Raw genomic sequence first — 57,671 nt, forward strand, 5'->3', positions numbered from 1 at the left:
GAACCGTCCCGTCCGAAGGGCCGCCATCACCGACCCGAGCTTCCGGCTCCACCTGCTGGGCGAGGCCATCTGCCGCCTGTCACGCAGGTTGTCATATCGCAATGGGTCTGGCCACCGCCCTACGTTCCGGCTCCCAATCGCCATGACGACCCTGATCAGGAGGCGACCGTGGTGCTCAGCGCTATCCGACCCCAGGCCCCAGCCCCAGCCCCGCCGCTGGCAGCAGCAGCACCAGCGTCGGTGCCAGTGCGGCACCTGGCCCTGGTCCAAGCGGCCATCGCGCGTATCGACGAGCTGCTGGCCCGATCGGCTTGAGAAGCTTGCCGCGGTTTCGCAAATCTTTTACACAGACGACAGGAACGCCTGGTTGATCCTGGCCTCCGCGTGCAGGCGCTCAGGGCCCTGCAGCCGCCCGGGGACCTGCTCATCCTCATCATCGCGCTTATCCATCCCCCGCAGCAGGCAGCAGATCAACTGATGCAACTCCGCGCTGATCTTGCGCCGCAGCAGGATGGGAGTGGCCACGTAGCGGCGGTAGGTCACCGCGATCAGGTAGGGGCGGCCGAGCAGATCATCGAGGCTGCTCGGCTTTCCCTGGATCAGGAAATCCGTGGAGTAGTAAACCTGAGTGAATTTCAGCAGCTCGTCGCTGAGCGCTCCGTCGACCTCGCCGATCCATGCGTGGCGCCCCTCGTGCTCGCATACCGGGATGTCCGGCCTGCGGCAGGTCGGCTTTGATGCCGCCACTGGACTTTCCGCATGCCGTGGTGTGGGTACGGGGATGAGCGCCACCGCATCCCACGCCTGCATGAGGGTCATGGCCACCGGATGGCCGAGCGTCAAGCCCTGGATGGGCAGCGGAGCGTGCTCCAGCAGGAGATCGGCCGAGGCGTAGGTTCCCACCCGGATATCGCGGTGCTCCTGCAGGGCGGCGATGTGCAGCTGGGCGATGTCATCGGGCAGGGCCTCGGCGTAGGCCGAGCTGATCGCGTCCAGGTCGAACAGCTGCCCGTAGGTCTCTGCCCGGCCGGCGATAATCCGCTCATACCCCAGGCGCTGAGGGTCCGGTTCACGGTCATAGACTGAGGTTTCCCCCGAGGTGAGGACACCCCTGACAATGGATCTTGTTCCATAGAGGGGAGCCTTCGGGTGGCACGACCGTCGAAGTTTGGCGATGAGTTCAAGCAAGACGCGGTGAGGCTGGTCCGCACGACGGGCCGTTCCTGCGCCGACGTGGCGCGGGAACTCGGGATGAACCGCGAAACCTTGCGCACCTAGGTGCGCGAGGCCGAAACCACCGACAGCGAGTCGGGTGTGGGCCTGGTCAAAACCGAGCGCGATGAACTCGCCCGGCTGCGCAAGCGGGTCGCCGAGCTGGAGACCAAGAAAGAGATCCTCCGCAAGGCAGCCGCCTATTTTGCGAAGGAGATGGATCGTTGACCAGCCGCTTCAGGTTCATCTCTGCCCACGCCGGCTACGGCATCGCGCGGCTGTGCAGGGTGTTGAACGTCCGGCGCAGCGCCTTCTACGCCTGGCTCAAGCGGGAACCCGCCCGCCAGGCCAGAGCGGCCGAGGACGAGCGGATCGTGGAGAAGATCCGGGCCTTTCACACCGACTCGGATGGGACCCACGGCTCACCTCGGATCACCGCCGACCTGCGCGACGACGGAGAGATTGTCAACGCCAAGCGGGTCGCCCGCCTGATGCGCCAGGCGAGCATCGTCGGCCTGCACCTGCGCAAGGGCAGGCCGACCACCATCCCCGACCCGGCGGCTGCCGCCGTGTCCGACCTGCTCCAGCGCGACTTCAGCCCGGGCGCGGTCGACGAGCGGTGGTGCGGCGATATCACCTACCTGCCGGTCGGCGACTCCTGGCTATACCTGGCCACCGTCATCGACATTGGATCACGCCGGCTGATCGGCTGGTCGATCGCCGGCCACCTGCGTACCGAGCTGATCAGCGACGCGCTGACAGCGGCGGTGCGGGCCCGCGGCGGCCACGCCACCGGCGTGATCTTCCATGCCGACCGCGGCTGTCAATACACCTCGGCCGACTTCGCCGCGCTCTGCGCCGCCAACGGCATCCGCCGATCGAGCGGAAGGACAGGCACATGCCTGGACAACGCGCTCGCCGAGGCGTTCAACGCCACCCTCAAGCGCGAACTGCTGCACGGCAAGGGCAAACGCCGCTGGAACGACGAGGCCGACGCCCGCACGGAGATCTTCCGATGGATCGCTCGCTACAACCACCGTCGACGGCACTCGGCGATCGGGAACCTACCTCCAGCCGTGTATGAAGATCGGCTTGCTAAGATGACGGCGCTGGCTGTATGAAACCGGGTGCCCACACCTCGGGGGGAACGCCACTATTGACTGGAACGTCAACGTCGGATGGGTCCTCGCGGCCAATCTTGCCGCCGACGTCGATGCCTGGGCCCGGCTGCTCGGTCTGTACGACGCTGCTGAGCTGGCCCGCGCTGAGCCCCCAACTCTCCGCTACCGCCTGTGGCACCTGCCCGCCCGGTTGGTCACGCATGCCCGCCAGCGGACCCTGAAGATCAGCGCCACCTCGCCGTGGAAGAACGTCTTTAGTCTGCTGGCAGCGCCTATGCGCCCTGCCAACAGCCACCTGACCAGCACGAATGTGTCCCACCGAGAACAGGAAGGAGCGACCGGCAGCCGCGCGGCCCTGTGGAAACCGCCGCCCACCGAGCGCCTCGGTCGGCCACCCGCACCCCGGCACACGAGAGAAAAACGATCAGGCGGAAACCTTCGCCGCGCCACACAACTCAATCGAGACGACTGTCCCCTGAGTCATCGAGGCTGAGTCATCGAGGTTAACCTCGCTATCGCCGCGTCAGGCCGTGGCTACCTTGCTTACGGTCCGGCGTGCGCGTCAGGCTGTCGCGGTTGCGCCAGGCGATGTGGTGGCGGATCAGGCCCAATAGAGTGGTGGGGCGCAATGGAACGAATGTATGGTGGGCGCCTGATCGGATTGATCATCCGCTTTCGGTTGGGACTCATCCCAACGTCGTGTCCGGGCTGGAGTTTGCTGGGTGGCTCATCCGGTCACCGAGACGGTCCGGGCCCCTGACGGATGCTCCACCGCGAAGTACTCGACTGTGGTGTGAGTGAGGATTGATACCAGATGTCGTCCAGTGCGGCTCCAGCCGCTCGAGGCGGAAAGGCGTGCCAGTGAGTCTTGAGACTAGAGTGTCCGGCTGGTGAGAAGATTGGGATGCTTCGAAATAGCAAACGCAATACTCGCAAGATTGCCGGGACCGCTGCACGCCTTGGTGCTGAAGCACCGTGAGCTGCTTAAGTTCACGATGGTAGGTGGAACAGCGTTCCTGGTGGACAACACGGTGTTCTATGGGCTGAAGCTGACCATTCTGGAACCGAAGCCGGTGACCGCGAAGGTCATCGCGGTGCTCGTGGCGACAATCGTGTCCTACGTGCTGAACCGTGAATGGTCGTTCCGGACTAGGGGTGGTCGCGAGCGCCATCACGAGGCGGTGCTGTTCTTCCTGGTCAGTGGTGTCGGTCTGGTGCTCAGCTCCGTGCCGCTATGGATCTCCCGGTACGTGTTCCTACTGGAGACCCCGGACGTGAGCCTGGTCACCCAGGAGATTGCCGACTTCATGAGCGCGCAGGTCATTGGCACGCTGATCGCCATGGTCTTCCGCTTCTGGGCGTTCCGGAAGTGGGTCTTCCCCGACGAGGAGGCTCACCCCGGCCGCGTGCGGCTGGCTCCAGCTCCCAAGCCCAAGGACGAGGCGGCCTGATCCGACTCTCCACTCGCCGGGTAGCCGCGGGATCATGCTGTGATCTGCGGAACTCCGTCCAGAGGATGAAAGGTTCGATGCGGGGTATTCAAGGTGATGAACTCTCTGCGTCAGGCAGCCCGGAATATTCCGAAGATGTCGCGCATTTCGTCATCGTTGAACGATGTTCGGAGCTCTGCTTGCGTGGTTTCCATCCGACGTTTCGTGGCCTCCGATCGAGGTTCTGCAAACGCGGTGGGGTTACCAAGAACGGCCCTTGCTCGTTTAAGTGCCATCGTTTGCTGTGGAGACAACTCGCCCGCCCGTCCCTCCGCGTAGGCGTCCAGGTGGTCTCGGCAGAAAGCCCCCTTGGCGATGGGCGACAGTTCGGCAAAGAGTAGCCGTCGATAGACAGCAGAGAATGCGATGATGTCGGCGTACGTCTGTGGCAGATGTCCCCTGTTCGCCGCTATCCATGCCCGAGCTTGCGCGGTGGCTGAGTCGTCTCCTGGCACGGCCGGCGCCCTGGCCAACCGGAATGCTTCACGCAGGCCGACCATGAGCCGGCTCCCGCCGGGCGTGCCGCTCTCCTGAGCCTCGCTTAGCGCGTTGAGCAGTCGTACCACGCGTCGGGGGCCGAGTCGTACAGCCAGGGCTATCGCCAGCGAAGATCTGGTCCACGCGCGCACTCGCGTCTCGGAGACGGTGAACAGAGTCGGCACCCACTCGGTCTTTGAAAGGCGTGACCGTTGACGCCATGACGCGACCTCGGGGTCGGACACCCGAGTTTCGCAGTTGGTGGGCAGACGAGAGCTCTGGATTGCGTACTTAACCTGGGGAAACGGGTGCAATCGGCCTCGGAGGCGTGTGTCCACACCTTCGAGAAGCTTTATCCCTGCTCAGGGCCTATTCGGCGGGTTGCAGACCGCTCATCTTTGGCGGCATTGCGACGTCGCAGTCTTTGTAGAGCTGGGCTTGGGCGGGGTGAGGCGGGTGGTCTGCTGGAGCCGTCCGGCGGGCCGGATAGGGTGACCTGATGCACGCGCCTCAGCTCGCGGTTGATGGTGCGCCAGGTTTGCCCGGTGCGGCGTTCGGCGACGCGGATGAGCAGCAGCGCCAGCCAGCACAACAGCACGTGAGCGATGATGCGTTGCTCCAGCCGGTGGTAGACGGGTCGTAGGTCCAAGGTCGTCTTCATGGTGCGGAAGGCCGCTCCGGCCTGGAGCAGGTTCTTGTGCCCGGGGCGATGTCCTCGGGGCTCAGCTCGGGGTCGGAGGTGGCGATCAGGTACTTGCCGTCGTAGTTGGCCTTGACCTTCGCCGCATCGATGGACAGGCGCCCGGCCGTCGGGTGCTGCTTGAGCCACCGGCCCAGGGACGGGTGATCGCGCAACGCGCATTCGGCCTTGCGGTGCGGCCCATCCGATGGCCGGGGAGCCTTCTTCTTGCCCTGCTGAGCGGCCTTGGCCTTCGCCTTGGCGGCATCAGCAGCGCGAGTGGTGGCGGATCCAGTCCAGTTCCGCGGTGATCGCCTCCAGTTGTTCCTGGAGGCGGGCCTGGTCGCACTCGGCTTCGATGGGGTTGTGGCAGATGATCCACCGGCGGCCGAGGTCAGCGGCAAGTTTGACCTCTTTGACCCGCAAGTTGTCACGGACGTGCAGGGCCCGAGCGTGTACCCGCCGAACTCGGCGAACGCTTTCTGGCGTCGCCTCCCCTGGTCATGGAGTTTATCCGGTCGGAGAGGTCACGAAAGCGCCCATGATAGCGGCGTCGGGGAGCTTGGCTGCCTCCTCCGGCGCCGGGCTGGAACGGCCCCGTCGGCGCGTGTCGCTGAACAGGCCCGGGCCTCTTCGTACCCGGTCACCAGCCGCGCCAGGTCACCGGCGGATGTACGGACCCAGTTGACCGGGCCAAGGCCGCGGAGCTCGTCATAGATGGGAGAGAGGCTCGATGCACCCGGACGCGGGAACGGCAGCTGTGGAAACTCGGTGCCGAGCGTATTGAGTGCGTCCATCACAGCATAGGGATTCTCCCGTTTCCCCGTTTCCCCGTTTCCCCGGTTCCCCGGTTCACTTCGGTCACCAGGTGACGGGAACTCCGGTCACCCCGAAGGCATCCGTCCGGGGCTTGATCTCGTCGAGTCCCACGGCCAGGCGGATGCCGGGGAACCGGGCGAGCAGGCCGGTGAATGCCGCGCGGAGTTCGATGCGGGCCAGGCTCGCGCCGATGCAAAAATGGGCGCCGTGTGCGAACGTGAGATGGGGGTTGGGGCTGCGGCTGGGGTCGAACCGGTCCGGATCAGGGAAGACATTGGGATCGCGGTTGGCGGCCGCACTGGAGATCATCACGGCGTCGCCGCGGGCGATGGTGACCCCGCCGATCTCAACATCCTCGTGCGCGTAGCGGCGCAGGCCGAAGTTGCTGGGCGCGGAGAGCCGGAGGATCTCCTCCACCGTTCCCTCCACCCGCCCGGGGTCCGCGACCACCGCGTCCAGCCGTCGCGGGTCGGATAGGAGCCAGAGGGCGCCGAAGTCGATAAAGCCGGCCGTGCTCTCGCGGCCGGCGAAGAGGATGCCGACCGCGATGATGATCAGCTCTTCCTCGGTGAAATCGGACTCGGCGGCCTTGGCCCTGGCCAGGTCGGACAGGATGTCCTCGGCGGGATCATCCTGCTTGGCCGCGACCTGCCGGAGCATGTACGCGGCGAACTCGGCCCAGGTCTGCTGTGCGTCGCCACCGGTGGCCGAGGCACCCATCCGGGCCGACAGGCCGCGGAAGTACTCCTCCTCCGACACTCCGAACAGCTCACAGATCACCGCGATGGGCAGCGGTGCCGCCAGATGGCGGTGGAGGTCCACGACCCCGTCGGGAGATTGGTCGTACGCCTCCGCCATGGCGTCCAGCCGCTCGACCACCAATTCTTCGATGCGCTCGCTTAGTGCCAGCATGCGCTTGGCGGCGAACGCCGGGACCAGCAGCCGACGCATGCGGGCGTGGAACGCCTCCTCCGTCTTGTGATCGCCGACATGACTGCCGTTCAGGGCTGTGCCGGAGATGCGCGCGGCCTTCTCCGACTCAGGGCGCGAGCGCCTCAGCCGTGGGTCGCCGGAGAGGGACCGCGCCTCCGCGTGCGCCGTCACCAGCCAGGCCGGGGCACCCGCTGGTGTACTGACCCGGCTGATCGGCCCCGCACGCCGGAGCTCCGCGTAGATAGGCGACACGGTCAACACGTCCGGGCACGGAAAGGGCAACTGGGGCAGATCGTTCGTCGTCACAGAACTCCGTCCAGAGGATGAAAGGTTCGATGCGGGGTATTCAAGGTGATGAACTCTCTGCGTCAGGCAGCCCGGAATATTCCGAAGATGTCGCGCATTTCGTCATCGTTGAACGATGTTCGGAGCTCTGCTTGCGTGGTTTCCATCCGACGTTTCGTGGCCTCCGATCGAGGTTCTGCAAACGCGGTGGGGTTACCAAGAACGGCCCTTGCTCGTTTAAGTGCCATCGTTTGCTGTGGAGACAACTCGCCCGCCCGTCCCTCCGCGTAGGCGTCCAGGTGGTCTCGGCAGAAAGCCCCCTTGGCGATGGGCGACAGTTCGGCAAAGAGTAGCCGTCGATAGACAGCAGAGAATGCGATGATGTCGGCGTACGTCTGTGGCAGATGTCCCCTGTTCGCCGCTATCCATGCCCGAGCTTGCGCGGTGGCTGAGTCGTCTCCTGGCACGGCCGGCGCCCTGGCCAACCGGAATGCTTCACGCAGGCCGACCATGAGCCGGCTCCCGCCGGGCGTGCCGCTCTCCTGAGCCTCGCTTAGCGCGTTGAGCAGTCGTACCACGCGTCGGGGGCCGAGTCGTACAGCCAGGGCTATCGCCAGCGAAGATCTGGTCCACGCGCGCACTCGCGTCTCGGAGACGGTGAACAGAGTCGGCACCCACTCGGTCTTTGAAAGGCGTGACCGTTGACGCCATGACGCGACCTCGGGGTCGGACAGTGGCAGGAGCTGTACGACTTCCTCACACGTATCCGTGACCATCGAGGCAATTGTCCGGCATCGGCGGCAATCGGCGTTATAGGCAAGCACCCAGCGCCGGCGCGTCATGAAAGCACCTCCGAATCGTGTATGACAAGGCTCCGCACCCCGATAAGTAACGAGGGCTCCCACCATCGAGCCGCAGTGACGTCAGTGGCGCCTATGCGGATGGTTGCCGCCTCTTCTCGCGTCGAGAAGTCACGCTGGATCCGGACTCACGCCGGGCCATGCGACGCAGTATGGCGGGGGCGACCACGAATCCGAAGATCGCCCATGCTCTGAGCACTCCGGACGTCTCCAGGAACCGCCAGGAAGCGCCGATCTCGGTGGCGACAGGCGCGTCGGGCAGCATTGCTGAGCGCATCCCGAGGCTGATCCAGTAGAGTGGGAATATCTGCCCAATCCACTGTATCCATTGAGGTAGGGCGCCCAAAGGGTAGAAGACGCCGGAGATCGCCACTAGTCCCATGGTCAGCAACGAGATATACCTGAGGTTCAGGGGGTTCTTGAAGAGGGAGCCGACGGTCGCCCCGAACGGTAGCGTCGCGACCATGCCGAGTGTCATTACCCAGACCAGCGTCAGCCAGGCCGCAATGCTATTCAGCCGCAGTCCCTCGAACAGGAATCCCGCTGAAATCATCACGATGAGCGATGTGGCGATAATCATTGCGGCTTGGCTGACCACCTTGCCGGTGAGGTAGCCGAGAACGCCGTTCGGCGTGGCTTTCGCCCGTAGCAACGTACCATCCTCGCGTTCCATCATCAGCGCCGAAGCCAGCCGCGTTAGTCCGGTAAAGACGACGTTCATCGCAATGATTCCTGGAATCGCGCGTGTACCGAGAGAGACACCCGTCCCTGCAACCGTGTTGCCGCGCATGACACACATCACGGTCAGCGCGAGGGCGGGGAAGAACGCATAGCCGAAGGCTTGCGCGCGATTGTGCCGGAACTCGATCCAGCCGCGGGCCAGCCCCGTACGAAAGGCGATCACGCGGGGGTTCACGGTCCCACCTCCATCCTCGCGCTCTGTGATGCGACATGCCGACCGGACTCGAACTCGCGGACCACGGTCAGATAGATATCCTCCAAGCGAGGTCTGTGTACCTCCAAGTCCTTGACTTCCCTGCCATAGCGAGCGAACAGTTCTCTCACGTATTCGGTGGCATCCTCGACCGAATGCACATGCGACCTACCGCTATGCGTGAACCGGACCTCCGTCTTACCAGAAACCTGTCTGCCCAATTGTGCAGCTGTTCCAGCGGCCACGATCTTCCCACCCACCAGAATGAGGATCCGGTTGGCAAGCTTCTCCGCCTCATCCAAGTCGTGGGTGGTGAGTATGATCGAGGTGTCTTCCTGGCTGGACAGCCTATGCACTAGATCGTGGAATTCCTGCCGGGCATGAGGGTCGAAGCCGACGGTAGGTTCGTCTAGGAATAGCAGCTCTGGCTTGCCGACGAGGCCGATGGCAACGTCCAATCGCCGACGTTGTCCGCCAGAGAGCTTCCCGATCCTCGTGTTCGCTTGCTCGGTCAATCCGAGACGAGCGATCAGCTTGTCCGTGTCGTAGGGTCTTGACCGCCCCGCCGTCCCATAGGGGGCGTAGTAGCGGCCAAGGTGACCGAGCAGTTCACGAACCCGCCACCGCTGATGATCACGTCAGGACTGCAGAACGATGCCCAGGCGTGCGCGCCATGCTTCGTCTCCTTCCTCCGGGTCAGTCCCCAGGACGCGTGCATGACCAGCGGAGCGCTTCCGAAGCCCTTCCAAGATCTCGATAGTGGTCGTCTTGCCCGCCCCATTCGGTCCGAGGAGGGCCACCACCTCACCCTGGTATACCTGCAGATCCACTCCGTGGAGCACATCGGTGATGCCGTAACGCATCCGCAGCCCACGAGTTTCGACGACCAGATCTGACCTGCTCTTTTCCGCGTAGTGAGAGTCTTTTCCTGCCACAGCAGTGGCTACAGTCCTCTCGCATGCCGCCGTATGGCCGTCCCTTACCTGTGGCATCTCATCTCCGATGTCCTCACCTGTATTGTCGGCCGACTCTGTTGTACCCACGCACAGGGGGGAGCTCGTTGTGGGACGGTCGAGTCCGCCCCACAACGAGCTCGTTCGAGAGAATCCGATCCAACTAACCAGAATTCTTTGTAGACTGGTTGCTTTAGGAGGCCTCCAGCATTCTAACGGCTGAGACTCTTAACAGGTTTCTCTGTCAGAGAAGGGCACCCAGCACTCGTCCTGAAAACCCCAGCCAGCGCCAGTCTCCAGGGAGAACTCGCCCAGCTCCGTAACCGCAGGGGCTTCATACTCCGTGGTGTTCATTTTTCACCTCCTTTTCGTAACTCCTTGATTGCTCAAGACTCGGGACACCCATTGCGGTCGCCCGAGCTGTGATTCACCGAGCTCTATAGGCGCGGTGAAGAATCGGAAGCTTCGGCTTAGCTTTGGCGAGAAAGGAGTTCACCACGCGAAAAGATCACCTTGTCATCGGGCAACCGATCCCGCCGGTTCTCGCCTTAGAGGTCCCCAGTTCCACAACGGCGGGGGCTTCATACTCCGCGGTGCTCATTTTGTCGCCGCCTTTCGACAATCCTCTCTTGCTACTGGCTCTGGACCCTTGGCGCGGCCGTATGACACCTCTGTCTACGCGTCTGCAGGCACGGTGAAGAATGTGCGGAAGTACTCGCGGGCCACGGGTTCGCCGACGATCTGGTCGTCGGCTTCGATCCAGGCGTGTGCGGCGAAGGGGGGAGTGGCGACCACCCCGACGCACCAGGTCGGCCAGATCCCCCGGGAGCGGCACAGCAGCAGCGCCGAGATCGAGCGGACCAGACACGAGGAGCCCCCTCGACACTGTGGGCTTGTCGTGAGAAGCTGATCTATCACCAGCTGGGCTTCCGCGTAGCTTGCCGGGCGAGCGCCCGCGGCCAGCCGACCGAACAATCGGCGCAGCCGACGCGGCGGCCTGCGGCTGAGAACCCTGGCGGTGGGCACGATCAGGCTGATGAGAAGCCTGTTGGGCAGCGCCACCTGGGCAGGGACTTCCGGAAGGAGCTCGCTCATCGCAGCACTCCCAGCTTCCGCAAGCGGCTGAGCAGTTCGTCGACGTCCGCACGTGCCACGCTCGAGTCGACACCGAACTCGGCGACAAGCCGGCCTGCTGCATCCGCTGCGTCACCGCCGTGTTCGATGGTCTCCAAGACGAGTGCGGCAGTGGGGTTCGCGTGCCAGTAGTGCCCGCTGATCTCATCGAGGATCACATCGCCGTAATCCGTGTGCGCTCGCGAGATCCCGTCTCTGAACGAGGGAGGGGTTGTCATCATCGTTTCCCGCTCATGTCGTTTCAACCTCGCCGTTCTCCTAGGCGGGTCTGGTTACACAGGAACATCGCCATATTGAAGGCCTTGTTGATCTCGTGCGGCGGCCTGGTCTTCGGGTCGGGTCGGGCTTGTTCGGCCAGCTTGGTCATGTCGATCAGGCCCGAGCTTGCCAGCCCCGAACTGTCGCACAATGCACGAAGATCCTCGTGATGAGCGGCGAAGCCACGCACGGCCTGCGCCGATCCGCCTGTCTTCGTCGTGCGACGCAGGTACTCGTCAGGCAGCAGGCCACGCATGGCGGCCTTCATCAACGGCTTCCACTCCACGGGGGTATCGCGCTCCTCGCGCCGCACGGCCAGGACCGTCTCGGCGACGTGATCGTCGAGCAGTGGGGCGTCGTATACGACGCCGCAGCGGGGGCCAAGCTGGCTGGTACCGCGGACAAGGCGCGCAGCGACTCGCAGTGTGAACAGCTCCCAGTGCGCCGCACGATCGGGCCCGAGCGGCTCGGCCACGCGAGTGACGTCGCGGAGCTTCGCGGCTACCACATCGCGGGCGTCGGCCGACAGCCACGGCGGCAGCCCTAGCGGCATGGACCAGTCGCTGATCCGTGGAAGCTCGGGCGTCGCGCTGCCGCCGAGCGCATTCGTGACGGCTTTTCGTAGCCATTCGCGGTACGAGTCGCGGGCCAGCAGCTCGCGCACTGTGGTGCCGATGCCGTGACCGTGGGCCACATGCATCGCACGGGCCCTGCGCCAGGCCAACAGCGGCCGACTGCGAAACAGAGTGTGCTCCCAGCAGCCCATTCCCCGCAGCAAGTGGTCCCCACCGAGACCGTTGAGACGGATGGCAATCCCCCGGGCCGCGTCGTCCCGGAGGCCGTATGAGATCCGCGGCCCCGCCATCGCGGCTTGAGTCGGCTCGTCAAGCCGATCGCGCACATCCAGTAACCCGCCAAAGAAGTGCGGCATATCATCCGTCGACTCAACGACGTGTTCTCGCACTCCCGGCATGGAGGGGAGAGCCCGGTGGGCCCATTTGAGGTCTTCTAGTCCGCCGGGGTCGTCGTTGTACAAGGTCCTGGCGAGCACACCCGCCGGCCCTTGCGCGGCGAAGTAACACACCGGGGTGGAATCCAGGCCGCCCGAGAGGTCGCAGGAGATCAGGGCACCGGGCGCCGTGCGGGCCTCAACGGCCGCCTCCACTGCGGCGCGCAGCTTCCGCGCCCCCTCGGCACGGGACAGCCGTGGCTCGGGTCGTTGCCACCAGGTGCCGGTGTTCCAGCCGCGGCCATCACGGTCCACGGTGACGTAGTCCTCCGGGGCGACGTGATGCAGCCCGTGCCACAGTGGAATCTCCTCGAGTGGGTGGGGCAGCGAGGGCAGTAGCCGCAGGGCAAGCGCGGTGTCGTCCATAGACAGCCCCCCGAGCTCGGCCAGTACATCCGCCCTGTCCGCGATCACCCGCATACCATCGATCAGCGCATGGAAGACCCTGCGCACGCCCAAAGCCGAACCTTGGGCGTAAATCTGTCCCCCGAGTGTCGCGATAACGCAGTAGTTTCCAGCGAACTGTGCCGATAACTCCGTCAAGTCGCCCACGGATCTGGCGTTGTTGCTCAATTTGCCAAGCTGCTCTGGAGTGACCGCAGTCGAACCGACAAGCGCCAACCGATTGGGGCCATCGCCGTGCACCACCACCTGGTTCGATGGCAGACACCCGAGCAGCCACGGACGGCCAGAGGGATGGTCGACAGCCACTGTGGAGCGGGGTAAGACCCGATCCGCTATGGATGCGGCCGCATCGTGGTCAGGCAGCGCCAGAAAAAACCACGCATCTGTCTCAGTCTCAGCCGGTGCGTCCATATAGAGATTCCTACCCATGACTCGCTACGCATACAAACTAAACAGGATCGTCAATAAGAGTATTAGAGTGACTGCGTAAGGCTGCTGCCCCCTACGATCGGAGAGCCGCCTTCGAAGAGCGGTTGTATGCCGTGCGAATGCTGGAGCGGGGAGAGTCCGCCGACGACCTTGCGTGAATCCTCAACGTATCCAGGGCGTCACTGGTAAGGAAGACGCCTCATATGTAAAGGCATCTCTATTCATGACGTTCCCTCTCTCTGCTTGTATATTGAATTCCCTGCGATGATCACCTCGACTAGGTTAAGCATTCCCTGTCAAATCGGTCAAGTGGAATCGCAGGCTTCGTTGGATGCTATTCCGCACATGTATCGCGAGTTGTCAAGAGGGTGGCAAGACAGCTTTGTGTTGCGATCACTACGCGTGTATCGAGACTTACCATCCGCGAATCGGTGGCTCCCATGGCTGCATCCCGATATCGGGAACGCCGCAGTGTTGCACGGGCCAAGTCCGACCACGCCGACGCACTCGTCCTGGCCAACATCTTGCGCACCGACCGCCAGGCACATCGGCCTCTGAGGTTTCCCCTTCGGTGTGGACACCCCTGACAATGGATCTTGTTCCATGAAGGGGAGTGTTCGAGGTGGCATGTCCGTCGAAGTACGGCGAGGAGTTCAAGAAGGACGCGGTACGCCTGGTCCGTGAATCACGCCGGACCTGCGCCGACGTCGCACGGGAACTCGGGATGAACCGCGAGACGCTGCGTGTGTGGGTGCGCGAGGCCGAAAACACCGAGGCCGAGGCCGGGACCGGCCTGGCCCGCAGCGAACGCGAAGAGCTGACGCGGCTGCGCAAGCGGGTGGCCGAGCTGGAGACCGAGAAGGAGATCCTCCGCAAGGCGGCCGCCTATTTTGCCAAGGAGATGGATCGTTGAGTGGCCGCTTCGGGTTCATCTCCGCCCACCGCCTCGTCTACGGGGTCAAGCGGTTGTGCCGGGTCCTGAACGTGCGCCGCAGCGCCTTCTACGCCTGGCTGGCCCGCGAGCCGGCCCGTCAGGTGAGGGCCGCCGAGGATGAGCGGATCGTCACCGAGATCCGGCGCTTGCACGCCGCATCCGGCGGCATGAACGGTTCCCCGCGGATCACTGCTGAACTGCGCGAGGCCGGTGAGCGCATCAACAAGAAGCGGATCGCCCGGCTGATGCGCGTTCACAACATCGTCGGACTGCACCTGCGCAGAGGCAGGCGGACCACGATTCCCGACGAGGGCGCCCCGCCGATTGCGGACCTGCTGGAACGCGACTTCACGCCCGGTGATGCCGACCGACGGTGGTGTGGGGACATTACCTATCTACCGGTCGGTGACTCGTGGCTCTATCTCGCCACGGTGATCGATATCGGCTCACGACGCCTGATCGGCTGGTCGATCGCCGACCACCTGCGCACCGGGTTGGTCAGCGACGCGCTGGAGGCGGCGGTGCGTGCTCGCGGTGGTGGCCGCGCAGACGGGATGATCTTTCACACGGACCGCGGATGTCAGTACATGTCGGCCGAGTTCGCCAGGCTCTGCGACACGAACGGGATCCGCCGATCGAGCGGCAGGACCGGGACGTGTCTGGACAACGCCCTGGCCGAGGCGTTCAACGCCACCCTCAAGCGTGAACCGCTACATGGCAGGAAGAAGCGCCGCTGGAGTAACGAGGCCGAGGCCCGGACCGAGATCTTCCGCTGGATCGCCTGGTACAACCACCGGCGCAGGCACTCGGCGATCGGGAACCTCCCTCCGGCCGTCGGCCGTCTACGAAGATCGGCTCGCTAGGATGGCCGTACTGGCTGCATGAAACCGGGTGTCCACGCCCCGGGGGGAACGCCACACCCGGCCTCTGATCCTGCCCGACGAAGGGATCGGGTACGAGGCCGGGACGGTAGGCATCGCCATCGACCAGCGGCTACGGCTGGCTTTCACCTGCGCCCCACCCATCAACGCCACCACCACGGCCGGCATCAGCGCGTGCCGGCAGACGCCTGACGGCTGGCAGATCCAGCGGGAGACGCTCAGCCCGACCTGCATCGCCGCCGGTGGGCTCTCGCACGGCACCGCGATGAGGGTGGCCGTCGGCCAGAGCCAGACCACCCACCACGCTTGGATCTACGGCATGACCCTGGATGCGCACACGTTGTATTCGGCGCTGACCCGCGATCAGATCAGCGCGCACCTGTATCTGCCTCGCACCGTGCTGGAGTCCGAGGCTGACCAGCTCCGCTACGGCGAGCCCCGCAGCCGGGCCGAAGAGATCGAGCGGGCCGATTCCTTCCTGACGCCCGAGCCCGAACCGATCGCCGCCCCCGCTCCCATCGTGTCGGGGCAGGCCCGCATCGATGCGGAGAGGACCGAGCGCGAGAACGCGGCCGTCGTGCAGCGGGAGGCCGCGCTGCTGGAGCTGGCACGCACCCCGTATGGGCTGGGCCTGCTCGGCGAGGCCGCGCTGACCCAGCGCGTGAACGACCTCGCGGCTAAGGCCACCACGGCGTCCGTTGCCCTGACCACGGCGAACGCACACCTGCGCCAGGTGCGCGAGCATGGCGGCGGATCCGCGGAGACCCAGATCGGCCAGCGCCGCGCCGAGCTCGCCGAGCAGGTCGGCCGGATCACCCACGCCCGCCAGACCGAGGATCGCCTGCAGCGGGCCCGCGCCATCGCCACCGACGGCAGGCACCGTATCGACAGGCTCCGCGGGCAGATCCGCCTGGCTGAGACCGAGTTGGCCGGGCTGAGCCGGTGGCGGCCTTCCATCGGGCCCGGCGCCCCGTCTCCCCTCATCCCGGAGCGCCCCCGTCGGAGGCAAGAGCTTCAGCCTCTTGCCAGTGAAGTGAAGACATAAAAGAACCCGCCGATCCGGAGGGATTAGCGGGTCTTTGAAGTTGCTGCTAGGTCAGCTCGCGGGTATTTCAAATTCTCCTAGACGGACGCCTCCAGCAAAGGCTTTCCATTCACCAGGAGTAAAAACCAACACCGGACCCTCTGCGTCCTTGCTGTCGCGCACAGCGACATGCTCGCCAAGGAAAGCCACCTGTACGCATTGCCCGTTCGAGCCGCTAAAACTACTGGTCCGCCACTCAGCACGGGACAGATCAAGGTCTTCACGCATCGCCCGCACCTCCTCTCACCCTTACATCTACGAGCACAGAAGCTATGAGGTCACGAGTCTTTTCCGGACTGAGTGCGACGCTTCGGAGGTGCTCAAACATCAGGTTATATCGTCTCACGTCGTTCTCGCTGTTCAAAAACAGGTCCGTTGTGCTCGCCTCGATGTAGACCACATCACGAACATCGTCGGCGAACTGAAGGATGACAAACGATCCATGCATTCCTGGATGCGCGCCAGCCTCGAACGGAATCACCTGCAACGTCACGTGAGCCTGTTCGCTTTCGTCAAGCAACCGCTGTAGCTGCTCACGCATGATCACAAGGCTACCAACGTGACGACGCAACGCCGCTTCGTCGATGATCGCCTCAATCGCCGGTGACGGGTCACGCTTCGCCTGACGAGCCATCCGGACTGTTACCCGACTCTCGACCTCCGTTGCTGGCAACTCTGGAGCGCCACCGGGGATCGCTGCGCGTGCGTACGCCTCGGTTTGGAGCAGACCAGGGACGAACGACGATTCGTAGTTACGAATTCCTTTCGCCTCCTGCTCAAACCCTATGTAAGTGGCGTACTGATCAGGCAAGTCTTCCGACGCGACCTGCAACCAACTCTCTTCCTGCGCCGATCTGAGAATTGCGATCAGGTCGTTTCGGTGCTTCTCCGGCACGCCATACGTTTCGAGCAGCGCTCGCAGCGTTCTAATCTGCGGTTTCGCCTGCGCCGTCTCGATTCGATACAAGGTGGCACGGTTGATCTCGGTAGCGTCCGCGACCTGCTCGCGGGACAAGCCTGAACGCTCCCTGAGCTGTTGCAACTCCATCGCAAGCCGCCGTAGACGAGCGGTTGGGGCTTGTCGCCGTTGAGTCATGCGGCAAAGAGTATCGGAATCATCACCACTGATGCACACGCAACATGTTGCATACACGCAAGTTCGTATGCATCATGTTGTGTGTACAGCCTGCCGCATCTTCTCAGGGCAGGCGACCGATTCGGCGGAGATGGCCAAGGGGTTTGGCTTTTGCCGTTTGAGCTCTGAGCAAGGCAGTTGCGGCGACGGAAGATCGATGCCCCGCCGTCTTCCCGCTCGGGCTCACTGAGCTGATGAAGGGCAGGCTTATGACGGTGTCCTCTGCGCAAGAGCAGTTCATCCACCTGATACGGCTGGGCTGGGACCTGCGTGTCCTGGGCGTATCCAACTCGCTGGTCATCCCCGCTTCCGGTCCGCCGGTGCTGGAGATCATGTCCACCGGCGGGGTAGAGATCCGCGTCCGGGTCATCCGCCGCGCGTGGGGCTGGGTCTTCACCTGGCGGCCGTGGTGGTCGGTGCTATGGCGGCGGAGCGAATGGGTCTGGGCCAACGATGACCTCGCGGCCAACATGATCATGGCGGCGGTGACCGCATGAGGGGCGAGCAGGAGCCGCACGGGGATGCCGCGTTATGTCTCATCGGTCAGCGGGACTTCCCCGATGTCGCGCAGTCGGGGCTGTTTCAACCTACGGCCGCCCTTTCCGCGCGGCACGCTCCAAACACTTTCCCCCCAAACAAGCGGACCCGCCCGGCGCTTGCGACGACCGGACGGGGCCTTGGTCGGATGGAGGTCCGATCCATGGAGGATGTTAAATCCCCAATGCCCGACCCCGCGATCCCCGGCTGGCGGGTGATTCGCAGCGATGCCGGTCGCTACTGGGCCAGCCGCGAAAAACCCTTCCCTGACAGCTCGGTAAGAGGCACAGGCCTGAACCAACCCCCCTTCCGCACGGTGGACGCCGACACCATCGAGGAGCTTCGCGCCGAGGTCGAGCAGCAGGAAAACGCCGCCCGGGAGGCAGCCAAACGGGTGGCATCGTGATCAGGCGACGTTCTGGCCGCGCTTCCGGACGGCACCGCGACGGCCTAGTCCCCACCACCGTCACCCCTCGCCTGTGGGACGGCCCGGCCCGCGCCGAAGCCGAGCGCCTGAGCCAGGCATGGCCGAACTGGACCATCCTGTACGGCACGGGCAGCCGCCGCTTCTACGCCATCGCGGCCTGGCCAGTACCCGAACCGGTGATCGTCCAGGCAGCTACTTCCGAGGACCTCGAAGCCCAGATGCACGAGACGGTTATGACCTTGGCCATCCCCCACCAGGCGTCCGCCCCCGGCGTGAGCGCCCTGGTCACCCCCAAGCAGGCGCGGCGGCCCCGCTTCCCAGGCGCACGCCGCCGCGCCGTAGGCCCCGCACAAAACCCGCGTCATCCTTACCAGAGCATGCCGTGAGTCCCGACGAGTCCGTCTTGGACCCGACACGCGTGATACCGCGCGAGGAGCGCCAGCTCGCCGTCCTCGCGCAGACCTACCCCGGCTGGCACATCGACCAGGACACCCCTGGTGAGTGGAGAGCCGTCCGACGCGCCCCTGTCAGCCGTGAAGAGGCGGACGCCGGGGTCGAGCGGGTCAGCATTCCCACCTCACCTGAGGCGCTCGGCTCGGCGCTGGCCGTCCAGGCCGAGCGGACGCACAGCTCGCGAGCCCGGCGGACCTTCGCCCCATGAGCTGGCGCGGCGGCACGGTGGCCCCCGTCCCGCGCTGCCGCGCCCTCCCATCCCGCGAGCGGTGGTGCAAGCCTTCCGGGGCCGCTCGCGGGACCGGACGCGACCGCACGACCCCCTGAACTGAGGGGGCTCCGCCCGTTGGTTGCGACCGGCGGTGCCCCGCCTGACGCCTTCCATCCTCGGGCGGGGCACCTCAGCCGCAGGACGGGTAACCACGGGCTGGTCGCGCCCACCGAACTTCCGGCAAACGACCCTGAAGCAGCCGGGTCAGGTCACTCATACAGCTCATGCGACAGAGCGATTCCTCATGTTCTGCCGTGACACATCTTCAACCGAGCTACGAACGTGTTAGGGGGAGGTCGTCATAGAGAAGTTCGATTCGGTGGGGGTCAATGATCATTCGCAGGTACTCCAGAGGGCGCCGCGATTCGTCCCGGGTGACCCTGTCCACCGTCAGGACGGGCGTTCCCTGACGGAGCCCGAGCTGAGCCGCCTCGTCATGGTCGGCGGGGCGGGTGCTCACCTTCTCGTCCGCAGCGGCGGGAAGGAAGCCCGCAGCGCGCATCGCCGCGTAGACGCCTCCGACCACCTTCGCCGTCCCGGCAAGGGGTGTGCCCTCGACCAGATCAGCCGGATAGAAGGCCGTGTGCAGTTGGACGGGCATGCGATCGATCATCGCGTGACGACTGCGCCGGATCACCTGTGCGCCTTCGCCCAGACCCAGCGCGGCAGCAACCTCGACGGAGGCAAGTACACAATCGACTCCGATTGTGACCATCGCACCATTGACTCCGGCCTGCTGGCAGGCGGTCTCCCATGGGCCGAGTTGCCCGCCGGGCTCCAGCACGGCCGCATACCGGCTTACCGCGACGCGGACCGGCCGCCACTCAAGGACGAACACGCCTTGACCAGGCACGCCACGGGTGAGTCGTTCCGCCTCCAAGAACCCGAGAGCGGTGTTCACCGTCGAGCGGGAGACCCCGTAGCGTTCCACCAACTCCAGGTGACTCGGCAGCGGCGACCCAGGAGGGTATTCACCGGACCTGATAGCGGCCCGCAGGTCTTCTGCGATCTGTCTGTGCTTAGCGACCATCCCCGGCGGCACCTTCTTCCCGCAACTCGCGCCGTGTGAACCGACCTTTCCTTCCAGTAATACCGATGTTGTGATCCATTGACAACAGCCCATCGGCGTCACACGATCAAAATAGATCACAATCCCGGTATTGAGCAGGGCAGTGATCAGCCAATGGCCGGATCTTCCAAACGGAGTCGGCTGCCCGGCCAGAGCAACCTTCGCTCAGCTCCGCCACTCACGTCGCGAAAGGCATAACGGTGATCAACCATCGAATCGAAACGCCTGCGTCTTCGCAGGAAGGCCCCGGACCTACACCGGAACAAGCTTCGGATTTGACGCTGGAGGCTTGGCGACTTCGCGTATGTGGCGAGGCGGACCATGTCCATGAGGTCATGGCGGGGCTGAGCCCGCCTTGCCAGCCACGCGCACCCGGCGAGAAACCCGACTGGACGCTGCAAATAGAGCGGGACCGCGACGGCGCATTGCCGGGCAGGGAGGCCGCCGAGGCACTGTTCGCCGATCGGCCGACCCTGACCTATCCGGCACCCGGCCGCCAGATGGCCGTTATGGAGGAGTCCGGGGAAGGGCTGCGAATTCTGGGCCGCTATCGGCCCTCCGAGGCGGCGGCGTTCCTGGAGGTTGATCGGGCTCACCGTTCGACCCGGCTCCTCATGAGCGCGAATGAGCCGGTCGGACGCTGGCCGGTCTGGCTGGCACTGCTGTTCTTCTCCAGCCGGATGCTTACCCGCGGGTGGCGGTTGTTGCATGCCTCCGCTGTCATGATCGGCGAGTCGGTGGTGCTGTTCACCGCGCCGTCAGGCGGCGGGAAGTCCACGTTGGCTCACCGGGCTCACGCTGAACTCGACGCGCGCTTCATGGCCGACGACCTGGTGCTGGTCGGCCCCGATGGTGTGGTGGCCGGTTGGCCCACCCGCGTGGCCCCGCCCATGGGGCTAGCCCGCCCGGAAGACGCCAGGCAAAACCGCCCCATGCTGGTGCACGGGACCCGACGGCGGAGGTTATTCACCGCTGCCGAACATCGCGCCGCCGTCGCCTACGCCCCTCCCGCGCCGCTGAGCGCGATCGTCCAGGTGAGCGCTGGAGGACTCCCACCGGGCAGAAGCGCGGGCGTACCGACTGCCATCCTGCTGACCGCAGCCGAACTGACAGCAGTGATCGCCGAAGCGGCGCACGTGCCCGGACAGCGGTTGCACTCCGCCGACCTCCTATCGATCACCGGTCCCGGACCGGTCCCGGCCGGTACCGAGGAAGCGGGCTTCGACCTCGTAGAAGCCGGGATCCGCGGGGTGCGACTGATGGTGGATGATTTGCGGGCGCTCGCGCACTTGCCGGTGTGGGACGCGCTGTCGGCTGTGTTGCCGGAGGTGAGCGCCCGATGACGACGCTCATGAACCCGGGATGCGTCGTACAGGTGCGCAGCGCCGGTCGTGTCTTGGCGGTCCGCGCCGACAAGCGGTTGATCGAGACCTGGCCCCGGCATGCGCCGCATATTCCCGGCGCGTCCTCGCGTCCTTTGTGTGGCTGTCCCGACGGTGCGCGGGCGGGTGTGGTACTGCCCGGGGACCCGGGCGACGCCCGCCGCTTAATCAACGCTCACCTGCACGTGCTGCATCTTGGGTCCGGCACCGTGTGCGTGCACGCCGTCGCGATGCACCGGCCCGAAGTGGGTGCAGCGCTGCTGCTCGGCGGCCACGGGGCGGGCAAAACCCTCGTCGGGGTCGCGCTCGCCCTGCGCGGCTGGCATTGGCTGGCCGGCGATGTGACGCTGCTCGACGTGGCCGCCGAAGGCGGGGCCGCCGTACGCGGTGGCACTACCGCCATCCTGGGACGGCGGAGCGCGATACGCCGCTGGTTCCCCGAGCTCACCCTGCCCGAAGGCCCGGACACCGTTGACCTACACGGGCAGGGCGGGCTGCCCTCCAGCCTGGCGACCATCACACCGGTCAGGGTGCCCGTGGCGGCGGCGGTGCTGGTCGACGTCGATGGCGACCCGCTCGCCACTGGCCGGACGCTGCAGCCGGTGGACCGGCACACTGCGGCGACGGTGTGGCTGCGCGCCAGTGGGCACCTGCTGGACCGCATCCTGGATGACGGCGAGCAGCCGCTGCGCCTGCTGGAGGACGGGCCTGCTCAACGGCAGAGACTCCATTACGTTCACGCCCTGGCCAGATCGGTCGGCATGCACGCTGCGCGGGGGACACCTCAGGGGATCGCCGCCCGCATCGAGCAGCTGATCACCGATCGCAGGCAGGGGGACAGGCATGACCAAGCAGACGAAAGTAATGGCGCTGGCGCTGGATTTCGGCGGCACCCTGGCTCGGCCGGGCCCCAACCCGGACGCCGCCACGGTGACCGAGGTGCTGCGCGGCCTGCCAGGCGCGAGCATCCCTGACGGGTTCGCCGCCGTGTTCGACCAGGTGGCGCGCCGGGTTCGCGCCGCTGACCGGCAGCGGGGAGAGCAGACGGCGTTTGCTGAGCAGGTACGCCTGGCCGCCCTTGAGAGCGGGGCGGTGCTGGACGACCCGGCGGCTGCCACCCGGGCGGTGTTCACCGCTGTCCCAGACGCGGAGATCGACGCGCGTGCCGCTCGTGCGCTGCGGGAGCTGCACGACAGCGGGCTGATATGCGTGCTGGCGTGCGACACACAACGCCCGGAGAGCGTGCGCCGCCGCACACTGCGGGACGCCGGCATCAGCGACTGTTTCGACGCGTTGGTGCTGTCCAGCACGCTTGGTGTCCGTAAACCGCACCCGCGATTTTACGCCGCCGTGGTCGAAGCTACCGGATGCCCCGCGGCGGAGATCCTGTTCGTCGGGGACACCCCGGCGAAAGACGTCATCGGCCCGCGCACCCATGGCATGCGTGCTGTCCTGATCAGCGCCGAAGGCCGTCCGGCGGAGCTGGACCCGGCTATCGGTGTGATCGCTCACCTGGCTGAACTGCCTGCCTACCTGGAGAGCCTCCATGAGCGTTGACACTGCTCGCCCACTGGCGTGCCGGTATGCGGGCCCGCGTATCCGCCTGGTTGGTGGGCGAGCCCATATGCTGCCCGCCGTACCGGTCCCGGATGGGATGGTGCGGGCGCGGTTCAGCGTGCTCAGCCCCGGCACCGAGCGTCGCCACCTGGCCGCCACCGAAGGCCCCGACGGCACCCGGGATGCCGGATACATGACGCTCGGCGGTGACCATTCCACAGGGTGGATACTGGCGGCGGTGCCGCACGGCGCCTCCTTCGCCCCGTCCAGCGGCGGCACGGTCACCGCTCCACCCGGCACCCGCGTTCAGGCGGCGGCGGTGGCGCGCTTTCAGCAGATGGCGGTGCTCGGCCTGGCCCAGCTTCCCGCCCATGTCGATCTGGGCGACGCCGTGGTGGTCGGCTCCGGGCCCGTCGCGCTGGGCTGCGCGCTGGAGCTGCGCCGCAGAGGCGCGATGCAGGTTCGGGTGGTGACGTCCCGGCCGCATGCGCTGATCAGCCGTGTACCCGGCACGCAGTGCGTCACCGCCGTGGAGCAGGGCAGCGCCAGGCTGGTCATCGATGCGGCCGGAGCCCCGCGGCGAGCCGCGCGGCTGCTCGCCCCGGGCGGCACGCTCGGCTTGCTCGGCACACCAGATCCCGGATCGGTTCTGTCGTCGCTGTCGCTGCACCGGGCCGGGCGGACGGTCATCGGCATGCATGAGCTCACTGCGGTGGCGACCAGCCGCTACCGGGACGCCTACACCACGGCGGCGACCTGGCTGAACGGTCTACCACCGGACCTGGTCGACGCCTGGTGCCAGATCATGCCCGGCGAGCTCGCAGCGGGCCTGTACGCGGACCTGGATGGGCCTCGCCCCGCCGAACCCATCGTGATCTTCTCGTGGGAGTCGTCATGATCACCCCGATCGGGTTGTACAGCATCTCAGTGCGGGGCCTGGAGGTGCCCGGCCTGCTGGGTTGGGCCGCGTCGCATGGGGTGCCGTTCATTCATCTGCGTGGCGGTCCTCGCGGCGTCGACCTGGCCGCCCAGTCCACCGCAACGGTGTGGCAATGGCGCAAAGCGGCCAACGGCACGGGGGTACCGATCACCGGGGTCACCGCGGACGTGGACCTGACGGACCTGCTGACCGGCAGCGCCTGGGCCCGCGCCCAGGCAGCCCAGCAGGTGGCTCGTCTCGCTGAGTCGGCGGCTCTTCTCGGCGCCGAATGGGTGCGGCTGCTGGCCCGAACCCCGCTGACCGGGCGGCAACTGGCCTTCGCGGCGCAGCTGCCCGTGCTGGCCAGCAGCGCGGTGCCGCTGCTGGTGGAGCTGCACGACTCGGGGTGGATGGAGCCGGACACATTCGTGGGACTGGTCGAAATGGTCGACGCGTGCCCGGCGGTGTGGCTGCTGGCCGACACCGCGCAGCTCGCCGCTGCCATGCCCGTCGGCGCCGGAGCGCCCGCCTGGGTGGGCCTGGTCCTCGACCAGGCGAAAGTCGTGCACCTGTCCGATGCGGGCGCCGACCTGAACACGCCCGGGCATGCCCTGCTCGGCGCGCTGGTCGCCACCCGCATCGACGCCGGGCAGCGCCTGGAGGTTGCCCTGGAATGGACCGGGGCCGACCGCAGCCCATCCGCGTGCCTGGCCCGCTACTGGGCGGCCACCGCGTGGTGGGCGGAACTCGCCGTCGCGTTGGAGCCGCAATGAGCAGCCTTACACCGTCCGGCGGGTGGGTGGTGATCAGCGACTACCCACGATGGCCAAGCCCGTACTTCGCTGAGCTGGAACGCCACACCCCGGCCGGGTTCCCGCTGGCATTCGCCTCCACCCTGGACGCTCTCCCAACCCACCCCACCCAGCCCGGAGTGATCAACGTTCATCGGCTGAAGCGCCTGTACCGGGGTGTAGACGGTGAACGGACGCTCGCCGCCGCGAAAACCATGGTGGAGCGGCTGTCGGCGCTGCGTGACGGCGGGTGGCGGATCGTGTGGACGGTACACAACCTGCTGCCCATCGACGGCGGGCCGCCCAGCGACGCCGACTGGCATGCCGCGCTCGGCGTGCTCGGCGTGGCCGACACAGTCCTCACCCACACCTGCTCCGACGCCGCATACCTGGCCAGGCTGACGAAGGCGCCGGTTGTGGTGGCCGGCTGGGCGGGGCTGAGCGCCCCCGCCACTGCGGGCCCTGCGCCGGAGCCGGTGCGCGCCCTGGTCGACCGGCTCCGCGCCGCCCCGTACGCGGTGCTGATCGTGGGTAACCTCACCGCATACAAAGACCTGCCGAACGTGGCGGGCGCGTTCGCCGCCCACACCCGGCGGGCGCGGCTGCTCATCGCCGGCCCGTGCCGCGACATGGCACTGGTCGCCGATATCGAAGCCGCGGCGCGGGGAAGTGGCGGCCGGGTTCATGTGCACCCGCACCGCATCCCGCCCGAGCATGTGCACCGGCTGTACCGGGCGGCTGACGTCGCGCTGTGCCCATACCGGATCGACGGGCCGTGGCGGTTTTTCGCTCAGGTCCTGTTCCCCGGCTCGGTCAGCACCGCGCTGGCGTTCGGCTGCCCGGTCATCGCCCCGGACCTGCCCGCCATCGGGGAGATGACCGCCGGGTATCCGGCGCGGCTGTACCCCGCCGACGGCCCCGGCCAGGTGCTGGCCGACGCGGAAGTGCTGCCCCATTCCCGCGACCGCCGCCCCATGCTCGACGGCAACGCCCGATGGCGGGCCATCGCCGACACCTACCAGCGAATATTCACCCAGCTCACCATCACAAGGGGATCAACGTGTCCGACGCCATGACCAGTTCCGCGGGTTCCGAATGGGGCGCCCGGGTCGCCGCCGTCCTGGCCGCTTCCTACGGGTTGGAGGTGGCCACCATCACACAGCTGCCCATCGGGCAGGGCACCACCAACTTCCGCGTCGTCTGCGATGACGGACTGGAGGCGTTCGTCAAGCACTATCCGGCTGGCACCGACCTGGGCGCCGAACGGGAAGCGATCGCCCTGTCCGCCCTGGCGGTGGATTCGGGCATCCCCGGCGCGCAGGTCCTGCCCAACGAAAAGGGAGAGGTGATCGACGCTGGCGGGGAACTGCCGGTGTCGGTGTGGGAGTGGATGCCCGGCCGTGTCGAGACGCATCTGTCGGCGGCGCAGCTGACCGCCGCCGGTAACGCGCTGGGCCGCGTCCACGCTCTGTTCGCCCCTCTGCCGACCGGTCCTGACCCGGACGCGGGAGTACGGGCCTGGCGGACCCCCGACGTGGATGAGCTGACCGCGACGATCAACCGGCTCCTGGAGATCATCGCCGGGCGGGTCCGCGCCGGCGTCGCCGACACGTTCGATGTGGAGGCGCAGCGCACCCTGTTGGAACGCCGCAGCATGCTCAACCGTGTGCCCGGCCTACTCGCCGACCTGCCCGAGAAGCTGACCGTGCAGGTTCTGCACGGCGACTACTCGCCGGTCAACCTGCTGTTCCAAGGCGACGCGCTGTCGGCGGTGCTGGACTACCGGCCGCCGAACCCGCCGTTCCTCCTCGCCTACGACCTGGGCCGGATGGCGTTCTACCCCAACACCGTGGCCGACGACCCGGCGTGGCCGGACGCCGCCGTCACCTTCATCCGCGCCTACCGAAAAGCTCACCCGGCCGTGCCCGCCGTCGATGTGCGCGCCTGTGGGCGGGTCGCGCTGCTGCAACTGCTCACCAGCCTCTACGGCGTCAAACAGCACTACCTGAAGCCGGGCCTGTTCCAGGCCGACCTGGACGAGTTCTGGCTGCTACGCCACCACACCGCCGGTGTGCTGCTGGCGCAGCTCGCCGGAACCGACGCGCTCCTGGCGGACCTGGCTGGCTGACCTTTCCTGCGCCTTCCCCTCCATCGTCCCGTTCCCCGATCCTGCAAGGAGACCCTCGTGACTTTGGACACCGTGCCCTTACGCGCCGCCGCTGCCTGGGACGTCCTTCGCGGGCCGATCTCGCCCGCCGTCCTCACCGACGGCGCGGCCGACATCGCCGTCCGCCACAATCTCCACGTCGACCACGCCGACCCGCACACGGTGACGCTCACCGCGGCCAGCGGGGCGCCCTTGGTCACCGTCCGCTGGCGCCCCCACACCCCGGAGCGGCCCGACACGCTCAGCCACGTCCTGCCCGCCGACTACCTGGAGATCCTCCTCAACGTCCACTCCGGCGGGGAGGAGGCCGCCGCATCCCTGCACGGGTGGCTACACGACCGGCTGCGCTGCTACGACCCGGCTGAGCTGCTGCAGCTCACCGCGTCCATGCCGCTGCTGGCCCGCCACGCCACCCACGACCCCCACCTCGCCAAATGGGCGATCATTTTCCGCGATCACTACGTGGAGAACACCCTCGCCTTCCTGCTGGCCCTGCAGCAGGCCGGCGTCCCCGCCGAATGGATGTACGCGCTGGCCAAAGGCGACCGCACCCGCAACCGTGACCGTATCCACGCCACCCTCATCGCGCGCGGCTGCCGCAGCGGCCTGCTCGACAACACGGCGATCAACGCGCCCGCCGGCCACGCCGACGAACTCGCCCAGGCCCTCGCCGGAGTGGACACGTTCATCGACGCCGCCCACGCCGCCGGGCGGAAGGTCCTCGTCATCGACGACGGCGGCCTCATCGCCCAGGGGTACGGCCACGCCGACGCCTCTCGCCGGGTCGACGCCGCCCTGGAACTCACCGTGTCCGGGCTCAAACGCATCGCCGCCGCCGGGCCGCTGAGCATTCCCGTGTTCAACCTGGCCCGCTCGGCGCTGAAGACGAACCTTGGCTATCCGGAGATCGCTGACTCGTGCCTGCGGCGGCTGCGTGAGCTGCTGCCTGTGGTGAAAGTCATCGGCCGAACCGTTCTCGTCCTCGGCTACGGCACCCTCGGCTCCCGGCTGGCGGCCGCGCTGCGCGCCCAAGGCTGCCAGGTTCACGTCGTCGACCCCGACCCGCTCGCGTTGATCGCCGCCGCCGAAGCCGGGCACCCCACCTACCGCACCGTCGGTGACGCGTTGCGCAGCGTGCGGCCGATCCTTCTCGTCGGCACCACCGGCGAAGACGTCCTCACCCCGGAGGCGGTGGACGCGCTACCCGACGGAGTGGCGCTGGCCCCGTATGCCACCAAGGATTTCTCACTGCTGGCCACCGACCCCGCGTTCGCCGCCGCGGCGACGGAGATTCCCGGCGTCGGCCGCCGCTACCGTCTGCCCGCCGGAACGGAGGTGACGGTCCTCGGCGACGGCCGATCCTTGAACCTGTTCGAGTCCGACGCGATCCCCAACCAGGGCTACGACGCCTACCGGGCCGGGACACTCATCGCCACGAAAGCCCTCTGCGCCCAAGCCGCGACGCTGCCGCCCGGCGTGCACACCAGTGTCGTCGACGACATCATCACCGGCTCAGGCCTGTACGACGCCTACTACGACACCTACCTGGGCCTCGGTACGGCCGCCCGACCCACCCCCGCCGGGTCGGCGCCACTGGCCGGGATGACGGCATGCGTCGTCGGCTACGGCGCCGCTGGCCGCCTACATGCCCAGCTCCTCACCGATGCCGGCGCCCAGCTGACGATCCTGGACCCCAAGCACCAGGACCTGCCCAAGGCGTACCGGACTTTCCGCCACGGCATCGACGACCTGCCCGCAGCGGTCGCCCACGGCATCGGCCTGTGGTCGGTGTGCTGCCCCACCGCCGACCACCTGCCGGTGCTGCGCTCGATCCTGCGGCACGATCCACACGCCTGCGTCCTGCTGGAAAAACCCGCATGCCAAGGCGGAGAGGCCCAAGCACTCACCAAACTGCTCGCCGCCCACCCAGATGCCCGCGTCATGGTCACCGACCAGTACGCCCACGCCCGTGCCCTCGACACGGCCATCGATCTCATCACCGCATACGAGCCGCACAACCCGATCCGGCACATCGCGATCACCTTCACCAAAGACCGCAGCGCCGACATCGCCCGGGGCCGATTCGTTGACCGCTCCTACGGCGTCCTCGGATATGAGTGGCTTCACATGCTCGCGGTACTGCGCCGCCTCATCCCGGCCGAGTCCTTCGCCGCCTACCTGGCTCACCATCCCGAACAGGCCACGCTGCGCGCCGTCTACGATCCGCACCTGTTCGTCTCCGCTTTGACTGAACACTCGACCCTGCACATCGGCGACGCCGTGATGGACCTGGAACTGCACTCCAGCATCACCAGCCCCGCCGTCGTGATCGGCCACGTCCCGCATGACACGACCGGGTGGAGCCACGGCGTCCGTCCTCCGGACGACCGGCACCGCTATCTCACCATTCGCGCGGGGCGCACCTGTCTAACCGTGCATCTCGACCCGGTGACCACGGCGGAAGGATGGCAGTTGGACCGTAACCGGCACCGGATCACCATCGATCGTGACGGAGAAGTCCTACACGACCAGATCATCGAGGACTCCCCGTTACAAACGGCCATCCGGTCGGCGGCCAGCGCACTGACCGGCTCGGTCCCGCTGCCGCCGCCGGACCTGGGGCCGCTGAGGAGGATCACTGCCGTGGCCGAGTATCTACGCGGCAGGCAGCCCAGTCAGAACGTCGCGCATGAGACTTCGGGTGTGCTGGCGTCATAGTCGCTTGAGATCAATCGGAGTCCGGCAGTGGTCGCCCAGGTTCGGCTCGAAGATCGTGAACATCCTCACGAAAAGAAAACCCCGCCGCCTCTTCGGAGACCGCGGTACCTCTTGAGGTTCAGCTATAGCCGGTTCTCGGGGTGGTGACACGAGACTCTGTCCCAGCAACCCGGACTATCTGCGCGTCCTCGTAGAGCTGAGTCATTACCCGACGTAGCTCGTTGAACGAATGCGGTCCGAACCCGCTGATGAGGGTGAGTTCCTGGTCGTCCCATTCGAGTAGCTCGCCGACGGTGTAGATCTGCGCTCGGAGCAGCGTGTGCCGGGTGCGGGTGGAGAGTCCGAGCTGGTCAATTGGCAGGTCTTGATGTTCGGCGCCGATGGCGCGCCATAGAGCGAGGCGGATCACGTGCACCTCCCAGTGGCAACCCGCACCGAGCGCCGCCGGTCCCCCTTGCCAGAACGTCGACCGTTTGCGGGGGACCAGAATGCACATATGTTGCAGCCGATTACAAGGTGTGCGGAACTCCTGGTGACCTACGCCTGATACCTAGCCCGAACCCGTCTCCTGGCTCATCGCACAGTAGATGGCCGACACCAGCGAACCGTTCCCCCTTCGACACCGGAGACCCTACGATCTTCAGTGACATGTCCCGATCCGCGAGGGGAAGGGCGTGGGAGTCTGAACATATGACAATTGAGTGGTCCCGACAGGCGGTCCTCGAAGCGGTCAGGACACGCTTGCTACGTGCGGGCGCTGTGCTGGAGGGGTACTCCGGCGTCGATGTCATGGCAGAGTCCGACGGCATGCTGGTGATCTTCCATTGGCGGCGAGATCCGAACACTTACGCCATCAAGGTCGAGTTCCCGAGGGGGTCAGCGAGTCCGTGGACTGGCGGTTCGTACACCGGCCTGCCGGTGACCTCGCCGGATGGATGGGCCGTAGACTTCGCCTTCCGCCTTAGGCTGGAACTCGATACCGGGCTGGTTCGTCGAAGCCGCCGAACGATCCGAGACGGGTACGTCCTGTTGGACGTTCACGATCCCCCGAACCTCTTGCCCGACGGGTTCTTCATCGGTGCCGTTCTACTCCCCGACATTGAGCTCCCCGCCTTGCCGGATGACCTCGAGAAGGCCTATTCCATTCTCGGATCGCTGCCGGCATCGGTTTCTCCGCCTGTGTCCAAGGTCGGCGCCTGGCTGGCCCGGGCAGGGATGGATGTCACCATTCCCAGACAGCTGATCGTCGAGGTCAGGCTTGCCTGCTGGCTTCAGGCCTACGTCGACAACGCCCGCGGGGAACCTTTTGTCGGTCAGGCAGCCGCGTCCTGGGAGGACGAGCAACGCACCATCGCCCGTCTCGACCTGGTGCACATCCAGCCCGGCGTCCCATCAGAGGTGCGCGATGCCCTCGTGCGTCTCGTGGTCTGCGAGGTAGCCGAGGCCAGCGCCCTGTGCGTGGTCACCGCGGTCGACGATCCCGAACTCCATGGACTGGGGTTCCGGCCCGCGAACGGTGGCGGCCTTGCGCTTCACACCAGGAGCACTGAACCGCCATCGGACCCCGCGGCCGGAACCTGACCCAACGCGCCTCGCATCCGAGGCTGGGCCTCAACATGCGAATGTCAGCGATCCAATTCCGAGATCGCCGACACGAAACACCCATAACGTCTCGGCGACCGCCTGAGGGCACTTGGCGCTCTCTTCCCGCGACTATCGGACAACCGCTCAGGCATCAACTTGTGCGCGAACTATGAACGTGACGGAACCATCGACGGTGACGATCGCCCACTTCGGCGGGGCGTCGTCCGGGGCTGGGTCGATCGGCGCCGCCGGCTTCCTTCATCGGCCCACGGCATCGAATCAGCATCGAATATGCAGGTCAGGTCTCACTTGACATCCGAGCGCACCCTGGAAGGCGCACCGCTGAGTTACCACAGGGACCCCTGGGCCTCCGACTGGGCTCCGTCTTCCCTCAAACGGGAAACACGGTAACCCAGTCGGCTCGCGCTATGCTGACCGCTGCCAGTAAGTGATCTTTTACACAGACGACAGGAACGCCTGGTTGATCCTGGCCTCCGCGTGCAGGCGCTCAGGGCCCTGCAGCCGCCCGGGGACCTGCTCATCCTCATCATCGCGCTTATCCATCCCCCGCAGCAGGCAGCAGATCAACTGATGCAACTCCGCGCTGATCTTGCGCCGCAGCAGGATGGGAGTGGCCACGTAGCGGCGGTAGGTCACCGCGATCAGGTAGGGGCGGCCGAGCAGATCATCGAGGCTGCTCGGCTTTCCCTGGATCAGGAAATCCGTGGAGTAGTAAACCTGAGTGAATTTCAGCAGCTCGTCGCTGAGCGCTCCGTCGACCTCGCCGATCCATGCGTGGCGCCCCTCGTGCTCGCATACCGGGATGTCCGGCCTGCGGCAGGTCGGCTTTGATGCCGCCACTGGACTTTCCGCATGCCGTGGTGTGGGTACGGGGATGAGCGCCACCGCATCCCACGCCTGCATGAGGGTCATGGCCACCGGATGGCCGAGCGTCAAGCCCTGGATGGGCAGCGGAGCGTGCTCCAGCAGGAGATCGGCCGAGGCGTAGGTTCCCACCCGGATATCGCGGTGCTCCTGCAGGGCGGCGATGTGCAGCTGGGCGATGTCATCGGGCAGGGCCTCGGCGTAGGCCGAGCTGATCGCGTCCAGGTCGAACAGCTGCCCGTAGGTCTCTGCCCGGCCGGCGATAATCCGCTCATACCCCAGGCGCTGAGGGTCCGGTTCACGGTCATAGACCAGCCCCGCTTGTCCGGCTGCGACGCGCCAGGTGAGCGCGTCGGAGGCGGGCAGGGAAAAGGCGGCGTAGGGAAGGCTTCCGGCCAGCAACGCCTGGCTCTTCCAGGTGCTGGTGTAGCTTTCGCGATCGGTGCCGTAGGGCGTTGGTTCGGGCTGTAGCGACAGGCCTTCGGCCAGGATCAGGTTCCACGCGCTCAGCAGTTCGCTGCTCGCAGCCTTGGTTCCTGGGTTGACCTCCTGCCACTGCCACAGCAGGTGCCCGTGCCAGTACGCCGTTGCCTCGCTCGTTTCCTTCGTCACCGCTCGCCGGTACAGTCCGTGCATCGCTGTGCCGTTGATGCGTCCGGGCCCGGTGGGGGCCGAGGTCATCGGCCGGGCAGGCGTGCGTGAGTCATCCGCATGCTTCCATCGGTTGATTGCGCGTTTGGCTGAAGGCGGCCAGAGGTTGTCGGGGTGGCGGGTTGTCGTGTTTGCCTCGGCATGACGCTTCACGAAGAGATCAGTAGTGGTGCCCACGCTAAGGCGAAGGCCCCTTGAGGTGGTCGGAATGGTGGGGAGTTCAACATCGAAGATCTCATCAGGCGAGCTTGCCTGGCGGACCATGAGTACTCCTGACTGTCGGGGCCACCATCTGGGCCGTCAGCTACGCGATAGCTGTCTACGCTGATCGCAGTCATCACTTCCAGTGGGTGGCCCTAGGGCTGGGCTGATCTCGCTGCATCGGGGATCGTCGCTATCGTCAAGATCATCCAGTCTCAACGGGATGCTTTTCTTGGTGGGGTCGTGGTCATATCTCGACGAGACCTCTCGATACGCGCTGAACGGGACCGCTGTCGTGCATGGCGGCAAAAAGAAACTCCGAGGCCCGCCGGAGCAGCCGCCGCCGCGCCTTTTGGCGGGAGCGGCGGGCATCGGGGTCGGTTGGTTGCGGTGAACAGGTCAGATCAGTGCCCTCGAGCGAAGGATCGCGGCTCGAGCACGATCATCCGTTCGTGGGCAGTCCGCGAAAGCGGATGTTGTTGGTGCGAAGGTGACGGGTGGTGAAGCGGATTCAGACTCTCCCGACCGAAGATCATCTGTCAAGCGTTTGACAAAAGATCTTCTGGGGCGGTTTAGTAAGGCCACCACACCATGCACCTGGGGCCCACCAGAGCTGGTTGGCCTCAGCGAGGAGGAGCGCGTGATCACCGGTTGCGCCGATCAGGGCGGCATCCAGTTGCCCGAACTGAGGTGCCCATGGCCTGTCCAGGTCAGCCCGTATGCCCATGAGGTCGATGCGGGCACTCTGGCGTGGCTGCGGCGCTTTGAGGCCGCTCCCGCCGACGAAATCGAGCGCTGCCGGCGCGCCGCCTACGGGCAGTTGGCCGGCCGCGTCTACCCCCATGCCACCCGGCCGCTGCTGCAGCTGATGAGTGACTGGTGCACCTGGTTGTTCGTTTTCGACGACGTCGTTTGCGAAGGTGAGATCTCCACCGTAGAGCTGGCGTTACTGATCCCGCGCCTGTACCGGCTGCTGGACGGGGATGTCGCGGCGATCGTGACCGGATCCGACCGCGCCTTGCTCGACCTGCGCACCCGGATCGCGCAGATCGCCAGCCGGGAACAGCTGAACCGGTGGACACACGCCACCCGCCATTACCTGGCCTCGCAAACCTGGGAGGCGGCCAACCGCGAAGCCAAGATCGTGCCCAGCCTGGCCGACTACCTCATCATGCGCCGCCACACCGGCGCGGTGCACACGGTGCACGCCCTGATCGACCTGGCCACCGGCCTGCGGCTGAAAGATGAGGAGTGGGCATCCCCCCTTCTCACCCAGGTGAGCCGGCACGCGGTGGATGTGGTGGATTGGGACAACGACCTGCTGTCGTGGGTCAAAGAGCATGACTCAGGAAAAGGCGATACGAGCCACAACCTGGTCACTGTGGTGGAACACGCGCACCAGTGCTCCCGCGCCGAAGCAGTGCAGCAGGTCATGGCGATGCGGGAGGCGGCGGTGGAGCAGGTGCGGGTATTGGGAGATGAGCTGACCCGTAGCGGATCGGCGGCGGTGGGCGCCTACGTGGCGGGCCTGCGGAGCTGGATCACCGGAGCGGTGGACTACGCGCTTACCAGCGTCCGCTACGCCGCGGGCGGCCTGGCCGTTGCCGAGCCGCCCCACTGACCAGGGCCCCCGCCCGCGGTTCTGCCGCATCCGGCTTTCGGCGAGGGACGCCAGGACTCCTCACCCCAGCGGGTAGGACAGGGACTGCAGAACCGCGGACGGGGGCTCTGCTTCGTCAGTGATCTCGTCACTTTCTCCCAGGGCGTAGGCGATCGCCTGGGTCAGGGACAAGCTGGCTCCACGGGCGTGCGCCGCGCGGTAGGCGTCCTTACCGATCAACGCGATGATCCGCTGGGTGCACCGGTTTCGCGTCTCGGTGAAAGCGGGCGTGCTGAGCATGGTCATCCCGTACTCGTGCCACTGGAGCTCGGCCGAGCCTTGCAGCGAGGCGGCCATTGCCGGGGACCACCCGGCCTCGATCACCAGCGAGGCCAGCCCGTCCAGGCACACGACGATCCCGAGCACGTCGGAAAATTGCTGCTTGATGCGCAGCGCGTCGCGCATGGCCGTTACGGCCTCGGTCAGGCGTCCGGCTTGCTGGTAGGCCAGGGCCAAGACGTAGCAGCCATAGGAGCGTAGCCACAACTCCTGCTGCTGGGCGCAACGGCTGCGAAACTCCTCCAGCATCGGCAGCGCCTGATGGCCCTGGCCCTGCATGGTCGCCACCAGGCCCATCTCCACGATCGCCGGCAGCAGACCGGCGCCGGCGTCCTGCCCGGAGCCCAAGAAGTCGAGCGCGACGCCCAGCTTGAGCGTGGCGGTCTCCAGATCGCCGGCCAAGAACGCCGCGGTGCCCAGCATCTTGGTGGCCAAGACCACGGCGGCGGGGTCTCCGATCTGCTCGGCCTCGCTCAGGCACAGCTCAGCGGCCTGGGTGCCGTGCAGCAAATCACCTTGGGCGCAGGCCAGGTAACTTTCGACCCACAAAGCCTGGCAGCGGGCGGGGCTGGGGTCGGGGCACATGGTCAATGCGCGGACCAGATGGTGGCGGCCCTCGTTGGAGTAGCCGCAGCCTACCCACAACCACCACAGCGCACTGGCCAGCTCCAACGCCAGGGGAGCCTGGAGCGGGTCGGACAGGGAGTAGTCGATCGCGGCCCGGATCTGCCCGATCTCGGTGCGCATCCGCCGATACCAGCGCAGCTGCGCTTTACCGTTCCACTGATCCCGGCCGCGGTAGGCCAGGCGCAGGTAGAAGTCACGGTGGCGCCGGCGGTAGGTGTCGGTCTCCCCGATGCGGCTCAGCCACCAGGCGCCGTACTCGCGGATGGTGTCCAGCAGCCGGTAGCGCACGGTGGCGGTGTCGGTGCGGATCTGCAAGATGGACTGGGCGACCAGGCCGCTCACGACGTCGGCGATCTCGTCGGTTGGCAGGTCGTCTCCGGCGCAGACCTCCCGCACCGCCTCCAAATCGAATTCCCCGGCGAACACCGACAACCGCTCCCACAGGCGTTGTTCGGCCGGCTCGCACAACTCATAGCTCCAGCCGATGGTGCGGCGCAGCGTGTGATGCCGCGAACCGTGCTGGTCGCCCTGCACAACGTCGACCGACTGCAGGACGTCGGTCGACTCGTTGACCAAGGACACGACCTGCTCCAGCGACAGGCCCCCCAGGCGGACGGCCGCCAGTTCCAGCGCCAGCGGGACGCTGTCCAGCCGCTCGCACAACGCCTGGACGGCGGGCAGGTTACGCGGGCTCACGGCGAAGTGCGGCATGACGACGCGGGCGCGTTCGGCGAACAGCTCCACTGCCTCACTGACGCTGCCGACCCCGTCCAGGTGAGTCAGCTCGGTCATCGGCGGTACCACCACCACGTGCTCATCAGGCAAGGTCACAGGGGTGCGACTGGTCGTCAAGATCACCACGTGGGGGGCGGCGGCCAGCAGCTGGGAGATCAGCTCACGCACCGGGATGAGCAGATGCTCACAGGTGTCCAAAACCAGCAGCAGCCGCCGGTCGGCCAGGAAGTCGATCAGCACCTCGATATCGGGGCGCGTGGAGACATCCGTGGTGCCGCAGGCCTGGCACACCGCGTGCGTCAGCACCCGTGAGTCCTGCAACGGCGCCAGATCCGCGAGCGGGGCCAGATCAGCGAGCCAGACGCCGTCGGGAAACTCACCGTGCAACTGACGGGCGGCATGCAAGGCCAGCCGGGTCTTGCCGACCCCCCCGCTACCGGTGACCGTGATGAGCCGATTGGTGCGGATCGCGGCGATGAGATCGCTCAGGATCTGATGGCGTCCGATAAAGCTGGAGTTCTCCGCCGGTAAGTCGCCCTGCCGCCTGTACCGCGCCGTCACGATCCGCTCCTTTCCCGTCCCGCGCCGCGACCAGGAACCCCGAGCCGACGATATGCGTGACAACCAAAGATCACTTATAGCTCCACTGGCATGAAGATCCGCCGGGGGGTACGGTTGCGTCAGTCCCAGGAGAAAGAGTCTGAAGGTGAATGCAGCGGCCACGGTGGCCAAGGCGCTTGACCAGCTCCTGCACCAGCGACGCGCCCCCGATGGGGAACTCTGGTCCGCCAAGAGTCTCCGCAGCCTGTCTGCGGCCATCAAGGCCTCCAACGGCGGCCGCGGCCCCTCCCACCAGACGTTGTTGAACCTCTTGGAAGGCACCGGCAACCCGAAGCCCGAGACATTGTGGCCCATCATCCGCTGCCTGGATGGCGACCCCACCGCCTTCGGCCTGCAGACCGACCCCGTGCAAGACCTGGCCTTTCAGCTGAGTGATGTGGCCCGAGAGGACCGTGATCCAGCAGGCCTGCGGGAGGCGGCACTGAACCTGGCCGCCTTGCCCCCCGAGGTGTTCGAGGACTTCCGGCAGAAGATCGCCGCGGCAGCTGCGGCCGCAGCCGCCGGCGCTGCCGCCCCCCGGCAGCCGGTGAACGAGACCTAAGCCACCTCGCCTGCCCGTCTTCCTACCCTCGCCGCATGAAGACCGCCCGGCATCGCAGCCAGCGAGACACAGCGCCCCCCGGCGAAGGGGCACTGGAGCATGACCGCGGACACATCTGGCTTCGGTGGGCCGGGACACGGGAGAAGAGAGCAGCCGGTACCACTGGTGTCGTGCCTGTGCGCGATCGCCGTTCATGATGCTTGGCCCCCTCCCTCGGGCCTTTAAGCCTGGCCGCCAAAAGCTGCTTCATCACGGGATGCCAAGGCAACAGGCAGCAATCGCTTGTATCGATGGCAGATGCTAATGGCAGGTTTGCGCTTGCCGAAGGGAAAAGCTCGTGAGCAGCAGTGCCGGGCCCCCATAGCCCAGACGTGAACTTCGCCCCTCGGCAATACACGGGATTTTGGCCGTCAATTGACATTCTCGGCAAGTGAGGTTGGTGGGGGTATCCCTGTAAGGGATACCCCCACCAAGGCTCTGATTACTTATCGCAATCAACAACTTGCCAGGTCGGCGACACTCTCACCCAATAGTCGTTACGTTTCGTGACGAAACAAATGCTCGGTGGGGCGGAAATTTTTTGATCGCAGCTGCCCGTTTCGCATATCGACCCATGATGTCCGCTGAGAATCCAGAACATTTGACTGATCGGCGGTTGTGGCGATCCGATCGTGCCATGCGACACGCGATCACCTGCCGGCTTGGCGAAGTCCGTTATAGCTGGTTCATGATCATTTGCCCTGTTTTGGGTGGATGGTGTCGAGCTTGCTCCACAGCAGGACTGCGCCGTTTGCCCTGCTTTGCATGTGTCGAAAACGATCTATGTGTCTATACGCTGGGGCGCTATGAGTAGCGTTCAGCGTCCCTCCTTCGGTGACTACTTGCGGCACCTGAGGCGGTCAACCACACCTCCTGGATTTGACCCGGGAGAGCCGCAAGCCTCCCGGGAACCACTTAGCCGCGCCAAGCTCGCCGTCGCTGCGGAGGTGGGCATGACCTATCTGACCAGGCTAGAACAAGGGCGCGCCGACAACCCGGGCAGGGAGGTGGTAGACCGACTTGCCGACGCACTTGACGTCAATGAGGTGGTCCGCCAGCACATGCATGATTTGGTGGCCTACACCCATGCCGATTCGGTGCAGTCCAATACCTCCGTCCCTGAGCCGGAACTTACCAGTGAAGAACGTCAGCAGGTGGACTGGCTTCATCCGCACCTTGCCGGATGGGTGGACTCTGCATGGTGGGTGCAGTACGGCAACCGCGAATACTGCCGCATCTATCGGCACCTCGCAGAGGTGGGTAACGTCTTGACCTGGTTCTTCGCCGTCCCCGAGTCCCGCAAGATCATGGTCGAATGGGAGATCGAGGCCCGGCTCACGGTTGCCTGGCTGCGAACGAATATGGTGCGGCGGATCCATGACCCAGCATTCGGCAGAGCGTTCGAAGAGCTATCTCGGTTTCCCGAGTTTGTCCGAATGTGGAATCGACGGGAGATCTTAATGGGCAGGCATTCTCCACACATGCGTGTCCGCGACCTCGACAACGATATCGAACTGACCCTATTGGCGAACGTCTACCCTCACCCAGATCCCACCCGGTCCGTGCAGCAGTACGTCGGTATCAAGAAGCCGGACGGTGATGCACCTGGTAGGCGATAGTCTCCGATGGTTTCCGGTGGTCAGATTGTTCGCCTCGATCCGGGATGACTATGCTGCCCACCGTGTCAGATATCAATGTGTCCGAGCATTTCGACCCGCTCGCGTGGACTGAAGTCAAGGGCTTCGACTTCACCGACATCACCTACCACATCTCTTCGGAGAGTCGGCAGGGCAAGCGCATCGTGCGAATCGCGTTCGACCGGCCGGAGGTGCGCAACGCCTTCCGCCCGCACACGGTCGACGAGCTATACAGAGCGCTCGACCACGCGCGGATGAGCTCTGACGTGGGCTGCGTGCTGCTCACCGGAAACGGCCCTTCCCCCAAGGACGGCGGCTGGGCCTTCTGCTCGGGCGGCGACCAGCGTGTTCGCGGACGCTCGGGATACCAGTACGCCAGCGGCGAGACCTCCGACACCATCGACCCGGCGCGGGCGGGCCGTCTGCACATCCTTGAGGTGCAGCGCCTGATCCGAACCATGCCGAAAGTCGTCATCGCGGTCGTACCCGGCTGGGCCGCGGGTGGCGGTCACTCCCTGCACGTGGTGTGCGATCTGACGCTGGCCTCCGCCGAGCACGCCCGGTTCAAGCAGACCGACGCCGATGTGGGCAGCTTCGACGCGGGCTACGGCTCGGCCTACCTGGCGCGCATGACCGGCCAGAAGTTCGCGCGGGAGATCTTCTTCCTCGGCGAGGAGTACACCGCCGATCAGATGCACGCCATGGGCGCCGTCAACCGCGTTGTGCCGCACGCGGAGCTGGAGGTCACCGCCCTGGAATGGGGCTGGAAGATCGTCGGCAAGTCGCCCACCGCGCAGCGGATGCTGAAGTTCGCATTCAACGCGGTTGATGATGGTCTGATGGGCCAGCAGGTCTTCGCCGGCGAGACCACGCGCTTGGCCTACATGACCAAGGAGGCCATGGAGGGCAGGGACGCGTTCCTGCAGAAGCGCGACCCCGACTGGTCGGAGTACCCGTACTTCTACTGAACCCTCTGCTCTTTACCCCCCAGCCCCCACCTCCTCAGCGTGCGGCCTCTTCGCACGCGAAGCGTGAGACGCCTTACCTCCCAAGGAGTCATATCTTGGCCACCGCGTATGTCAACGGTCGGGAAATCAACTACACCGACACGGGCGGGGACGGACCCCCCGTCATTCTCGGGCATGGCTACTTCACCGATCACACCGTGTTCGCCGCCCAGGCCGCGGCGCTCTCTCCTCAGTGGCGTGTGATCGCCTGGGATGCCCGTGGGCACGGTGCCACCGCCGACGCTGACGAGCCCTATACCTACTGGGATCAGGCTAGTGACCTTCTCGGGCTGATGGACTACCTCGGCATCGAGCAGGCCGCGATCGGTGGTATCTCCCAGGGGGGGTTCATCACCCTGCGAGCCGCGCTGCTCGCTCCCACGCGGGTCAGCGCCATCATCTTGAGCGACACCGAAGCCACCCCCTGTCATCCCGACGACAAGGTCGGCTACGGTCAATTGTTCGACGCTCTGCGCGAGCACGGCCCCATTGACGACCTCGTCACCCCGCTGTCCATGCAGCTCATCGGCGACCATCCGCAGGCCGCCGAATGGCGGGAGAGATGGAAGAGCCGCACGCTCCCGTTGGGGGAATCGGCCACGTGCCTGCTGGAACGCGACGACGTGAGCGACCGCCTGGCGGAGATCACCTGTCCGGCATTGCTGATCTGGGGGTCACAGGATACGTCTCTGCCACGAGACCGTATGGATCTGCTGGCCGATCGGCTGCCCGCAGCCACCCAGGTGAACGTCATCGCTGGCGCCGCGCACACTCCGTCGCTGACCCACGCGCAAGAAGTCAACCAGGTCCTCGCGGAGTTCCTGTCCGCCCTTGTGTCTTCTCGAACATTCTCCTAGCAGGGTTTGTTAGGCGAGGACGGGTTGGGCGTGTCTGGGCAACCCGCGACGGCAGGTAGGGCAGACCGGTCGACGCCATCCCACGCAAGATCAGCCATACCGTCGGCGGCCCCGTAAAGCTGCCGGTGGCCTGGAGCTGATACCGCAACGCGGCCGGGCGCGGCGGCCAAGACCGCCCCCTCGAACGCAGTACGTCACTGGACTTGGCCTACCGTTGATAGGTGAGCCTCAGGCAGGGGCTGGCCTCGCCACGCACCCCGCTGCGGCGCTTCCTGGATCGGGAGCTGTCGGCGGGCAGCCGGCCCCTGCGCGCAACCTACCGGGCCCGCCTCCCCACCCGGCCTCTGATCCTGCCCGGTGAAGGGGTCGGTTACGAGGCCGGGACGGTAGGCACCGCCATCGACCAGCGGCTACGGCTGGCTTTCACCTGCGCCCCACCCGTCGACGCCGCCACCACGGCCGGCATCAGCGCGTGCCGGCTCATCACCGAGTCATCGCCCGGCCGCCTCTGGCAGGCCCTGACCGAGGTCGGCTGCCAGCTCGCTGAGCAGATCACGGCTATCGTCGCCGAGCTAAGGCTGGACGATCGCCGCAGCCCGATGCTGCGCGCCGACGATGCGGAGGAGCATCTGGCGCGGATGCTGCTGGCCAGCGCCTGGTACGCGCTGAACTATCGCAACGCCTTCGCCTTCCCCGACACCCCCTTGTACAAAAGCGCGCTGGCCGCACCCGGCGAATTCACCCTGAAAAAGCTGCTGGCCCTGCCGCACCGGCACCTGGTCGATGACATGCTCGTCCAGCTGCACGCCACCGAAGCCGGGCCGCTGGAACGGCTGCGAGCCGACAGCGCGCCGGATGGCTGCTGGTCCGGTCCGACCTTCGACGGCAGCGCCGACGTCCCCGCTGACGGTGACCTAATCGTCGAGGGGGCCTTGATCGATGTCAAAAGCACCCGCAACGTGTACGCCTTCGACCTGATCACCATCCACCAACTGCTCGGCTACACCCTGATGGACTACAGCGACCGCTACCGAATCGACATGGTGGGGGTGTACCTCACCCGGGCCGCAGCCCTGATCACCTGGCCGATCGAGGACTACCTGACCCTGCTGGGCATCCGCCACCGTGACCTGGCCGAGCTGCGCGCACTCTTCGCCCATCTGCTGGGCGCGACCGACCGGACCGGCTGCCGCGCCGACGAGGACCCGCCGCCTGGCCAGCTGGCCGACGTCGACCAGCTTTTGGCCGAGCTCGCACCCGTCATCGCGGCCGGCTGCTGCCGGGTTTGCGCCCAGCCCCTGCCCGACCGGGGTCCGGGCCGGATCCGGCTGTACTGCTCGCCGTGGTGCAGCCGGCGCTCGGCGACGCTGCGCCGCCACCGCTGGCTGGACTGATCCCGCCCCTTCGGCACCGACCCTCTACACCGACAAAGTCGACGTCATCCAGGTAGCCGCGTAGCTACGGCCAGCCGATCCGCCCTCGGCCATAGCCGAGGTGCTGAGCCTACGGTCACGCGCTCACCTTTGACGAGGACACCGGCGCCTGAACGGCCGATGGCGGGTCGGACCGATGGGATCGGATCACCGAGCCGGTCGGCGCCCACAAGCCCGACGAGGACTGATCCTGTATCGACGAAGTACGGCCGCATCGACAAGACCTTGCACCTGCTCAGCATGCTGGACCCGATCGATTCCAGCTACCGCCGCAGCCTGGGCAAGTAACTGTCGGTCCAGGAGTCCCGGCACCGCCTGGCACGCAAGATCTGCCACGGCAACGCCGGGAAGATCCGGCAGGCCTACCGGGAGGGCCAGGAAGATCAGTTAGCGGCATTAGGGCTGGTTCTCAATGCTGTGGTTTCGTGGAATTCGAAGTACTTGTCGGCGATCCTGGACCAGCTGCGTGCCCAGGGCGTGCCAGTCAAGGACGAGGATGTGGCCCGGCTGTCCCCGCTGGGCCACGCTCACCTCAACTGCCTGGGCCGCTACGCGATCGCTTCCTCGGCCCCGGACAAAGGCCTGCGGCCGCTCGGACCGGCGGCACTGCTGCCCCAGGATGCATCTTCCGCCGTCGTGAACGAGGACGGTGTGTAAACCTGGCAGGAATCCGTACGGCGATCTTGGGCGCAGCGGTCGTCGCGCCGATCACCGGTCGGGTGGAAGCCTTCCTCGCATCCGCGTTATGAGTGATTAGTGGTCATGAGTGACGTTGGTGACTGTTGAGCTGGCTTGTCGTAGACGCCGATGGTCCACTCGCTGGGACGCTGGTTCACTACCTTGGCAAGGCGTTCCGGCGTCGTGACGATCGTATCCATGTCATAGGTGCCGCTGCCGTCCTCGATTTTCTGGCCGAGTGGGGCGTCGGAAGGGAAGATCCAGATCTCCAGGTTCTGAGGCTTGCCAAGCCATCCCGGGCCAGCGGACTGCCAGTCGTACTGGGCATCGAGACCGTCTCCACGACGATCCCCGCACCGGCCAAAGCTCGTTCCGTTGCCCTGCCTCACCAGCACCCAGACGTTGGGATCGGCGCAGCGGATGGAGTAGCCGGTGTTGTAGGTGGTCGGCTGGAAGGTCACCTTCACCCCCTCGCCGACCGTCGAGTGGTTCTCGGCGTGGATCAACTCCAGTGTGTCTCCGTTTATAGCGACGGCTGTCCCAGGCAGATCGACGCCGTATGTCACCCGCACCGCGGAGGCGGGGCCCGGCACGGACCCGCCGCCGTACGATCCGAAAACCGCGACGACACCGATGGCCACCGCGGCGGCCCCGGCAAGCGCCGCCCCGGCCGACCCCCTTCTGCGCAGGCGGGCGGCCCGTCCCCGCCGGGTGATCTCCTGCAGGCGCGCAGGTCCACTCGGCCCCTCGGCGCTGTACTCCTCGAACACCGCGCACAGGTCACTTTCGGTGTACTGAGTCATTGCTTCGCCTCCACATTGAGTTCGCGCAGCGCCGGATCCACACGAAGCCGTGCCAACGCCCGGCTGAGCTGCTTCTTTACCGTCCCGAGCGAGCATCCGAGGACGTCGGCGATCTGCTCATGTGGCAGATCGGCGAAGTAGTGCAGGACGACGACCGCTCGCTGCCGAGGCGGGAGGGCGCCGGTCGCCGTCCACAGGGCGGCGCGGTCGGCCACCGTTCCGGCGATGTCCCGTTGCTCGGGTCCCTCTGGCATCGCTTCGGTGGGCACTTCACCCCGCCATCGACGCCGCCACCAGGAGGCGTGCGTGTTGACTATGATCCGGTACACGTACGGATCCGGGTTGCTCTCGATCTTGTGCCAGGCCCCCCACGCCTTGATCAGCGAGGTCTGCACCACATCTTCCGCCGCCGCCCAGTCCCGGGTGAGCAGGAACGCCGTACGGCACAGCCGCTCATGCCGCTGCTCGACATACCAAGCAAACCCGTCCACCATCTCCCACTCCCTTTACGACGCTCTCTCCGGAACTACCGCCCGGGAGGCGCCTTTGGGTGACAGAGTTCGGGAATCGGGGGTCACAGTGCGATGGAACGGGAACGCACGCCGCCAAGTCTCACCACCAAGGCCCTCTCCGACCTGGGCGTTACCCCTTCCGGGCTTATCTTGGCTGCCCCAAAGCAGGGCCTAGTGACGACACCACCACCCCCGAGGGCCGGCTGTTCTTCCACATCCTGGCCGCGTTCGCCGAGTGGGAACGCGACCTCATCACCGCACGCACCCTGGATGGCCTGGAGGCCGCCCGCGCCCGCGGCCGGACGGGCGGCCGCAAGAAGAAGCTGAAGGCCTACCAGGTCGAGCGCGCCCGCCAGATGTACGACCAGACCGGGGACGACGGCAAACGCACCTACACCGTCCAGCAGATCGCCGACGAGATCGGCGTCAAACGCACCACCCTCAACAGCTACCTCCGCACCACACCCCCAAAGAGCACGCACGACTAAGCAGACGGATCACTCGCCATCACCGGATTCCGCTCCCTGCTCTTCGCCGTCTATCCGGGATAGGTTCGGCTCACCCTGCCCTCTCACCTTGGCGGGCGGTTGTGACGGGACTTTTCGTTCCACTGCTCTCCGTCCCCCGGCTCGTAGGTGAAGAGGACGCCGAAGCGGCCAGCGGTACGCATCAAGCTCGCCGCGCTGCCTGGGCTCGCACCTGCACTTCAACCTCGATCGTCCCGTAGCTGACTCCGCGCATGCTCAGTTCCCTCTTCATTGACCTGACCTCAGGCAATACTCATGATCATGCTAGGGGGTAGTCGAGCGCTTGCCCCGACGAGAGCCTCGGCCGTCAGATGGACACGCAGTGAGGACGACACCGAAAGAGCCGATTTGATCACGTTCTCGAGCCTTGGCCGCGATTCGCTCGGCCACCTCCGGCGGAATCCAACCGGTGGCTGAACGCCAATTTCGCTCACTGATCGGCATGGCGCGCGAGGGATGCACGAGGTCCAACTCCTCACCGTCTTGGGTACACGTCATCCGTGGCAGCGCCCCGCATACCGGGCACGGCAAGGGGTGCGTTTGCCGGGTACGGCCTCGGCGTGTCATTGACTACTCCCTTTGTCTGACTGGCCTGGCAGCGAGGCGCGGTCAATGACCGTCCACCCCAGGTAAGAGTGCGTACAGCTCGACACGGCTGCCATCGGGGTCGCGCAGGATGGCGTAGCGTTGCCCCCAGGGGGCGTCGTAAGGGGCTACCGCGCCGAATCCCGCGTCCGCGCAGCGCTCGTACAACTCATCCAGCTCGGCCGGGGTGTCACAGCGGATGCCCAAGCTGAGGCGGCCGCTGGCGCCGAGGGCCTCGCGGATGCCCATGCGGGGCGCGAGCCGGTCATCGTTGATCATGATTTGTGTGCCGTTCGGGCTGCGCAGGTGGCGGTGCTGCGGGTCTTCCTCGGCGAAGGTGAGCCCCAGCAGCGCGTAGAAGCGCAGTGTCGCCTCGATGTTGGAGGCGAATATTCCGACGATGGCTGGCTGCGCCACGGACGGCTTCCTTTCCGTTAGGCGGCCTGCTGCTGGATCCCGGTCCAGGCCACCAGGCGGTGCATCGTGTCGACGGCCGCATCGGTGGCCTGGGTCTGGCTGATGACATCTGGCAGGGCCGCCTCGGCCAGCGCGGCGAACTGCCGCCAGCTGACCTGGCCCGGGTTGGCGAAGAAGCCGGTGGGCGCCTCCGGCAGGGCAGCGGTGATCCACTGACGCATCTTCGCGCCGCCGAAGATGGAGCCCAGCAGGGGAAAAGCCACCCCGACGGCCTGCGGCAGCGAGGTGATCGGCGAAAGGCTGCACCGGGGCAGGCCGGCGATGTCGTCGTCGCTCAGGCCGAGGATGGCCAGGTCCGTGCGCAAGGAGCCCGCCCGGCACAGCCCAGCGGGATCGAACCCGATCGCCGCCCAGTGCGGGGCCGTGCCGATCGCCTCCTCGGCGGGCTGCTGGAACCCATATAGGCGAGCCAGGATGGCGCGGTAGCCGTCCAGGGCGCGCACGTGGCGCAGGGCTTGAAGGTGGGCGGCCTCCTGGGCGTGCACGGCGGCCACCGCCTTCCACATCTGCCCGATGACATGACCAGAGGCGCCGGGCGGCGCGGAATGTTCAACAACGGCGGGAACAGGCATGACAACTCTCCTGACACGTAGATGACGGGCGGGAACGGTTCACGTCAGGACATGAGGCGGTGCGCGAGCACGGCCTGCGTGGGGTCCGGGCGCCGGGCGCCGCGAGGCGAGGTCAGAAGTCGACGAGGGCGAAGATGTCCCTACGGCGTACTCGGCCGCCGGTGCGTAATTACCCTGCGCCCCGTCATGGCCGCAAAGGCCTCGCCGTGCTGGGCCGAAGAGGGCAACGGCCGAGGCTCGCCGCCCTGGTCCATGGCCGCCGTCGTCGAGGTAGAGGAGATCATCACTATGTGCCTCGCACCGACAAGGCCGACCACCAGTCCCCGACGATCTCGGCTCGCGGGGCCCGTCTGCTCATTGCGGCGGGGATGACGGCCAGGAACCAGCCGGCCGACGTCACGGTGGCGTGCCGGGAAAACGAGCGGCCCCGGCTCAACGTCTGAACATTGGGCTGGTCGGTGAACGCAATCCGCTGCGCCCCGCTCGCGGCCACGGTGAAGACCAACTGCTCACGCAGTCCGTACCAGGTCAGCGTGCCGCCATCGGTGGTGCGCAGGCTGAAAAGGTCCGGCAGCTCCCGGGTGCGGATCTGCATCTTCCACTGTCCTCGCAGCTGCGCGCGCTCAGCCCGCGCTTTGACCGCCGCCTCGCTGGTGTAGCCCCCCGGCGTGATCAGCTCACGCCCACGGGGGTCGGCGTTGAACGTGGACAGAGACGCCGCATGCGCCTGGGCCAGAGCCCGCGGCGTGGCGGTGAGACCGCCGGCATCCTCCCCCACTGCGGCGGCCAAGCCGTCGGCGTCCAGCGCGATGTCGGGCAGCCGGTGATCCAGCGGGGCCGCAGACCCGGCGACCAGCCGCCAGCCCGCCGCGCCCTCTTGAAACACCAGGTGGACGCGCTGGGAGGAGCCGGCATACAACGGCATGGCCACAAACCATCGCCTCTGACCGGCTACCGGCCGGGGAATGGCGACGTCAACGCCCGTGACGCGCTTACTCGGCTCCGGCCGGTCCCCGCGCAGTCGCGCGATCCGATCGCCGGCCTGGCCCAGCTGCAGCCCCAGACCGGCCTGCGCCTGCTCCAGCCCGGTCCCACCGGCGGCAAAGATGCGGCGCATCAGCCGCTGGTAGCGGTCATGGATACGCCGGGCCTGCGCCACCGTCAGCGCCGCGGGCATCGGTTCATCATCACCTTCGGCTGAGGGCGGCGGCGAAGGTGATGAGCCATTGGCCGTCGCGCTCAAGGCTTGCGGGGGCAGAGACGGTGCGGCGCACGCGGCGCTCAGCAACAACGCCGCCGTGACGATGGCCGCGCCGCGCGAGACCCGAGGGACAAACACGTGATCTCCTTCTACCGAAAGTCGGCCGTGGGAGCGGCCGGGCGGGAGGGCAGATGGGCGGTGGTCATCTCGTGCACCACGGCGGCCGCCAGCGGGTCGAGATGGGGATGACAGCGACACCTGACCCCGGGTGCGGTGGCATCGGCAGGGGGCAACAGATCGGAGGCGGCCGCGGCGACCTCCACCAGCGCCGCACGCAGCGCCAGCAGCGTCGCGCGGGGGATGGCGACCATCTCCGTCGGATCACCGTTGGCAGGCTTACTCGCCCGCAACGCGCCTTCCCGGCTCATCCAGATCCGCAGCAGCGCCATCGTCGCGGTGATGGCTGCCAGCGCCATCACCGCAGCGAACACCGAGGCATAGCCCGCCATCGGGCCGCCGAGGATCGGCCGCTCCACCACCACCGCGGCCGCCGCCACCCCGATCGCGCCTCCGGCCTGGCGCGCGGTCATGCTCGCACCGACCGCGGTGGCGTACTGAGCCGGATCGCTGGACAGCGTGCTGACAGTGGAGGCCCCCGTCGACAAACAGCCCATGCCCATCCCGCAGATCATCAGCGCGGCCAGGCTCGGCCACGACGGCGCCGCATCGCCGAAGAGCGCCACTAGGAGGGGCTGGTGCCAGGCGACGGTCCCGTCGCCCAGCACCAGCACTCCAGCGACGGTCACCAGCGCACCACCGAGGTAGATCACGAAGTTGAAGCCGTAGCGTTGCCCCAGCGTCCCGGCCAGGCGACCGGTGATCATCACCGCTGTCGACATCGGCGCCAGGAACAGTCCGGTCTGCCATCCGCCATACCCCCACTCCTGCAGGAACGCCGGCGCCCAGGCCAGCAGCGGGAAGGAGGTCAGCCCGTACATCAGCGACAGCGCCCATCCCCACCGGACGGTGGGCTGACGCCACAACCCGATATCCACCGCTGGAACCGGATGCCGCCCAGAGCGGATCAACGCGCCACCCAGCAGCGCTAACGCGCCGACCGCGCACGCCAGCAGCTGCGGCGAATCCCACCCCCACTGCCGGCCCTTGGAGATCGCCGACACCAGCGCCGCGATCCCCCCGGCGAGCATGATCACACCCACCATGTCGGGCAGCCGGCCCTTTCGCCGCCGGATATGCGGAAGCCCGGCGCTGGCCACCAGCAGCGCCAGACCCAGCAGCATGCTGGGCACGAACAACGCCCGCCACCCGTAGATCTGTGCCACCCAGCCGCCGCCGGCGTGCAAGACCACCGCCCCCAGCCCACCGGCCGCCGACCACGCCGCGATCGCCGCGCCCCGCCGCTCTACCGGCAACTGGCTCAGCAGCAGACCCAACGACGCGGGAATCATCGCCGCCGCCCCAAGACCCTGAATCGCCCGGCACACCAGCAAGATCTCCCAGCCGGGTGTGACGATCACCCCACAGGCCGCCAAGGTGAAGACCGCCGCACCGAGCGCCAGCAGCACCCGCTGACCGATCAGATCGGCCAATCGGCCCGCGACCGCCAGCAACGCCGCGAACGGCACGAAATAGGCGGTCGAAACCCACTGCACCGACGAGGTCGACTCCCCCACGCCGGCCAGCCCATCGCGCAGCAGCGGGATGCTCCAGGTCGCGGCGATGACGTCGGCCATGGTGACCGCCATGACACCCGCGCACACCGCGAGCATCAACCGCGGCCGCGACTTTCGCGGCGAGACGGCCTTCCGCCGCGACGGCCGAACCGGATGGGATCGCACGTCGGTGGCGACCATGATCAGACTCCAAAAAGAGAGAGGGGATGACGCAGCAGGCGGCCGTACGACGGCTCAGCAGGACGTGTCGAACCCACCTATCGGAGGCGGTGAGAGGTCCGCGGCTGATCCCGGACGGGCACCGGCCCCGTCATCGATACGCGGCTGCGCGCCTGGTGGTCAGGAAGCGCGGCCCAACTCGCTTTCGCAGGCACCGATGGGCCCATAGCGCAGCACCGTCGCGGCGTCATCGAGGGCGGCATATCGGGCGTCGTCAGGCCCGAGGCGGGGCTGGTCGCGAAAATCGCACAACGCCTTGACCGCGGTCGCGGCTGAAGCCAGATGCTGCTCGCACAACTGCAGTACCCGCTGCTCCAAATCGGCGTTGCGGCGCATCAGCATGTCCAGCAGCGGATTACTGGAGGTCCGCTCCAGATCTGCCAGTTCCCGCACGCGGATGGGCCAGTGCAGGTGGTCGACTTCGATCCGGGCGAGCGTGGCGGTCAGGGCCTCCTGCGACGATGCTGCCGGAAACGCGGCCAGGTAGCTTTCGGTGGCCGCCACCGCGGCCGCCACGGTGCGCAGGCAGTCGCCGAGCCCGGTGATCGATATCCGTAGGGCCTGGATGCGATGGCTGAGGTTGGCCGCGCTCCAGCCCAGCACCAGCAGTCCGTCGCCGTCGGTTGTGACTTCCCAGCCCACCAGCCGCAACTCTCGCAGCATGGTGTGGTTGGCAACCCAGGTCGGATGATCACCCATCCCCGTCCGTATTCGAACGCCTCCAGTGTCCAGTGGTGTGACCTCGAGCGGGATGGTGGGGACCACGCGCTCACAGATGCGGCTCACCACCTGCGTCAGCTGTGCTGCCATGACGTGCCTCCGTGACGAATGCGACATATAGATCGCTACCGGAAATCCTGGTTACTGTCGTCCTGACTCTTCTTTGCAATTGGTTGTCAGGAGAGTGATCGAGAGTGTAGACAGTGACAATTGACAACGTCAGTAAGCAAAAGTGACAGAGAGAGTGTTGTGATGAAGTCGTGATGAAAGGAGCTCGGCAAAGACGCGATGATCAACTCATCGCCGTTTTACGAGGTAGAACCGGGTCTAAGCCACGTCAACATGCGCCAACCTGGGCTCGTCATGTCCGATCTCAGTGCTTCGAGCCCGGGCCCCGACACGCCGAAATCGAAGTGCTAGCACCACGGAGCGCGATCATGCGGCATGATCTCTGGTTATGGCAGACACACTCGGAGTGCAGCGCGGCAGACGTCAGCGTGGCAAGGAGCCCCGTGTCGACGTGTCCTCCTTGCCGGAAGGCACCACCAAGCCAATTCCTACCGGCTTGCGACTCAGGCCTCCGGCATACGACAAGGCCCATCGAGCTGCCAAGAAGGCGGGTCTCAGCCTCAACGCCTACCTCACCATGCTCGTCGAGCGCGACGAAGTTCACGAAGACGGGCGTCCCGTGTGGGCCCAGCAACCACCAGCTGCCGAAGCCCCGTCCGGAAACGCCGGGGGCTCTCAGCCTTCAACGCAAGGTCAGGAGCAGGCAGCCTGATGCATGCACTCCACGCACCTCAAGGGGGCCACGACGATTAGGCCCTGACATGCGAAACGCCCCGGAAGATCCGGGGCGACCGCATAACACTCATCTTCGTTGAGGACTCGCCCGGGCGCCAACCTAAGCGCGAGACCCTCTCCGTCAACCCGCTGGCTTTGCGGGCGTTCTCTGTAGTCCGGTCTGGCTGACCGGCTGTGAGCGCTTGGCATGCCAGCAGGTCCGCTGTGTCATGCCTGGGGGAATCATAACCCACACCCCGGGACTGAGCTACGTATTGCCCGAATCGGGCGTGTCAATGCGTCCGTACAGTGATCAGCTCATCCCAACTCAGACCACTGAGACCTCGGCACAAGAGACATCTCCTACCGCAGGTCAACACCCGCACGCCTGCAACGCAGACGCACGGGCAACTGCCGCGCGCGCCCAAGCGGAGGAGACCTGGGCCCGCATCACCCCACTGATCGCCCAGACACTGCGGATACGCCTGTCCCCCGACGGCGGCCACAACTTTCCCGAGGGGAAGCACACTCGACCCCTATCACCTCAGCGACCACGGCTCCCCGACAGACCCGCCACAGTGTCGGTCTTCGACGCCGAGCGCGGCGAAGGCCGACTCCTGATCGCCGACCTAGACGTCGGCCAAGCAATCGCCCTGGGCCTGAGCCGCGCAGCCGCCGTCAACTTGGTGGCCGCCGAAGCCGAGGCCCTGATCGAGCTCGTGGAGCGGTGCGGAGGCCACGCCGTCTGCGACCTCTCCCCCAGCGGTGGCCGACACATCTATGTGCTGTTCGGCCGACCCCTTCCCTGGACCGAGTTACGCCAACTCGCCCGCGCCCTGGCCGTGCGGTTCAAAACCATGGATGTGCGGCCGATGTCCTCGGCTAAGGGCCAGATTCGTCCGCCCGGCTCTCTGCACAAGGTCTCCAGCGGCCAGCTGACCGGATACCTCCACCTGACCATCCCCGTGGAGCAGGCCGAGCGAATCCTGCGCCGCCCCTGCGGCAAGGCGGTGTGGCAAGCCCTCCACCAAGACTTGACCGCCGAACTCGCCGCCGTGACCGGCCGCCCTGCCCGCACTGCAGCCGCCCTACACGACGGCGCTATCGGGGACGGCGTGACGGCTGCTGCTGCCGACGGCCGGACCTGCTCACGCTGCGGCACCCTGATAGAGATCCCGCTGGACGGGCAAGGCCGCCCCTGGCTGCCCCGTCTCGGCGGCCGCCGCGTCTTGCCTGCGGCGATGGACGAACTCGCCCGTACCGGTAACTGGCGCCTTCGCGGCGCCCCCTCCGCCTCTGAGTCACGTCTGGGCCTGCTCAACTCGATCACCGCAGCCGGGTGGACCTACGGGGAGATGCTCACGCAGATGCGTCAGGGCTCCTGGACCGGCATCGCCGGCTTGCTGGAGAAAAAGCGGCTCAGCGATCGGATGACGCGCCTGGCCAGGGACTGGCGAAAAGCGGTCCTCGGCGTGGCCTGGCAGCGGCATATCGCTAAGTGCAACACAAGCGCGAGAACTACTTCCACGCCCCCCGGCCCCACCCCTGCCGCACCGGATGCTCTTGGCCTGGCAGAGGTTCGTACCTTACGTGATGTGCTTTACGTTGTAGATTCGGATCAGGGGGGCTCTGCCCCCGCGGGGTTCACCGCTCAAGAAGAGCTGCGGGAGGCCAACCTCTGGTCGGTCCGTACGGCTACCCCGGAGGAAGCCGATCAGCGGATCTTGAATCACTGGCAGCAGATCCGGCAGTGGCGCACGTGTATCTGGCTGGCCGAACGCGACGAAGAGCGAGTGCGCGGCTGGGGCCGGGCCGCCCCAGCTATTCGGTTGCTCCTGCGGGCGATCGCCGTGGCGGCACGCATGGACGGCTCTGTCCAGCCTGCCTTTGGTTGCCGGAGCCTGTCAGAGATGACCGGCCTGGACTATACCGTGGTCTCCCGTCACCTTCGCCGTCTGCGGGAGGAAGACGACCCGCTGATCGACCTGATCGAGGCCGCCAGCGGTCGCCGGGCCGATCGCTACGGGTTGCTCGTACCAGAGGCCTACCGGGTCGAGGCACGATGGATTCGCTGGCGTGCAGGCGGTATCGATGCCCTGCACCCGGCCCTCCATGCACTCGGGCCGGTCACCGGGCTGGTGTACGAGGCGCTGACCAGTACGTCGACCGGCTCGACGGAACTGGCTCGTCTGGCACTGCTGTCGCTCAGTGCCACCAGCGCTGCGCTGCGTACCCTGGCCGCTTACCAACTGGCGGTCCGGGACTCGTGGGGATGGAGGCGAGGCGAACGGAGTCTCGCCGCGGCCGCCGTCGAGCTCGGCGCAGACGTGATCAAAACAGAACGGCATGCCTTGTACCGGGCGCATCGCAGGGCTTGGTGGGACCTGCTGGAGGCGTGGGAACTGCCGCCGGTCGACCGGCCGGTGCATCTACAGGCCCGCGTCCGCAGCCAGACCCAGGATCTGGTGGACGTCGTCGGTGCAGCTGAGGCCGACATGCCCTGGCCGGAGGAGCCTCTTGACGATGGCACCAGTGATGCTTGGGACCATCGTCACTGGTCAGGACCAGCCGGGACGGGCAAGCACTCCTTCGGAGATCAGCTTGAGGTGAAGCCGTCAGAGGTCTTCTCCTCCCGGTCACACACTGTCGGACAGCAAGCACGGATATGGCCGCAGGCGATTCCCGGACGTCGACGGCGTTCTGCGGATGATCAATCCGTTGCCTTGCCTCTCTTCGTCCTTCCTGTCCCACGCAGTCCCTCAGACGACCCATCCCTTGGTCTGCCTGGCCTGTGATCGATTACAGCGGTAGGTGCGGGCAGGGTTCTGCTGGCGAAGCGCGGGGTGTCGGCCTGACGGATGCGTTCGGCCAGGACGTGGTCCAGGCCGAGGCCGCGCTCGGCGCGGCGGCTGCGGCACCAGCCGATCAGACACGAGCCCGAAGTGGTCAGCAGCCCGCTCGATCTCGTGCTCGCTCTCCCGCCCTGCCGAGTTGTGGCGTACCGGATCCACACGACACGTTGTCGGGCCACCGCCTGCTCGAGGACCGGCAGGACGCCGGGGGCGGCGCGGGCGGGCAGCACGTGGATGCGTTCGGTCAGTGCCCGTACTTCTTCGGCGGCGGACGCGCCCAGCGCGGCGGCCGGCTTGCGCATGGCGGCCGGACCCGGCCCCGGCCCCGGCGCGGTCAAGTTGATCGGCGGCAGCGCGGTTATGCCGGTCAACGGTCCGTCTCCCCGAGCAGGCGCGAAGATCGTCGCCGGGAACCCCGACCTGCAGATTCGGGCTGCCGCCGCATCCCCGGGACTCTGAGAGCGCAACTCCCCGCGGCGGACCGCTGTTGCCTGGAGTCCTGACATCAATTGTCAGAAAGCGGCAAGGCGGTAGCGACGGGACGCAGAGTTCCGGCCTCGCGCGATAGGTGCGCTGCGTGGGCGCGGCTTCTGCCGGGCCGAATGAACCTCAAAGCGATTGACCTGGAGGAGGGAGGCCTCCCCTCAAAGATCACGAGGCAGACACAGTGCAGTGACGCTCCGGTCTCGGGCATTCATTTGACAATGATCTACCTCTAACTTGACAAGCCTTGTCAAATACGTGCGGATCGGCCGCGATCCAGCGGGACCGCGCGGAAGCCGCAGCCTCGCGCTGCGGCGGTGATCCGCAACTTCGGGAGATCAGCATGAGCCCCACCCTCCACGCCGAGCCGGTGCAGTACGCCGGAATTACCGGTCGGGTCGCGGTCGTCACCGGAGCCGCCGGTGGCATCGGCGCGGCGACCTGCACCGCACTGATCGCTGCCGGTGCCACGGTGGCCGCCCTGGACCTCCATCCCGATCAACTGCAGCAGATGGCCGCCGATCTGCCCGGCGCCCAGCCCTACCAGGTCGATGTCAGCGACGAGCGTGCGGTCGCCGCGGCAATCGACGCCGTCGAGCACGAGGTCGGGCCCATCGGCATCTTGGTCAACGTGGCAGGCATCCTGCGCACTGCCTCGGCGCTCGACCTCGGCGTCGACGACTGGCACCGGATACTGGCCGTCAACGCCGGCGGCGTCTTTCACGCCACCCGCGCCGTGGCCCGCCGCATGATCCCCCGCGGCCGCGGAAACATCGTCACCGTGGCTTCCAACGCCGCCGGCGTACCGCGCGTCGGCATGGCCGCCTACGCCGCGTCCAAGGCGGCCGCGTCCATGTTCACCCGGTGCGTCGGCTTGGAGCTCGCCCGGTATGGCATCCGCTGCAACGTGGTCTCCCCCGGCTCGACGGACACCGCGATGCAAGCGGGACTCGATCCCCGCGCCGTGCTGGAGGGAGAGCTGGCCTCCTATCGGGTGGGCATTCCGCTGGGGCGGCTGGCCCAGCCTGAGGACGTCGCCGAGGCCGTGCTGTTTTTGGCCTCCGACCACGCCCGGCACATCACCATGCAAGACCTCTACGTCGACGGCGGCGCTGCCCTCAAGGCCTGAACCCCCTTCATTCGCCTCCCGGCCCCGGCGTCGCCCGGCCCGGCCGTCGGCTCACCCCTCATGCACTTCGCACCAGGAGCACCAATGTCGCTGACCACCTGGCCCCACCCCGCCGCACCGACCCTCGTATCGCTTCTCCCCTCGGTCATCGACCGCTACGACGCTCGCCAGTCGACGCTGTTTGCCACCGGCGAGCACACCTTGCTGACCCAGGGACGGCAAGCCCTCATCACCGGTGAGCTCTCCACCCTGGCGCAGCGTGTCGCGGCCACCTTGACCTCCGACCTCCTGACGGCCGGCTCCATCGCCGCCGGCGCCGTGAGCTTCGACGGCGCCGCCCAGCTCATCGTGCCGCGCAGCGCCGAGTGGGCAGGTCCCCTGCAGGCCCCTGCCGATCGCGGTCCCTGCCCGGCCTGGCGGATCCGGCCGATGCCGGCCGAGCAGGACTACCTCAAGGCCGTCCGCGGCGCGCTGCAGCGGATCGCGGACGGAACGCTGACCAAGGCGGTGCTCGCTCGATCTTTGGAGCTGTCGGCCGAGGCGCCCATCGATACTCGCACCCTGCTGATCAACCTCATCGGCCGCGGCAGCTACGTCTTCGGCGTGCCCCTGCCCGGCGAGCGCACCTTGATCGGTGCCAGCCCCGAGCTGTTGGTCTCCCGGTACGGGCGCGACGTCGTGGCTCACCCGCTGGCGGGATCGGCCGCCCGTTCGGCCGATCCCGCCACCGACCGTCAACGGGCCCACGACCTGCGGCGCTCGGCCAAGGACCTGCGCGAGCACCGCGTGGTCATCGAGGCCGTTGCCGAGGCCTTGCGCCCGTACTGCAGCGACCTCAGCGTGCCCCGCACACCCTCCTTGGTCGCCACGCCCACCATGTGGCACCTGGGCACAAGGGTGACCGGCGAGATCGCTGACCTCTGCCTCTCCTCCCTGACCCTGGCCGCCGCCTTGCACCCCACCCCGGCGGTCTGCGGAACTCCCACCGCGGCGGCGCGCACCGCGATCGACGAGCTTGAGGAATTCGACCGTGGCTTCTACGCCGGCCTGGTCGGCTGGACCGACGCCAGCGGTGACGGCGAATGGGCGCTGACCATCCGCTGCGCGGAAGTCGCGTCCGACACGCTACGGCTGTTCGCCGGGGCGGGCATCGACGCCGGTTCGATCCCCGAGGCTGAGCTCGCGGAGACCTCCGCGAAATGCCAGACGATGCTGCAGGCCCTCGGCGTCCACGCCAGCCTCTGACCTGTTCGATCGGCGGTCGCTACCGCTACCGACAGCGGCGATTCGCCGACCCACCAATCCACATAGTTCCCTACCTACCCCCAGCGAGGAGAACCGCCATGGCGATTGCGCCGATCCGGCCCTACCCCATGCCCACCGACCTGCCCAGCTCCCGGCTGCCCTGGAGCCCTGACGCTCGGCGTAGCGCGCTGCTGATCCATGACATGCAGGGGTATTTCCTCGAGCCGTTCCCCGCGGGCACGAGCCCGGTGCAGGAATTGATCACCAATACGGCCCGTCTGCGTGAGCACTGCGCTCGGCTGGACATCCCGGTCATCTACACGGCCCAGCCGGGAGGGCAAAGCCCCGAACAGCGGGGCCTGCTGAAGGATCTGTGGGGGGCCGGCCTCAGCGCTGACCCCGCGCACACTGCCATCACCGCCGCCCTCACCCCCGCGGAGGAGGACATCGTGGTGACCAAACACCGCTACTCCGCCTTCCAACGCACGAGCCTTGCCGCCATCCTCACTGAGTACGGCACCGACCAGCTGATCATTTGTGGTATCTACGCCCATATCGGAGTGCTGATGACCGCATCCGAGGCGTTCCAGCGGGACATCGAGACATTCCTGGTCACCGACGCGGTCGCTGACTTCTCCGAAGACGATCACCGGATGGCCGTCGGCTACGCCGCCAACCGCTGCGCGGTGACCCTGACCACCACCCAGCTCATCGACGCCTTGGACGCCTCCCAGCGGCCACGGCTGGCGGCAGCGGGCTGAGCGGCCCGCGACGACCGCCGAAGGTCCCGGAAAGCGGAATGCTCACGACCTCACCCGCCCTACACAAGGACGAGGCGGCCTCCTCATCGCGACCACAAGCAAGATCGCTAATGGAGGCGGTGCGGGAGTCCATCACGCTGATCCCGCAAAGCGGTCGGGCAATCGCCAAACTCAGTCGCTTCAGTCGCTTCGGTCGCGGACGGCTTCCCGGGCGGCAGATGCGGGAGTCCGAGCGACCGACCGCCTTCGGTCGCTGTGCCCGGTCGCTGATAAAACCACAGGTCAACCGGTTAGAAAAAGCAGACAGCGACCGAAGCGACCCAAGGTTGGAATATATAACGCCATTTCCT

The 57,671-nt window shown here is 66.6% G+C and carries 48 protein-coding genes and 5 pseudogenes; 30 read left to right on the top strand and 23 right to left on the bottom strand.

The window, feature by feature from the left end; genetic code table 11:
• Positions 1 to 342: 342 nt before the first annotated feature.
• On the bottom strand, positions 343 to 1,188 hold the full coding sequence (locus ACQPYK_RS49105; RefSeq protein ID WP_433259745.1) for a hypothetical protein: 846 nt from the start codon (positions 1,186 to 1,188) through the stop codon (positions 343 to 345).
• On the opposite strand from ACQPYK_RS49105, the pseudogene ACQPYK_RS49110 reads away from it, so the two are divergent.
• Together ACQPYK_RS49110 and ACQPYK_RS49115 are read left to right on the top strand one after the other, a co-directional pair.
• Positions 1,150 to 2,333: pseudogene (locus tag ACQPYK_RS49110) on the top strand (IS3 family transposase). The gene ACQPYK_RS49105 and the pseudogene ACQPYK_RS49110 sit on opposite strands and share 39 nt — an antisense overlap.
• An 890-nt stretch (positions 2,334 to 3,223) precedes the next feature.
• Positions 3,224 to 3,784, top strand: a complete 561-nt coding sequence (locus ACQPYK_RS49115) for a GtrA family protein (RefSeq protein WP_433259746.1) — start codon at positions 3,224 to 3,226, stop codon at positions 3,782 to 3,784.
• 110 nt (positions 3,785 to 3,894) lie between these two features.
• Here the strand turns inward: ACQPYK_RS49115 and ACQPYK_RS49120 are convergent, their stop codons facing one another.
• The 9 genes and pseudogenes from ACQPYK_RS49120 to ACQPYK_RS49160 form a co-directional block, all read right to left on the bottom strand.
• Positions 3,895 to 4,323: a hypothetical protein gene (locus ACQPYK_RS49120; protein ID WP_433259747.1), complete on the bottom strand. Its 429-nt coding sequence runs from the start codon at positions 4,321 to 4,323 to the stop codon at positions 3,895 to 3,897.
• A gap of 346 nt (positions 4,324 to 4,669) precedes the next feature.
• Positions 4,670 to 5,429 (bottom strand): annotated as a pseudogene (locus tag ACQPYK_RS49125) (IS1634 family transposase); the annotation flags it as partial.
• Positions 5,430 to 5,840: 411 nt separating this feature from the next.
• A complete protein-coding gene (locus tag ACQPYK_RS49130) occupies positions 5,841 to 6,983 on the bottom strand; it encodes a cytochrome P450 (RefSeq protein ID WP_433259748.1) in 1,143 nt (380 codons plus the stop codon).
• Positions 6,984 to 7,099: 116 nt separating this feature from the next.
• Positions 7,100 to 7,858 (bottom strand): hypothetical protein, encoded by a 759-nt coding sequence (locus ACQPYK_RS49135; RefSeq protein WP_433259749.1) that lies wholly within the window; start codon positions 7,856 to 7,858, stop codon positions 7,100 to 7,102.
• Between the two features lie 91 nt (positions 7,859 to 7,949).
• Positions 7,950 to 8,792, bottom strand: a complete 843-nt coding sequence (locus tag ACQPYK_RS49140) for an ABC transporter permease (protein ID WP_433259750.1) — start codon at positions 8,790 to 8,792, stop codon at positions 7,950 to 7,952.
• Positions 8,789 to 9,673, bottom strand: a pseudogene (locus ACQPYK_RS49145) (ABC transporter ATP-binding protein). The gene ACQPYK_RS49140 and the pseudogene ACQPYK_RS49145 overlap by 4 nt, the downstream one beginning before the upstream one ends.
• A gap of 765 nt (positions 9,674 to 10,438) precedes the next feature.
• Complete coding sequence (locus ACQPYK_RS49150) at positions 10,439 to 10,858, bottom strand: lasso peptide biosynthesis B2 protein (RefSeq protein ID WP_433259751.1); 420 nt, start codon at positions 10,856 to 10,858, stop codon at positions 10,439 to 10,441.
• Positions 10,855 to 11,142, bottom strand: coding sequence for a lasso peptide biosynthesis PqqD family chaperone (locus tag ACQPYK_RS49155; RefSeq protein ID WP_433259752.1), 288 nt, complete (start codon positions 11,140 to 11,142; stop codon positions 10,855 to 10,857). Before ACQPYK_RS49155 ends, ACQPYK_RS49150 begins: the two co-directional genes overlap by 4 nt.
• Positions 11,139 to 12,980 (bottom strand): asparagine synthase-related protein, encoded by a 1,842-nt coding sequence (locus ACQPYK_RS49160; protein ID WP_433259753.1) that lies wholly within the window; start codon positions 12,978 to 12,980, stop codon positions 11,139 to 11,141. Before ACQPYK_RS49160 ends, ACQPYK_RS49155 begins: the two co-directional genes overlap by 4 nt.
• A gap of 446 nt (positions 12,981 to 13,426) precedes the next feature.
• Here ACQPYK_RS49160 and ACQPYK_RS49165 point away from each other — a divergent pair.
• The 3 genes and pseudogenes from ACQPYK_RS49165 to ACQPYK_RS49175 form a co-directional block, all read left to right on the top strand.
• Positions 13,427 to 13,555, top strand: a pseudogene (locus tag ACQPYK_RS49165) (IS110 family transposase); the annotation flags it as partial.
• A gap of 65 nt (positions 13,556 to 13,620) precedes the next feature.
• A protein-coding gene (locus tag ACQPYK_RS49170) for an IS3 family transposase (protein ID WP_433259754.1) occupies positions 13,621 to 14,795 on the top strand; the annotation gives its coding sequence in 2 pieces (ribosomal slippage) (positions 13,621 to 13,890 and positions 13,893 to 14,795; 1,173 coding nt in all).
• 28 nt (positions 14,796 to 14,823) lie between these two features.
• A complete protein-coding gene (locus ACQPYK_RS49175) occupies positions 14,824 to 15,858 on the top strand; it encodes a hypothetical protein (RefSeq protein ID WP_433259755.1) in 1,035 nt (344 codons plus the stop codon).
• A gap of 51 nt (positions 15,859 to 15,909) precedes the next feature.
• Here the strand turns inward: ACQPYK_RS49175 and ACQPYK_RS49180 are convergent, their stop codons facing one another.
• Both ACQPYK_RS49180 and ACQPYK_RS49185 read right to left on the bottom strand, forming a co-directional pair.
• Complete coding sequence (locus ACQPYK_RS49180) at positions 15,910 to 16,125, bottom strand: DUF397 domain-containing protein (RefSeq protein ID WP_433259756.1); 216 nt, start codon at positions 16,123 to 16,125, stop codon at positions 15,910 to 15,912.
• Entirely contained in the window at positions 16,118 to 16,945 is an 828-nt protein-coding gene (locus ACQPYK_RS49185) for a helix-turn-helix domain-containing protein (protein ID WP_433259757.1), read from the bottom strand. Before ACQPYK_RS49185 ends, ACQPYK_RS49180 begins: the two co-directional genes overlap by 8 nt.
• 296 nt (positions 16,946 to 17,241) lie before the next feature.
• On the opposite strand from ACQPYK_RS49185, the gene ACQPYK_RS49190 reads away from it, so the two are divergent.
• The 4 genes from ACQPYK_RS49190 to ACQPYK_RS49205 all read left to right on the top strand — a co-directional run bounded on the left by ACQPYK_RS49190 (position 17,242) and on the right by ACQPYK_RS49205 (position 18,657).
• Positions 17,242 to 17,529 (top strand): hypothetical protein, encoded by a 288-nt coding sequence (locus ACQPYK_RS49190; protein WP_433259758.1) that lies wholly within the window; start codon positions 17,242 to 17,244, stop codon positions 17,527 to 17,529.
• A gap of 203 nt (positions 17,530 to 17,732) precedes the next feature.
• The gene (locus tag ACQPYK_RS49195; RefSeq protein WP_433259759.1) at positions 17,733 to 17,975 is read left to right on the top strand and encodes a hypothetical protein; all 243 of its coding nucleotides are present in this window, start codon (positions 17,733 to 17,735) and stop codon (positions 17,973 to 17,975) included.
• Positions 17,972 to 18,382 (top strand): hypothetical protein, encoded by a 411-nt coding sequence (locus tag ACQPYK_RS49200; RefSeq protein ID WP_433259760.1) that lies wholly within the window; start codon positions 17,972 to 17,974, stop codon positions 18,380 to 18,382. The genes ACQPYK_RS49195 and ACQPYK_RS49200 overlap by 4 nt, the downstream gene beginning before the upstream one ends.
• A gap of 17 nt (positions 18,383 to 18,399) precedes the next feature.
• Positions 18,400 to 18,657 carry a hypothetical protein gene (locus tag ACQPYK_RS49205; RefSeq protein ID WP_433259761.1) on the top strand — a complete coding sequence of 86 codons (258 nt, stop codon included), beginning with the start codon at positions 18,400 to 18,402 and terminating at the stop codon, positions 18,655 to 18,657.
• Positions 18,658 to 18,994: 337 nt separating this feature from the next.
• Here the strand turns inward: ACQPYK_RS49205 and ACQPYK_RS49210 are convergent, their stop codons facing one another.
• Positions 18,995 to 19,870, bottom strand: a complete 876-nt coding sequence (locus tag ACQPYK_RS49210) for a GntR family transcriptional regulator (protein ID WP_433259762.1) — start codon at positions 19,868 to 19,870, stop codon at positions 18,995 to 18,997.
• 119 nt (positions 19,871 to 19,989) lie between these two features.
• On the opposite strand from ACQPYK_RS49210, the gene ACQPYK_RS49215 reads away from it, so the two are divergent.
• From ACQPYK_RS49215 to ACQPYK_RS49250, 8 genes are all read left to right on the top strand, one after another.
• Positions 19,990 to 21,132, top strand: a complete 1,143-nt coding sequence (locus ACQPYK_RS49215) for a hypothetical protein (protein WP_433259763.1) — start codon at positions 19,990 to 19,992, stop codon at positions 21,130 to 21,132.
• Positions 21,133 to 21,356: 224 nt separating this feature from the next.
• The gene (locus tag ACQPYK_RS49220) at positions 21,357 to 22,145 is read left to right on the top strand and encodes a hypothetical protein (RefSeq protein WP_433259764.1); all 789 of its coding nucleotides are present in this window, start codon (positions 21,357 to 21,359) and stop codon (positions 22,143 to 22,145) included.
• Positions 22,036 to 22,728: an HAD family hydrolase gene (locus ACQPYK_RS49225; protein WP_433259797.1), complete on the top strand. Its 693-nt coding sequence runs from the start codon at positions 22,036 to 22,038 to the stop codon at positions 22,726 to 22,728. The genes ACQPYK_RS49220 and ACQPYK_RS49225 overlap by 110 nt, the downstream gene beginning before the upstream one ends.
• A 67-nt stretch (positions 22,729 to 22,795) precedes the next feature.
• A complete protein-coding gene (locus ACQPYK_RS49230; protein WP_433259765.1) occupies positions 22,796 to 23,626 on the top strand; it encodes a hypothetical protein in 831 nt (276 codons plus the stop codon).
• Complete coding sequence (locus ACQPYK_RS49235; RefSeq protein WP_433259766.1) at positions 23,623 to 24,420, top strand: sugar phosphate isomerase/epimerase family protein; 798 nt, start codon at positions 23,623 to 23,625, stop codon at positions 24,418 to 24,420. Before ACQPYK_RS49230 ends, ACQPYK_RS49235 begins: the two co-directional genes overlap by 4 nt.
• Positions 24,417 to 25,514, top strand: a complete 1,098-nt coding sequence (locus tag ACQPYK_RS49240) for a glycosyltransferase (RefSeq protein WP_433259767.1) — start codon at positions 24,417 to 24,419, stop codon at positions 25,512 to 25,514. The genes ACQPYK_RS49235 and ACQPYK_RS49240 overlap by 4 nt, the downstream gene beginning before the upstream one ends.
• Positions 25,499 to 26,566 carry a phosphotransferase enzyme family protein gene (locus ACQPYK_RS49245; protein ID WP_433259768.1) on the top strand — a complete coding sequence of 356 codons (1,068 nt, stop codon included), beginning with the start codon at positions 25,499 to 25,501 and terminating at the stop codon, positions 26,564 to 26,566. Before ACQPYK_RS49240 ends, ACQPYK_RS49245 begins: the two co-directional genes overlap by 16 nt.
• Before the next feature lie 57 nt (positions 26,567 to 26,623).
• On the top strand, positions 26,624 to 29,323 hold the full coding sequence (locus ACQPYK_RS49250; protein WP_433259769.1) for a hypothetical protein: 2,700 nt from the start codon (positions 26,624 to 26,626) through the stop codon (positions 29,321 to 29,323).
• Between the two features lie 118 nt (positions 29,324 to 29,441).
• Here the strand turns inward: ACQPYK_RS49250 and ACQPYK_RS49255 are convergent, their stop codons facing one another.
• Positions 29,442 to 29,819 carry a DNA-directed RNA polymerase subunit alpha C-terminal domain-containing protein gene (locus ACQPYK_RS49255; RefSeq protein ID WP_433259770.1) on the bottom strand — a complete coding sequence of 126 codons (378 nt, stop codon included), beginning with the start codon at positions 29,817 to 29,819 and terminating at the stop codon, positions 29,442 to 29,444.
• A 194-nt stretch (positions 29,820 to 30,013) separates the two neighbouring features.
• On the opposite strand from ACQPYK_RS49255, the gene ACQPYK_RS49260 reads away from it, so the two are divergent.
• Positions 30,014 to 30,904 carry a hypothetical protein gene (locus tag ACQPYK_RS49260; protein ID WP_433259771.1) on the top strand — a complete coding sequence of 297 codons (891 nt, stop codon included), beginning with the start codon at positions 30,014 to 30,016 and terminating at the stop codon, positions 30,902 to 30,904.
• A gap of 459 nt (positions 30,905 to 31,363) precedes the next feature.
• Here ACQPYK_RS49260 and ACQPYK_RS49265 read toward each other — a convergent pair whose 3' ends face one another.
• Entirely contained in the window at positions 31,364 to 32,707 is a 1,344-nt protein-coding gene (locus ACQPYK_RS49265) for a hypothetical protein (RefSeq protein ID WP_433259772.1), read from the bottom strand.
• Positions 32,708 to 33,284: 577 nt separating this feature from the next.
• On the opposite strand from ACQPYK_RS49265, the gene ACQPYK_RS49270 reads away from it, so the two are divergent.
• Positions 33,285 to 34,265, top strand: a complete 981-nt coding sequence (locus ACQPYK_RS49270; RefSeq protein WP_433259773.1) for a terpene synthase family protein — start codon at positions 33,285 to 33,287, stop codon at positions 34,263 to 34,265.
• Between the two features lie 60 nt (positions 34,266 to 34,325).
• Here ACQPYK_RS49270 and ACQPYK_RS49275 read toward each other — a convergent pair whose 3' ends face one another.
• Positions 34,326 to 36,506 (bottom strand): ATP-binding protein, encoded by a 2,181-nt coding sequence (locus tag ACQPYK_RS49275; RefSeq protein ID WP_433259774.1) that lies wholly within the window; start codon positions 36,504 to 36,506, stop codon positions 34,326 to 34,328.
• A gap of 145 nt (positions 36,507 to 36,651) precedes the next feature.
• Here ACQPYK_RS49275 and ACQPYK_RS49280 point away from each other — a divergent pair, with 145 nt between their 5' ends.
• From ACQPYK_RS49280 to ACQPYK_RS49305, 6 genes and pseudogenes are all read left to right on the top strand, one after another.
• Positions 36,652 to 37,107, top strand: a complete 456-nt coding sequence (locus tag ACQPYK_RS49280; RefSeq protein WP_433259775.1) for a hypothetical protein — start codon at positions 36,652 to 36,654, stop codon at positions 37,105 to 37,107.
• 845 nt (positions 37,108 to 37,952) lie between these two features.
• Positions 37,953 to 38,765, top strand: coding sequence for a helix-turn-helix domain-containing protein (locus ACQPYK_RS49285; protein ID WP_433259776.1), 813 nt, complete (start codon positions 37,953 to 37,955; stop codon positions 38,763 to 38,765).
• Positions 38,766 to 38,827: 62 nt separating this feature from the next.
• Positions 38,828 to 39,751, top strand: a complete 924-nt coding sequence (locus ACQPYK_RS49290; RefSeq protein ID WP_433259777.1) for a 1,4-dihydroxy-2-naphthoyl-CoA synthase — start codon at positions 38,828 to 38,830, stop codon at positions 39,749 to 39,751.
• A gap of 95 nt (positions 39,752 to 39,846) precedes the next feature.
• A complete protein-coding gene (locus tag ACQPYK_RS49295) occupies positions 39,847 to 40,647 on the top strand; it encodes an alpha/beta fold hydrolase (protein WP_433259778.1) in 801 nt (266 codons plus the stop codon).
• A gap of 221 nt (positions 40,648 to 40,868) precedes the next feature.
• Positions 40,869 to 42,041 carry a hypothetical protein gene (locus tag ACQPYK_RS49300; RefSeq protein WP_433259779.1) on the top strand — a complete coding sequence of 391 codons (1,173 nt, stop codon included), beginning with the start codon at positions 40,869 to 40,871 and terminating at the stop codon, positions 42,039 to 42,041.
• A 210-nt stretch (positions 42,042 to 42,251) separates the two neighbouring features.
• A pseudogene (locus tag ACQPYK_RS49305) lies at positions 42,252 to 42,737 on the top strand (Tn3 family transposase); the annotation flags it as partial.
• Between the two features lie 86 nt (positions 42,738 to 42,823).
• On the opposite strand, the gene ACQPYK_RS49310 reads toward ACQPYK_RS49305, so the two are convergent.
• Both ACQPYK_RS49310 and ACQPYK_RS49315 read right to left on the bottom strand, forming a co-directional pair.
• Complete coding sequence (locus ACQPYK_RS49310; protein ID WP_433259780.1) at positions 42,824 to 43,561, bottom strand: hypothetical protein; 738 nt, start codon at positions 43,559 to 43,561, stop codon at positions 42,824 to 42,826.
• Positions 43,558 to 44,055, bottom strand: coding sequence for a SigE family RNA polymerase sigma factor (locus ACQPYK_RS49315; protein WP_433259781.1), 498 nt, complete (start codon positions 44,053 to 44,055; stop codon positions 43,558 to 43,560). Before ACQPYK_RS49315 ends, ACQPYK_RS49310 begins: the two co-directional genes overlap by 4 nt.
• A 56-nt stretch (positions 44,056 to 44,111) precedes the next feature.
• Between ACQPYK_RS49315 and ACQPYK_RS49320 the strand changes: the two genes are divergently transcribed.
• Positions 44,112 to 44,561 (top strand): recombinase family protein, encoded by a 450-nt coding sequence (locus ACQPYK_RS49320; protein WP_433259782.1) that lies wholly within the window; start codon positions 44,112 to 44,114, stop codon positions 44,559 to 44,561.
• A 648-nt stretch (positions 44,562 to 45,209) separates the two neighbouring features.
• On the opposite strand, the gene ACQPYK_RS49325 is transcribed toward ACQPYK_RS49320, so the two are convergent.
• The 5 genes from ACQPYK_RS49325 to ACQPYK_RS49345 form a co-directional block, all read right to left on the bottom strand.
• Positions 45,210 to 45,602 carry a VOC family protein gene (locus ACQPYK_RS49325; RefSeq protein ID WP_433259783.1) on the bottom strand — a complete coding sequence of 131 codons (393 nt, stop codon included), beginning with the start codon at positions 45,600 to 45,602 and terminating at the stop codon, positions 45,210 to 45,212.
• A gap of 17 nt (positions 45,603 to 45,619) precedes the next feature.
• The gene (locus ACQPYK_RS49330) at positions 45,620 to 46,234 is read right to left on the bottom strand and encodes a hypothetical protein (RefSeq protein ID WP_433259784.1); all 615 of its coding nucleotides are present in this window, start codon (positions 46,232 to 46,234) and stop codon (positions 45,620 to 45,622) included.
• A 286-nt stretch (positions 46,235 to 46,520) separates the two neighbouring features.
• Complete coding sequence (locus ACQPYK_RS49335) at positions 46,521 to 47,411, bottom strand: hypothetical protein (protein WP_433259785.1); 891 nt, start codon at positions 47,409 to 47,411, stop codon at positions 46,521 to 46,523.
• Positions 47,412 to 47,584: 173 nt separating this feature from the next.
• Positions 47,585 to 49,309, bottom strand: a complete 1,725-nt coding sequence (locus ACQPYK_RS49340; RefSeq protein WP_433259786.1) for an MFS transporter — start codon at positions 49,307 to 49,309, stop codon at positions 47,585 to 47,587.
• 159 nt (positions 49,310 to 49,468) lie between these two features.
• Positions 49,469 to 50,158 (bottom strand): hypothetical protein, encoded by a 690-nt coding sequence (locus tag ACQPYK_RS49345; RefSeq protein WP_433259787.1) that lies wholly within the window; start codon positions 50,156 to 50,158, stop codon positions 49,469 to 49,471.
• A gap of 1,271 nt (positions 50,159 to 51,429) precedes the next feature.
• Between ACQPYK_RS49345 and ACQPYK_RS49350 the strand changes: the two genes are divergently transcribed.
• The 4 genes from ACQPYK_RS49350 (at position 51,430) to ACQPYK_RS49365 (ending at position 57,321) form a co-directional block, all read left to right on the top strand.
• Positions 51,430 to 53,646: a hypothetical protein gene (locus ACQPYK_RS49350; RefSeq protein ID WP_433259788.1), complete on the top strand. Its 2,217-nt coding sequence runs from the start codon at positions 51,430 to 51,432 to the stop codon at positions 53,644 to 53,646.
• Between the two features lie 883 nt (positions 53,647 to 54,529).
• Complete coding sequence (locus ACQPYK_RS49355) at positions 54,530 to 55,315, top strand: 2,3-dihydro-2,3-dihydroxybenzoate dehydrogenase (protein ID WP_433259789.1); 786 nt, start codon at positions 54,530 to 54,532, stop codon at positions 55,313 to 55,315.
• An 84-nt stretch (positions 55,316 to 55,399) separates the two neighbouring features.
• Positions 55,400 to 56,560: an isochorismate synthase gene (locus ACQPYK_RS49360; RefSeq protein ID WP_433259790.1), complete on the top strand. Its 1,161-nt coding sequence runs from the start codon at positions 55,400 to 55,402 to the stop codon at positions 56,558 to 56,560.
• A gap of 98 nt (positions 56,561 to 56,658) precedes the next feature.
• A complete protein-coding gene (locus ACQPYK_RS49365) occupies positions 56,659 to 57,321 on the top strand; it encodes an isochorismatase family protein (protein ID WP_433259791.1) in 663 nt (220 codons plus the stop codon).
• Positions 57,322 to 57,671 lie beyond the last annotated feature (350 nt).

Source organism: Streptosporangium sp. CA-135522, assembly GCF_050949235.1.
Lineage (GTDB): Bacteria > Actinomycetota > Actinomycetes > Streptosporangiales > Streptosporangiaceae > Streptosporangium.

Excerpts from the sequence above, each read along its gene's own strand:
- ACQPYK_RS49150 (WP_433259751.1), bottom strand. The coding sequence starts at position 10,858 with ATGAGCGAGCTCCTTCCGGAAGTCCCTGCCCAGGTGGCGCTGCCCAAC.
- ACQPYK_RS49235 (WP_433259766.1), top strand. The coding sequence starts at position 23,623 with ATGATCACCCCGATCGGGTTGTACAGCATCTCAGTGCGGGGCCTGGAG.
- ACQPYK_RS49185 (WP_433259757.1), bottom strand. The coding sequence starts at position 16,945 with ATGGAGTTGCAACAGCTCAGGGAGCGTTCAGGCTTGTCCCGCGAGCAG.
- ACQPYK_RS49240 (WP_433259767.1), top strand. The coding sequence starts at position 24,417 with ATGAGCAGCCTTACACCGTCCGGCGGGTGGGTGGTGATCAGCGACTAC.
- ACQPYK_RS49135 (WP_433259749.1), bottom strand. The coding sequence starts at position 7,858 with ATGACGCGCCGGCGCTGGGTGCTTGCCTATAACGCCGATTGCCGCCGA.
- ACQPYK_RS49355 (WP_433259789.1), top strand. The coding sequence starts at position 54,530 with ATGAGCCCCACCCTCCACGCCGAGCCGGTGCAGTACGCCGGAATTACC.
- ACQPYK_RS49365 (WP_433259791.1), top strand. The coding sequence starts at position 56,659 with ATGGCGATTGCGCCGATCCGGCCCTACCCCATGCCCACCGACCTGCCC.
- ACQPYK_RS49360 (WP_433259790.1), top strand. The coding sequence starts at position 55,400 with ATGTCGCTGACCACCTGGCCCCACCCCGCCGCACCGACCCTCGTATCG.
- ACQPYK_RS49330 (WP_433259784.1), bottom strand. The coding sequence starts at position 46,234 with ATGCCTGTTCCCGCCGTTGTTGAACATTCCGCGCCGCCCGGCGCCTCT.
- ACQPYK_RS49255 (WP_433259770.1), bottom strand. The coding sequence starts at position 29,819 with ATGTGCATTCTGGTCCCCCGCAAACGGTCGACGTTCTGGCAAGGGGGA.
- ACQPYK_RS49190 (WP_433259758.1), top strand. The coding sequence starts at position 17,242 with ATGACGGTGTCCTCTGCGCAAGAGCAGTTCATCCACCTGATACGGCTG.
- ACQPYK_RS49335 (WP_433259785.1), bottom strand. The coding sequence starts at position 47,411 with ATGCCCGCGGCGCTGACGGTGGCGCAGGCCCGGCGTATCCATGACCGC.
- ACQPYK_RS49120 (WP_433259747.1), bottom strand. The coding sequence starts at position 4,323 with ATGGTCGGCCTGCGTGAAGCATTCCGGTTGGCCAGGGCGCCGGCCGTG.
- ACQPYK_RS49340 (WP_433259786.1), bottom strand. The coding sequence starts at position 49,309 with ATGGTCGCCACCGACGTGCGATCCCATCCGGTTCGGCCGTCGCGGCGG.
- ACQPYK_RS49195 (WP_433259759.1), top strand. The coding sequence starts at position 17,733 with ATGGAGGATGTTAAATCCCCAATGCCCGACCCCGCGATCCCCGGCTGG.
- ACQPYK_RS49345 (WP_433259787.1), bottom strand. The coding sequence starts at position 50,158 with ATGGCAGCACAGCTGACGCAGGTGGTGAGCCGCATCTGTGAGCGCGTG.
- ACQPYK_RS49230 (WP_433259765.1), top strand. The coding sequence starts at position 22,796 with ATGCTGCCCGCCGTACCGGTCCCGGATGGGATGGTGCGGGCGCGGTTC.
- ACQPYK_RS49180 (WP_433259756.1), bottom strand. The coding sequence starts at position 16,125 with ATGCGTGAAGACCTTGATCTGTCCCGTGCTGAGTGGCGGACCAGTAGT.
- ACQPYK_RS49310 (WP_433259780.1), bottom strand. The coding sequence starts at position 43,561 with ATGACTCAGTACACCGAAAGTGACCTGTGCGCGGTGTTCGAGGAGTAC.
- ACQPYK_RS49285 (WP_433259776.1), top strand. The coding sequence starts at position 37,953 with ATGAGTAGCGTTCAGCGTCCCTCCTTCGGTGACTACTTGCGGCACCTG.
- ACQPYK_RS49265 (WP_433259772.1), bottom strand. The coding sequence starts at position 32,707 with ATGGTCCGCCAGGCAAGCTCGCCTGATGAGATCTTCGATGTTGAACTC.
- ACQPYK_RS49225 (WP_433259797.1), top strand. The coding sequence starts at position 22,036 with ATGGCGCTGGCGCTGGATTTCGGCGGCACCCTGGCTCGGCCGGGCCCC.
- ACQPYK_RS49315 (WP_433259781.1), bottom strand. The coding sequence starts at position 44,055 with ATGGTGGACGGGTTTGCTTGGTATGTCGAGCAGCGGCATGAGCGGCTG.
- ACQPYK_RS49260 (WP_433259771.1), top strand. The coding sequence starts at position 30,014 with ATGACAATTGAGTGGTCCCGACAGGCGGTCCTCGAAGCGGTCAGGACA.
- ACQPYK_RS49160 (WP_433259753.1), bottom strand. The coding sequence starts at position 12,980 with ATGGACGCACCGGCTGAGACTGAGACAGATGCGTGGTTTTTTCTGGCG.